Annotated in this window: 47 protein-coding genes and 3 pseudogenes (1 of these 50 only partly in view); 28 read left to right on the top strand and 22 right to left on the bottom strand. The window is 70.0% G+C overall.

Annotation, left to right across the window (positions count from 1 at the left end; translation table 11 throughout):
* A protein-coding gene (locus ACYVDG_RS15450; RefSeq protein ID WP_460752029.1) for a hypothetical protein crosses the window boundary here: on the bottom strand, positions 1 to 186 show its start. Its footprint begins 477 nt before the window's first position; 186 of the gene's 663 nt are visible here — the first part of the coding sequence; the start codon lies at positions 184 to 186; its stop codon lies off the left edge, out of view.
* Between the two features lie 221 nt (positions 187 to 407).
* Between ACYVDG_RS15450 and ACYVDG_RS15445 the strand changes: the two genes are divergently transcribed.
* From ACYVDG_RS15445 to ACYVDG_RS15435, 3 genes are all read left to right on the top strand, one after another.
* Positions 408 to 1,694, top strand: coding sequence for a GAF domain-containing protein (locus ACYVDG_RS15445; protein WP_460752026.1), 1,287 nt, complete (start codon positions 408 to 410; stop codon positions 1,692 to 1,694).
* Positions 1,695 to 1,870: 176 nt separating this feature from the next.
* A complete protein-coding gene (gene exaC, locus ACYVDG_RS15440) occupies positions 1,871 to 3,394 on the top strand; it encodes an acetaldehyde dehydrogenase ExaC (RefSeq protein WP_460752023.1) in 1,524 nt (507 codons plus the stop codon).
* Positions 3,394 to 3,786: a DUF779 domain-containing protein gene (locus ACYVDG_RS15435; RefSeq protein WP_460752018.1), complete on the top strand. Its 393-nt coding sequence runs from the start codon at positions 3,394 to 3,396 to the stop codon at positions 3,784 to 3,786. The genes exaC and ACYVDG_RS15435 overlap by 1 nt, the downstream gene beginning before the upstream one ends.
* A gap of 332 nt (positions 3,787 to 4,118) precedes the next feature.
* Here ACYVDG_RS15435 and mnhG read toward each other — a convergent pair whose 3' ends face one another.
* Genes mnhG through ACYVDG_RS15405 form a run of 6 tightly spaced genes read right to left on the bottom strand, consistent with a single transcriptional unit; the run spans position 4,119 to position 10,919 of the window.
* Complete coding sequence (gene mnhG, locus ACYVDG_RS15430) at positions 4,119 to 4,532, bottom strand: monovalent cation/H(+) antiporter subunit G (RefSeq protein WP_460752015.1); 414 nt, start codon at positions 4,530 to 4,532, stop codon at positions 4,119 to 4,121.
* Positions 4,525 to 4,866, bottom strand: coding sequence for a monovalent cation/H+ antiporter complex subunit F (locus ACYVDG_RS15425; RefSeq protein ID WP_460752011.1), 342 nt, complete (start codon positions 4,864 to 4,866; stop codon positions 4,525 to 4,527). The genes mnhG and ACYVDG_RS15425 overlap by 8 nt, the downstream gene beginning before the upstream one ends.
* The gene (locus tag ACYVDG_RS15420) at positions 4,863 to 5,474 is read right to left on the bottom strand and encodes a Na+/H+ antiporter subunit E (RefSeq protein WP_460752008.1); all 612 of its coding nucleotides are present in this window, start codon (positions 5,472 to 5,474) and stop codon (positions 4,863 to 4,865) included. Before ACYVDG_RS15420 ends, ACYVDG_RS15425 begins: the two co-directional genes overlap by 4 nt.
* Positions 5,471 to 7,132 (bottom strand): Na+/H+ antiporter subunit D, encoded by a 1,662-nt coding sequence (locus ACYVDG_RS15415; protein WP_460752005.1) that lies wholly within the window; start codon positions 7,130 to 7,132, stop codon positions 5,471 to 5,473. Before ACYVDG_RS15415 ends, ACYVDG_RS15420 begins: the two co-directional genes overlap by 4 nt.
* 2 nt (positions 7,133 to 7,134) lie before the next feature.
* Positions 7,135 to 7,965, bottom strand: coding sequence for a Na(+)/H(+) antiporter subunit C (locus tag ACYVDG_RS15410; RefSeq protein WP_460752001.1), 831 nt, complete (start codon positions 7,963 to 7,965; stop codon positions 7,135 to 7,137).
* A complete protein-coding gene (locus ACYVDG_RS15405) occupies positions 7,962 to 10,919 on the bottom strand; it encodes a Na+/H+ antiporter subunit A (protein ID WP_460752086.1) in 2,958 nt (985 codons plus the stop codon). The genes ACYVDG_RS15410 and ACYVDG_RS15405 overlap by 4 nt, the downstream gene beginning before the upstream one ends.
* Positions 10,920 to 11,167: 248 nt before the next feature.
* On the opposite strand from ACYVDG_RS15405, the gene ACYVDG_RS15400 reads away from it, so the two are divergent.
* From ACYVDG_RS15400 to ACYVDG_RS15390, 3 genes are all read left to right on the top strand, one after another.
* Positions 11,168 to 11,662 carry a MarR family winged helix-turn-helix transcriptional regulator gene (locus ACYVDG_RS15400; protein WP_460751997.1) on the top strand — a complete coding sequence of 165 codons (495 nt, stop codon included), beginning with the start codon at positions 11,168 to 11,170 and terminating at the stop codon, positions 11,660 to 11,662.
* 148 nt (positions 11,663 to 11,810) lie between these two features.
* Complete coding sequence (locus tag ACYVDG_RS15395; protein WP_460751992.1) at positions 11,811 to 12,467, top strand: ClpP family protease; 657 nt, start codon at positions 11,811 to 11,813, stop codon at positions 12,465 to 12,467.
* Positions 12,464 to 13,078, top strand: coding sequence for an ATP-dependent Clp protease proteolytic subunit (locus ACYVDG_RS15390; RefSeq protein WP_460751989.1), 615 nt, complete (start codon positions 12,464 to 12,466; stop codon positions 13,076 to 13,078). Before ACYVDG_RS15395 ends, ACYVDG_RS15390 begins: the two co-directional genes overlap by 4 nt.
* Before the next feature lie 133 nt (positions 13,079 to 13,211).
* Here ACYVDG_RS15390 and ACYVDG_RS15385 read toward each other — a convergent pair whose 3' ends face one another.
* Positions 13,212 to 13,613 carry a helix-turn-helix domain-containing protein gene (locus ACYVDG_RS15385; RefSeq protein ID WP_460751985.1) on the bottom strand — a complete coding sequence of 134 codons (402 nt, stop codon included), beginning with the start codon at positions 13,611 to 13,613 and terminating at the stop codon, positions 13,212 to 13,214.
* 175 nt (positions 13,614 to 13,788) lie between these two features.
* Between ACYVDG_RS15385 and ACYVDG_RS15380 the strand changes: the two genes are divergently transcribed.
* Together ACYVDG_RS15380 and ACYVDG_RS15375 are read left to right on the top strand one after the other, a co-directional pair.
* Positions 13,789 to 14,754: an ABC transporter substrate-binding protein gene (locus ACYVDG_RS15380; RefSeq protein ID WP_460751981.1), complete on the top strand. Its 966-nt coding sequence runs from the start codon at positions 13,789 to 13,791 to the stop codon at positions 14,752 to 14,754.
* 166 nt (positions 14,755 to 14,920) lie between these two features.
* Entirely contained in the window at positions 14,921 to 15,079 is a 159-nt protein-coding gene (locus ACYVDG_RS15375; protein WP_460751977.1) for a hypothetical protein, read from the top strand.
* 137 nt (positions 15,080 to 15,216) lie between these two features.
* Here ACYVDG_RS15375 and ACYVDG_RS15370 read toward each other — a convergent pair whose 3' ends face one another.
* Positions 15,217 to 17,355 carry a hypothetical protein gene (locus ACYVDG_RS15370; protein ID WP_460751974.1) on the bottom strand — a complete coding sequence of 713 codons (2,139 nt, stop codon included), beginning with the start codon at positions 17,353 to 17,355 and terminating at the stop codon, positions 15,217 to 15,219.
* Between the two features lie 600 nt (positions 17,356 to 17,955).
* Between ACYVDG_RS15370 and ACYVDG_RS15365 the strand changes: the two genes are divergently transcribed.
* From ACYVDG_RS15365 to ACYVDG_RS15350, 4 genes and pseudogenes are all read left to right on the top strand, one after another.
* Positions 17,956 to 19,782, top strand: coding sequence for an outer membrane protein assembly factor BamB family protein (locus tag ACYVDG_RS15365; protein ID WP_460751971.1), 1,827 nt, complete (start codon positions 17,956 to 17,958; stop codon positions 19,780 to 19,782).
* Between the two features lie 318 nt (positions 19,783 to 20,100).
* Positions 20,101 to 20,538, top strand: a pseudogene (locus ACYVDG_RS15360) (AfsR/SARP family transcriptional regulator); the annotation flags it as partial.
* A 30-nt stretch (positions 20,539 to 20,568) separates the two neighbouring features.
* A complete protein-coding gene (locus tag ACYVDG_RS15355) occupies positions 20,569 to 23,391 on the top strand; it encodes a BTAD domain-containing putative transcriptional regulator (protein ID WP_460752082.1) in 2,823 nt (940 codons plus the stop codon).
* A gap of 353 nt (positions 23,392 to 23,744) precedes the next feature.
* Positions 23,745 to 24,983, top strand: a complete 1,239-nt coding sequence (locus ACYVDG_RS15350) for a hypothetical protein (RefSeq protein WP_460751968.1) — start codon at positions 23,745 to 23,747, stop codon at positions 24,981 to 24,983.
* Between the two features lie 372 nt (positions 24,984 to 25,355).
* Here the strand turns inward: ACYVDG_RS15350 and ACYVDG_RS15345 are convergent, their stop codons facing one another.
* Positions 25,356 to 27,488 (bottom strand): ATP-binding protein, encoded by a 2,133-nt coding sequence (locus ACYVDG_RS15345; RefSeq protein ID WP_460751965.1) that lies wholly within the window; start codon positions 27,486 to 27,488, stop codon positions 25,356 to 25,358.
* A gap of 215 nt (positions 27,489 to 27,703) precedes the next feature.
* On the opposite strand from ACYVDG_RS15345, the gene ACYVDG_RS15340 reads away from it, so the two are divergent.
* Complete coding sequence (locus ACYVDG_RS15340) at positions 27,704 to 27,967, top strand: GlsB/YeaQ/YmgE family stress response membrane protein (RefSeq protein WP_460751962.1); 264 nt, start codon at positions 27,704 to 27,706, stop codon at positions 27,965 to 27,967.
* Positions 27,968 to 27,989: 22 nt separating this feature from the next.
* On the opposite strand, the gene ACYVDG_RS15335 is transcribed toward ACYVDG_RS15340, so the two are convergent.
* A complete protein-coding gene (locus tag ACYVDG_RS15335; RefSeq protein ID WP_460751959.1) occupies positions 27,990 to 28,922 on the bottom strand; it encodes a Gfo/Idh/MocA family protein in 933 nt (310 codons plus the stop codon).
* A 184-nt stretch (positions 28,923 to 29,106) separates the two neighbouring features.
* On the opposite strand from ACYVDG_RS15335, the gene ACYVDG_RS15330 reads away from it, so the two are divergent.
* Complete coding sequence (locus ACYVDG_RS15330; RefSeq protein WP_460751956.1) at positions 29,107 to 31,083, top strand: serine/threonine-protein kinase; 1,977 nt, start codon at positions 29,107 to 29,109, stop codon at positions 31,081 to 31,083.
* Positions 31,084 to 31,164: 81 nt separating this feature from the next.
* Here ACYVDG_RS15330 and galK read toward each other — a convergent pair whose 3' ends face one another.
* The 4 genes from galK to ACYVDG_RS15310 all read right to left on the bottom strand — a co-directional run bounded on the left by galK (position 31,165) and on the right by ACYVDG_RS15310 (position 35,157).
* On the bottom strand, positions 31,165 to 32,313 hold the full coding sequence (gene galK / locus ACYVDG_RS15325; RefSeq protein ID WP_460752077.1) for a galactokinase: 1,149 nt from the start codon (positions 32,311 to 32,313) through the stop codon (positions 31,165 to 31,167).
* A gap of 68 nt (positions 32,314 to 32,381) precedes the next feature.
* On the bottom strand, positions 32,382 to 33,344 hold the full coding sequence (gene galE / locus ACYVDG_RS15320) for a UDP-glucose 4-epimerase GalE (RefSeq protein ID WP_460751953.1): 963 nt from the start codon (positions 33,342 to 33,344) through the stop codon (positions 32,382 to 32,384).
* Between the two features lie 2 nt (positions 33,345 to 33,346).
* Positions 33,347 to 34,372 (bottom strand): galactose-1-phosphate uridylyltransferase, encoded by a 1,026-nt coding sequence (gene galT / locus ACYVDG_RS15315; protein ID WP_460751950.1) that lies wholly within the window; start codon positions 34,370 to 34,372, stop codon positions 33,347 to 33,349.
* Positions 34,369 to 35,157, bottom strand: coding sequence for a DeoR/GlpR family DNA-binding transcription regulator (locus ACYVDG_RS15310; protein WP_460751947.1), 789 nt, complete (start codon positions 35,155 to 35,157; stop codon positions 34,369 to 34,371). Before ACYVDG_RS15310 ends, galT begins: the two co-directional genes overlap by 4 nt.
* Positions 35,158 to 35,360: 203 nt before the next feature.
* Between ACYVDG_RS15310 and ACYVDG_RS15305 the strand changes: the two genes are divergently transcribed.
* From ACYVDG_RS15305 to ACYVDG_RS15285, 5 genes are all read left to right on the top strand, one after another.
* A complete protein-coding gene (locus ACYVDG_RS15305; RefSeq protein ID WP_460751942.1) occupies positions 35,361 to 36,656 on the top strand; it encodes an ABC transporter substrate-binding protein in 1,296 nt (431 codons plus the stop codon).
* 131 nt (positions 36,657 to 36,787) lie between these two features.
* Entirely contained in the window at positions 36,788 to 37,672 is an 885-nt protein-coding gene (locus ACYVDG_RS15300) for a carbohydrate ABC transporter permease (RefSeq protein WP_460752072.1), read from the top strand.
* Complete coding sequence (locus ACYVDG_RS15295; RefSeq protein WP_460751940.1) at positions 37,669 to 38,586, top strand: carbohydrate ABC transporter permease; 918 nt, start codon at positions 37,669 to 37,671, stop codon at positions 38,584 to 38,586. Before ACYVDG_RS15300 ends, ACYVDG_RS15295 begins: the two co-directional genes overlap by 4 nt.
* A complete protein-coding gene (locus tag ACYVDG_RS15290) occupies positions 38,583 to 40,730 on the top strand; it encodes an alpha-galactosidase (protein WP_460751937.1) in 2,148 nt (715 codons plus the stop codon). The genes ACYVDG_RS15295 and ACYVDG_RS15290 overlap by 4 nt, the downstream gene beginning before the upstream one ends.
* Complete coding sequence (locus ACYVDG_RS15285; RefSeq protein ID WP_460751934.1) at positions 40,731 to 43,712, top strand: glycoside hydrolase family 2 TIM barrel-domain containing protein; 2,982 nt, start codon at positions 40,731 to 40,733, stop codon at positions 43,710 to 43,712.
* On the opposite strand, the pseudogene ACYVDG_RS15280 reads toward ACYVDG_RS15285, so the two are convergent.
* A pseudogene (locus ACYVDG_RS15280) lies at positions 43,703 to 44,602 on the bottom strand (EamA family transporter); the annotation flags it as partial. The gene ACYVDG_RS15285 and the pseudogene ACYVDG_RS15280 overlap by 10 nt on opposite strands.
* Positions 44,599 to 44,751, bottom strand: a complete 153-nt coding sequence (locus ACYVDG_RS15275) for a hypothetical protein (protein WP_460751930.1) — start codon at positions 44,749 to 44,751, stop codon at positions 44,599 to 44,601. The pseudogene ACYVDG_RS15280 and the gene ACYVDG_RS15275, both read right to left, overlap by 4 nt.
* A gap of 90 nt (positions 44,752 to 44,841) precedes the next feature.
* Between ACYVDG_RS15275 and ACYVDG_RS15270 the strand changes: the two genes are divergently transcribed.
* The gene (locus ACYVDG_RS15270) at positions 44,842 to 45,363 is read left to right on the top strand and encodes a MarR family winged helix-turn-helix transcriptional regulator (RefSeq protein ID WP_460751927.1); all 522 of its coding nucleotides are present in this window, start codon (positions 44,842 to 44,844) and stop codon (positions 45,361 to 45,363) included.
* Positions 45,364 to 45,437: 74 nt separating this feature from the next.
* Here the strand turns inward: ACYVDG_RS15270 and ACYVDG_RS15265 are convergent, their stop codons facing one another.
* From ACYVDG_RS15265 to ACYVDG_RS15255, 3 genes are all read right to left on the bottom strand, one after another.
* The gene (locus tag ACYVDG_RS15265) at positions 45,438 to 45,659 is read right to left on the bottom strand and encodes a CsbD family protein (RefSeq protein WP_460751924.1); all 222 of its coding nucleotides are present in this window, start codon (positions 45,657 to 45,659) and stop codon (positions 45,438 to 45,440) included.
* 130 nt (positions 45,660 to 45,789) lie between these two features.
* Complete coding sequence (gene thiD, locus ACYVDG_RS15260; RefSeq protein ID WP_460751922.1) at positions 45,790 to 46,593, bottom strand: bifunctional hydroxymethylpyrimidine kinase/phosphomethylpyrimidine kinase; 804 nt, start codon at positions 46,591 to 46,593, stop codon at positions 45,790 to 45,792.
* Between the two features lie 219 nt (positions 46,594 to 46,812).
* A complete protein-coding gene (locus ACYVDG_RS15255; RefSeq protein WP_460751917.1) occupies positions 46,813 to 48,066 on the bottom strand; it encodes a flavin monoamine oxidase family protein in 1,254 nt (417 codons plus the stop codon).
* A gap of 186 nt (positions 48,067 to 48,252) precedes the next feature.
* On the opposite strand from ACYVDG_RS15255, the gene ACYVDG_RS15250 reads away from it, so the two are divergent.
* The 4 genes from ACYVDG_RS15250 to ACYVDG_RS15235 all read left to right on the top strand — a co-directional run bounded on the left by ACYVDG_RS15250 (position 48,253) and on the right by ACYVDG_RS15235 (position 52,226).
* Entirely contained in the window at positions 48,253 to 48,906 is a 654-nt protein-coding gene (locus tag ACYVDG_RS15250) for a TetR/AcrR family transcriptional regulator (protein ID WP_460751913.1), read from the top strand.
* A 1-nt stretch (position 48,907) separates the two neighbouring features.
* Entirely contained in the window at positions 48,908 to 50,107 is a 1,200-nt protein-coding gene (locus tag ACYVDG_RS15245; RefSeq protein WP_460751910.1) for a DUF418 domain-containing protein, read from the top strand.
* Between the two features lie 142 nt (positions 50,108 to 50,249).
* Positions 50,250 to 51,377: a hypothetical protein gene (locus tag ACYVDG_RS15240; RefSeq protein ID WP_460751907.1), complete on the top strand. Its 1,128-nt coding sequence runs from the start codon at positions 50,250 to 50,252 to the stop codon at positions 51,375 to 51,377.
* 132 nt (positions 51,378 to 51,509) lie between these two features.
* Entirely contained in the window at positions 51,510 to 52,226 is a 717-nt protein-coding gene (locus ACYVDG_RS15235; protein ID WP_460751904.1) for a DUF6882 domain-containing protein, read from the top strand.
* 51 nt (positions 52,227 to 52,277) lie between these two features.
* Here ACYVDG_RS15235 and ACYVDG_RS15230 read toward each other — a convergent pair whose 3' ends face one another.
* Positions 52,278 to 53,093 (bottom strand): TIGR03084 family metal-binding protein, encoded by an 816-nt coding sequence (locus ACYVDG_RS15230; protein WP_460751899.1) that lies wholly within the window; start codon positions 53,091 to 53,093, stop codon positions 52,278 to 52,280.
* 245 nt (positions 53,094 to 53,338) lie between these two features.
* Between ACYVDG_RS15230 and ACYVDG_RS15225 the strand changes: the two genes are divergently transcribed.
* The 3 genes from ACYVDG_RS15225 to ACYVDG_RS15215 are packed head-to-tail and all read left to right on the top strand — an operon-like array spanning position 53,339 to position 55,729.
* On the top strand, positions 53,339 to 54,502 hold the full coding sequence (locus tag ACYVDG_RS15225) for an acyl-CoA dehydrogenase family protein (protein ID WP_460751895.1): 1,164 nt from the start codon (positions 53,339 to 53,341) through the stop codon (positions 54,500 to 54,502).
* A 41-nt stretch (positions 54,503 to 54,543) separates the two neighbouring features.
* The gene (locus tag ACYVDG_RS15220; protein WP_460752069.1) at positions 54,544 to 55,254 is read left to right on the top strand and encodes a TetR/AcrR family transcriptional regulator; all 711 of its coding nucleotides are present in this window, start codon (positions 54,544 to 54,546) and stop codon (positions 55,252 to 55,254) included.
* Positions 55,223 to 55,729, top strand: coding sequence for a DUF2000 family protein (locus ACYVDG_RS15215; RefSeq protein WP_460751891.1), 507 nt, complete (start codon positions 55,223 to 55,225; stop codon positions 55,727 to 55,729). The genes ACYVDG_RS15220 and ACYVDG_RS15215 overlap by 32 nt, the downstream gene beginning before the upstream one ends.
* 135 nt (positions 55,730 to 55,864) lie before the next feature.
* Here the strand turns inward: ACYVDG_RS15215 and ACYVDG_RS15210 are convergent.
* Positions 55,865 to 56,497 (bottom strand): annotated as a pseudogene (locus ACYVDG_RS15210) (AraC family transcriptional regulator); the annotation flags it as partial.
* 295 nt (positions 56,498 to 56,792) lie between these two features.
* Here ACYVDG_RS15210 and ACYVDG_RS15205 point away from each other — a divergent pair.
* Positions 56,793 to 57,482, top strand: coding sequence for a peptidoglycan-binding domain-containing protein (locus tag ACYVDG_RS15205; RefSeq protein WP_460751888.1), 690 nt, complete (start codon positions 56,793 to 56,795; stop codon positions 57,480 to 57,482).
* The last annotated feature ends 189 nt before the right edge of the window (positions 57,483 to 57,671 follow it).

Here is a 57,671-nt window from a genome sequence, read left to right as displayed (position 1 = left end):
CCCCGCCGCGTGCTGTAGCGGGGGGACGAACAAGAAGAGCGCCAGTGTCAGTGCCAGAGTCGCCGGGGTGCACAGGAATCCGGCCCAGTACCAGGCCAGGGCGGGTTTGACGTCCTGGGGGCCGTACTCCGGCGGGTAGTGCCGGTCTGCGGGCGGATGCACTGCCTGGTGGTTCCGTGGGTACATGTGAGGCCTGTCGCTCGGTCGGGGGTGGGTGGCGTGAGCTCATCTGCGAGCGCCCGTGTCCCATCGGACGCGTTGGGGTACATACATGCAGAGTCCGGGGCAACTCGTCAGTAGTTCTGGCCGAAACCCTTGTCAAGACCCTTCCACGCGGATTCAATCAGGGGTTCCCGGACGAACTTCCGCCGGGTCCGTAGCCGCCGCGACGGAGGAGGGAAGTACCGATGTCCATCGCATGGAACGCGTGGTCATGGGATGCCGATCCCGACACTGTGCGCCGGGACGTCGCGGTCGCCCACGAACGGTTCACGGACTCCGGCCGACTCAGCGGCAGGGTTCGACCGGTGGTCAGCGACTCCTGGCGGCGCAGCGCGATGCACGGCGTGGACCCCGACCGGACCCGGCCCAGTCTCGAACTGGCCGGGTCGACCCTGCTCGACCACCGGGACACCCACCCGCTCTCGGTAGCCATGCCGCTGTTGCGCCGTCTGCTCCTGGACACCGCGCCCGGACCGCAGATCATGGCCGTGGGCGACGTCTCCGGCCGTCTCCTGTGGGTGGAGGGCGACCACAAGCTGCGCAGCAGCGCCGAGTCCATGCACTTCGTCGAAGGCGCCAACTGGCACGAGCGCTCCGCCGGGACCAACGCGCCCGGTGTCGCCCTGGCCCTCGACCACGAGGTCCAGGTCTTCGCCAGCGAGCACTTCAGCCGGGGCGTCCAGCGCTGGAGCTGTTCCGCCGCGCCCTTGCACGACCCCGATACCGGAGCGCTCATGGGCGTCCTCGACCTCACCGGCGAGGACCACCTGGCCTCACCACAGGCACTGGCCCTGGTCCGGGCCGCCGCCACCGCCGCGGAGATGGAGATCCGGGCCCAGCGCATCAGCGGTCTGCTGCCCGCTCCCGGGCTCCCCGCCGACTTGGCCGCACCGGCCCCCACCCTCGCCCGCCTGCGCGTCCTCGGCCGCGACCAGGGCCTTCTCGAACTGGACGGCAACTCCGTCGAGATCAGCGGCCGCCACTCCGAGATCCTGCTGCTGCTCGCCCGCCACCCGCGCGGCCTCACCGGCGAGGCGCTCGGTGCGCTGCTGCACGAGCGCGACGCCTCACCCGTCACCATCCGCGCGGAGATGTCCCGCCTGCGCCGTCTGGTGGGAACGGGGCTGCTCGCCTCCCGCCCCTACCGGCTGCGCCGCCCGTTGGACACCGACCTCGACGAGGTGCGCCGCCACCTGGCCGACGGCGCCTACCGCCGGGCCATCGGTGTCTACGAGGGCCCGGTGCTGCCCCGTTCGGAGGCGCCCGGTGTGGCCGAGGCCCGTGACGAGCTCCAAGCGGAAGTGTGCGAGGTGCTCGCCGCCAAGGCCGACCCTCAGGTGCTGCTGGCCTGGTCGGAGCATCCCGAATGGCGGGAGGATCCGCGGGTGCTGACCGCGGCTCTGCGCGCCGTCGACCCGGACTCCCCGCGCCACGCCGCCCTGCGCGGACGCCTGCGCTGGATCGGCCGCTGACCCGCGCCTCTCTGCTTCCCCGCCTCGCCGTCTCCGCGGCAATCCGCGCGCAACGTTGGGATCGCGCGCAACGTGGTCGCAACCATGGTGTAACTAGCGTCACAGCCCACTGGTCTTCGAAAGTGCCGCCGGGGCAGGAGCTCCGGCGGTACCCCCGATGAAGGAGGCAGAGCACCATGGCGATCTATGCTCCCCCAGGCGAGTCCGGAAGCGTTGTCGACTACAAGCCGCGCTACGAGAACTGGATCGGCGGCGAGTGGGTCAAGCCCGTCAAGGGCCGCTACTTCGAGAACCCCACTCCGGTGACCGGCCGTACTTTCACCGAGGTTGCCCAAGGCGGGGCCGAGGACATCGAACTCGCGCTCGACGCCGCGCACGGCGCCGCCCCGGCCTGGGGGCGCACGTCCACCACGGAACGGGGCATCCTCCTCAACCGGATCGCCGACCGGATGGAGGAGAACCTCGAGAAGCTCGCGGTGGCCGAGGCCTGGGAGAACGGCAAGCCGGTCCGCGAGGCTCTGGCAGCCGACATTCCGCTGGCCATCGACCACTTCCGCTACTTCGCCGCGGCCATCCGGACCCAGGAGGGCCACAGTTCCGAGATCGACGGCGACACCGTTGCCTACCACTTCCAGGAGCCGCTGGGCGTGGTCGGCCAGATCATTCCCTGGAACTTCCCGATCCTGATGGCGACCTGGAAGCTCGCCCCGGCACTGGCCGCGGGCAACGCCGTGGTCCTCAAGCCGGCCGAGCAGACGCCCACGTCCATCCTGGTGCTGATCGACCTCATCGCCGATCTGCTCCCGCCGGGCGTGGTCAACGTCGTCAACGGCTTCGGTGTGGAGGCGGGCAAGCCCCTGGCCTCGAGCCCGAGGGTGCGCAAGGTCGCGTTCACCGGTGAGACCACCACCGGTCGGCTGATCATGCAGTACGCGTCCGAGAACCTCATCCCGGTCACGCTGGAGCTGGGAGGCAAGAGCCCGAACATCTTCTTCGCCGACGTCGCGGCCGAGCGGGACTCCTTCTACGACAAGGCGCTGGAGGGCTTCACGATGTTCGCCCTCAACCAGGGCGAGGTGTGCACGTGCCCCTCGCGCGCCCTGGTGCAGGAATCGATCTACGACAGCTTCATGGGCGACGCCCTGGCCAGGGTCGGACAGATCAAGCAGGGCAACCCGCTGGACACCGACACCATGCTCGGTGCGCAGGCCAGCAACGACCAACTGGAGAAGATCCTCTCCTACATCGACATCGGCCGTAAGGAGGGCGCCAAAGTACTCTCCGGCGGCGGCCGTGCGGAGATGGAGGGCGACCTCGCGGGCGGCTACTACGTCACCCCGACCGTGTTCGAGGGCCAGAACTCCATGCGGATCTTCCAGGAGGAGATCTTCGGCCCCGTGGTGTCGGTGACCCGCTTCAACGACTACGCCGACGCGATCAAGACCGCCAACGACACCCTCTACGGGCTCGGGGCCGGCCTGTGGACGCGCGACAACAACACCGTCTACCGGGGCGGACGCGACATTCAGGCGGGCCGCGTGTGGGTGAACAACTTCCACGCCTACCCGGCGCACGCCGCCTTCGGCGGTTACAAGCAGTCCGGGATCGGCCGCGAGAACCACAAGATGATGCTGGACCACTACCAGCAGACCAAGAACCTGCTGGTCAGCTACTCGGAGCAGCCGATGGGGCTGTTCTGATGGACACCTCCCGAAGCGGCGACGCGACGGTGGAGCGGGTGGCCGTCACCGACAAGGCGGCGGCCCTGCTCCGGGAGCTCCACGCCGACCACGGCCCGCTGATGTTCCACCAGTCCGGCGGCTGCTGCGACGGCAGTTCGCCGATGTGCTACCCGCTCGGGGAGTTCCGCACCGGGGATTCCGACGTGCACCTGGGCGATCTGGAAGTGGGGCTGCCCGAGGCGGTGCCGGTGTGGATGTCGCGCTCCCAGTTCGAACTGTGGAGCCACACCCACCTGACCATCGACGTCGTCCCCGGGCGGGGCTCCGGCTTCTCCGTCGAGGCCCCGACCGGGAACAGGTTCCTGGTCCGTTCACGCCTGATGACCGACGAGGAGGCCGAAACGCTCTAGACCACGCCTTAGGGCGCGGCCAGCGGACACTTACCCTGCTGCGCGTCGCCCCAGCGGCACTGTCACGGCGTTCTCATCAGTCGAAAGCCAAACCCGGGCTTACTCCTTCTTCGGCCTTGTGCCAGCACCGCCCACCCGTCGCCCGCCACCACCCTCAACGGACGCCTCCGGCGCAGTACCCCACGCCGCTCGCGACGGGCAGCATCCACCGACCACGCCCTAGGCGTCCGATGAGGGGAAAAGGCCGAGGGCCGGAGGGAAGCGATGTCCCTCCGGCCCTCGGTCATGTCTGCAACCTGTGCCGCGGCTGCCACGGGTACGACCCGTGTGCCCTACGAAGCGTCGCCGCGCTGTTCGGGGGGACGCTGTGCCGCGGGGCGCTGGGTATCGAGGTCTTCGGCCAGCTCGTCGATGACCACCAGGTCCCGGCGGATCCGCCCGGACCGGTAACCGACCCGCGCGGCGATGTGACCCGCCACGGGAACGGTGACGACCTGGAACAGGCCCACCAGGATCAGGGTGCCGACGCTGAACACGCCGGTCTCCTCCTGCGGGAGGATCCGCAGGGCGATCCCCACCAGCACCAGCAGCAGGCCCAGGACCTGCGGCTTGGCCGCGGCGTGCATCCGGGAGAGCAGGTCGGGGAAGCGCACCAGGCCCACCCCCGCCACGAACGAGAGCAGGGCCCCCGCCAGGATGCACAGGATCGCGATCCAGTCGAGGATGTCGATCAGCTGATCATTCACGGCCTTCCCCCTCTTCCTTGACGGAGGGCTCGACCGGCGCGGGGAACGCCGTGTCCTCGTCCTCGTCCGCGTGTTCCTCGGGGCGCCGGGCCACGAACTTGGAGATGCTGATCGAGCCCACGAAGCCCAGCAGCGAGAGCACCAGCAGCGTGGGCAGGATGGTGGGGTCCCGGAAGAACGCCGCGTAGGCGCCGAGCCCCGTCAGGGCCGAGGCGAGCAGCACGTCGACGGAGAGCGCACGGTCGAGGATGCTCGGCCCCAGCAGCAGGCGGGCCGTGCCGAGGAGCGAGGCGACGCCGAGCAGGACGGCGACGATGATCCACAGAGTGTTCACGCGTTCCCCTCTCCGGCGGCCTTGGCGGCCTCCAGGGCGGCGATGTCCTCACGGGTGCCCAGGCCTCGCACGATCCGCTCCTCCAGGTAGTGGATGTCCACCTTGGCGGCCTCGGCTGCGGTCTCGGACTCCGCACCCAGCACGTGCACGTAGATGATGTGCTCGGGCTGGGCGACCTCGACGATCACACTTCCCGGGATGATCGAGACGGAGATCGAGGTGCACACGAGCATCAGGTCGGAGTCCGTACGCATCCGTACGGCCACCACCGCGCTCTTCACGGGCTCGCCGGGCCGGAACACCTGGGCGGTCACCTGGAAGCTGGCGACGACCATCTGCCACAGGATGTAGAAGAACATCCGGACGCCCTGCACCGGCCAGAACCGGAATCCCGGGGCGATGGGCGGCATCGGGAAGATCATCATGATCATTACGGACAGCACGAAGCCCAGGACAGCCAGTCCCAGAGACCCGGGGCGCATGTGGAAGCCGTCGAAGAGCAGCAGCCACACCACGGTCATACCTAGGGCGACCGGGATCTGGACCTTGCCGAGCCTGCGCCGGAGCGCCAGCGCGCCCAGCTTCTTCTTTGTCTGCAGGTCGTTCATCGGGAACCTCCGAGGACGGCCTCGATGTAGGGCGTCTGCGCCATCAGCTCGGCCGCCGCTTCCGAGGAGTAGGCGATGAGCGGACCGGCGAACACGGTCATGGCGAGCCCGAACGCGACCAGCGCGATCGTCGCCCCCACCATGCTCTTCGGCAGGACCACCGACGTCACCACCGGGGTGGCGGCCGTCGTGGTGTCACTCAGGCGGGAGGACGGGCCGACCGCCTCACCCGACGGGCCGAACGCCGCGGTCGAGGTGTCGTCGGCCTCGGAGTCGTCCAGCACCGTGCCGGGCTCGGCCACCATGCCCTCGGCGGGAGTACGCCAGAACGCGTAGTTCCACACCCGGGCGATGACGTACAGCGTCAGCAGGCTCGTCAAGGCCGAGGCCCCGACCAGCGTGTAGGCGAGCGGGGTGCCCAGTTCCACGCCGGCCTGCATCAGGCCGACCTTGACGAGGAAGCCCGACAGCGGCGGGATACCGCCCAGGTTCATCGCCGGGATGAAGAACAGGATGGCGAGCATCGGGGCGATCTTGGCGAGACCGCCCAACCGATCCAGCGAGGTGGACCCGCCTCTTCGTTCGATCAGCCCGGTGATGAGGAACAGTGTGGTCTGCACCGTGATGGTGTGCGCGAGGTAGAACACCGCGCCCGCCATGCCCAGCTCGTTGCCGACAGCCACACCGAACACCATGTAGCCGATATGGCTGACCAGGGTGAACGACAACAGACGCTTGATATCCGTCTGTGCCACCGCACCCAGGATGCCGATGACCAGGGTCGCCAGGGCCAGCCACATGAGCGCGTTGTTGAGCTGTTCCCCGGGGAAGAACAGGGTCTGCGTCCGGATGATGGCGTAGATGCCCACCTTGGTCAGCAGGCCCGCGAACACCGCGGTGACCGGGGCCGGAGCCGTGGGGTAGGAGTCCGGCAGCCAGGCGGCCAGAGGGAACACCGCCGCCTTGATGCCGAACGCGATCAGCAGGATCACCTGCAGGATCAGCGCCAGCTCGGAGGAGATCCCCGGGAGGCGCTCGCCCAGCTGGGCCATGTTCACCGTGCCGGTCGCGCCGAAGATCAGCGCGATGGCGATGAGGAACAGCACCGAGGAGACCAGCGACACCACCACGTAGATGGCGCCCGCCCGCATCCGCGACTGCGTACCTCCGAGGGTCAGCAGCACATAGCTGGCGGTCAGCAGGATCTCGAAGCCGACGTACAGGTTGAAGAGGTCTCCCGCGAGGAAGGCGTTGGAGACACCGGCCACCAGGATCAGGTAGGTCGGCTGGTACACCGAGAGCGGTGCCACCTCGCCCTTGTCCGCCATCCCCTGGCCGATGGAGTACACCAGCACGGCCAGGGTGACCGCGGCGGAGACCGTCACCAGGAGCGCGGACAACCGGTCTGCCACCAGATTGATGCCGACCGGCGCCTCATAACCGCCGACGTGGACGACCTGGGGACCGAACATGTCGGCACCCACCATCAGCGCTGCACCGACCACCAGCACCAGCGCCAGCGCGATGACGCTGATCGCCTGCTGGAGCCGTGGCCAGCGGATACCCAGAGCCAGCTTCACACCCGCCGCGAAGAGTGGCAGCACCACCGGGAGGGCAACGAGGTAGTGCAGGATTCCCGAGAAGTATTCCCATCCCATGGTCAGTCGTTCCCTTGCAGGTCGCTGTCCTCTGCGCGAGCCAGGCGTTCACGCTCTGCCCGCATGGTCTGGCGCGCCTGGCGCCGCTGCGAACGGATGCGGCGGCGCAGCTCGCGCCACAGCTCGCGTTCGGCGGCACGGTCGGCGCGCCGGTGCTCACGCAGTCGCTTGCGGCCCAGACGGATCCGGCCGCGCAGTTCCGTCACCTGGTTGACCATGCTCTGCTGGCGGTCGGCCAGCCTGCGCGCGGTCTCCTCGGAACGCTCATCGCCCTGGCTGTCCTCGGATTCGACCTCGAACCGGGCCAGTTCGGCCTGGGCCGCCGCGATCTCCGCCTTGATGCGGGCCTGTTCGGCCAGCTCCTGGGCGTCGGCCGCGGCGATGGTGGCCTGGAGTTCGGCCCGCTGGCGGCGGATGTCCGCCCGCAGCCTGCGCCGTTCCTGCACGAAGCGCTGCCGCACGGCACGGCGGCCCTCGCCCTGCACGATCCGAAGGTCCTCGGCGTCGTCCTGGACCTCGTCGTTGCCCTCGAGCTGCCAGCTCCGATAGGCCAAGGCCAAGAGGAACGCCGTCAAGCCGAGGGTGATGACGATCGCCGTCAGGATCATGACCTGTGGCAGCGGGTCGGTCATCTCGTCCTCAGGGGTGAACCAGAGGACGGGGGGACCGCCCGGCTGCCCGGCCATGGCCAGCAGCATCAGGTTGGCGCCGTTGCTCATCACGATGAAGCCCAGCAGCACACGGGTCAGGCTGCGCTCCAGCATGAGCACGACACCGACCGCGACGAGGACCCCGATGACGATGACGATGGTCAGACTTGGTGAGTCGTTCACGAGGTGACCTCCTCGGCTCGTGCGGGGGCCCCTGTATCCCCGGACTCCTCTGCGTGCGCGGCGTCCCTTTCGACCTGTTCGTCGATCCGGGCGCCGAGGCTGCGCAGGATGTCCAGGATCAGTCCGATGACCAGTAGGTACACGCCGATGTCGAAGATCAGTGAGACCGTGAGGTGCGGTTCGCCCAGGAACCCGAGGTTGATGTAGCCGTGGGCTCCGGCGAAGATGTCACCGCCGAAGATGGCACCACCGATCGCCACGCCAGTGGCCACGGCGAGCCCGGCTCCGAGGAGGGCGCCCGGCTGCAGCCAAGCGCTGGCGTACAGCTCGTACCTGCCGCCCGCGAGGTAGCGGACGATGAACGCCAGGCCCGCCACCATGCCGCCGGCGAAACCGCCGCCGACGTCGGTATGGCCGGTGAGTAGCAGGTACACGGAGATGATCATGATGACCGGGAAGAGGAAGCGCGAGACCACCTCGAAGATGAGCGATCGCCGTTCGGTCGGCAGGCTTGCCGCGCCGGGCAGCCATGTGCGGTTCCACCCCGGCTTGACGTGCATGTTCCGCGGAGCGACCCGGAGCTGGCCCAGGTCAACACTGCTCCGATCGTCGGCGGGCTGCGGGGCGTTGGTGACGGACAGGGCCATCACCCCGCCCGGTGCCTTGCGGGGCTGGGCCCGACGGCGCACGAACATCAGACTGGCGACACCGGCGGCCGCCGCCGCGATCACCCCGAGCTCACCCATGGTGTCCCAGACACGGACGTCGACCAGGAGTACCGAGATGATGTTCTCGCCTCCGGCCTCGCGGGCCGCCGCGCCGTAGCCTTCGGCGACCGAGGGCTCCTGGCGCCCGGCTAGTGCGTACCAGGTCATGGCCGCCGCCACCAGTCCGGTGGCCGCGCCGATCACCATGTTCCAGATCCGGCGTCCGCGCAGGGCGGGGGCGGAGAAGTGCGACGGGAAACGGCGCAGCACCAGGACGAAGACCACCAGGCTGACGGTCTCGACGAGGAACTGGGTGAGCGCGATGTCGGGGGCGCCCTGCAGGTAGAACAGGGCTGCCACGCCGTACCCGCCGATGCCGACGAGGATCACCGCGTACAGGCGGCGCCGCACGAACAGGATCAGCAGGCAGGTGATCACGACGATCAGTGCCGGGATGACCTGCACCGTGGCGTCCCAGAGGCGCAGCTGCGGGTAGTCGCCGGACCAGATCTGGCCGGTGACCATCGGGATGCCTGCGGCAGCCACCATGAACACCAGGATGGTGCCGAGGTAGACCGGCAGGGAGCCGCGCTGGGTGCTACCGGTGACCTGCAGGGCCACGTTCTCCAGCCCGGCCATCATCCGCCGGTAGTTGCGCTCCGGGTTGACGACGGCCATCCGGGTGCCCAACAGCGCCACGCGGTTGCGGAAGTAGAAGAGCACCAGACCGCCGGCCACGGCAATCGCGGACAGCAGCAGCGGAAGCTCCCAGCCGTGCCACAGGGCCAGGTAGCTCTCGTAGGCGCCGGGCGTGGCGGGAACGGTGTCGGCGTAGGCCGCGAACAGGGGGTCGGTCCAGCTCGAGACCAGACCGCCGACCAGGCTCAGCCCGGCCAGGACCACCGCGGGTGCCAGGAACAGCGCACCGGGCGCGTGGACGTGGGTGTCCTGCACGCCTTCCTTGTCGAAGAAGGCGCCCCAGAGGAAGCGGAGGCTGTAGGCGACCGTGAAGGTGGACCCCAGCACCAGGCCGACCAGGACCAGGGTGTCGAACGCGCCGCCGCCGTCGAGGTAGGCGCCGAAGGCGAGTTCCTTGGCGACGAAGCCGGCGGTGGGCGGCAGGCCGGCCATGGAGGCCAGTGCCACGACCGACACCCAGAAGGTGCCGGGCATGGAGCGGCGCAGACCGGACAGCTCGCGCAGGTCCCTGGTTCCGGTGCTGTGGTCGATGATGCCGACCGAGAGGAACAGCGGGGCCTTGAACAGCGAGTGCGCGACCAGCATCGCGAGGCCGGCCAGGGCGGCCGCCCGGGTCCCGGTGCCCAGGAGGGCGATGAGGAAACCGAGCTGGCTGATGGTGCCGTAGGCCAGGACGAGCTTGAGGTCGTACTGGCGCAGCGCCTTCCAGCCGCCGAAGACCATGGTGGCCACACCGAAGGCCAGAGCCATGCTCTGCCAGACGACGACGTCGTCGAAGGCCGGGGTGAGGCGGGCGACCAGGTACACACCCGCCTTGACCATCGCCGCGGCGTGCAGGTAACCGGAGACCGGCGTGGGTGCCTGCATGGCCGCGGGCAGCCAGAGGCTGAACGGGAACAGCGCCGACTTGGACATCGCGCCGATCATGATCAGCACGAGGGCGGCGTTGATCACGGCCCCGGCTTCGGGCGGGTTCGCGACGATCTCGGAGATCACGTAGGTCCCGGCGGTCTCGCCGAGCATGATCATGCCGACCAGCATCGCCAGACCACCGAAGACCGTGATGGTCAGGGCGGTCATCGCCGCGCGCCGGCTGTCCTGGGACTCGGCCTTGTGGCCGACCAGGAGGTAGGAGAAGACCGAGGTCAGCTCCCAGTAGATGAAGAGCTGAATGAGGTCGTCGGCCAGGACGAGGCCGATCATGGCCCCGGCGAAGGCGACGAACACCCCGGCGAAGCGTCCGATGCCGGGTTCGGAGTCGTCGAAGTAACGCGCGCAGTAGATCAGGATCAAGGCGCCCACGCCGGCGGCGATGAGCGTCATGACCAGCCCGAGGGCGTCCATGTGGAGGCCCAGCCGCAGTGCGAACTCGGGGGCCCAAGCGACGGACTCGTTCAGCGCCTCGCCACGGAGGACGTCCGGCAGCTGGAACAGGACCCACACGGTGGCCAGGGCGGGGACGATCGCGAGCGCGTAGAACCCGTTACGGCCCCATAGGCGCACCAGTAACGGCGCGACCGCAGCTGTGATGAAATGCGCGACCAGCACTGTTGTCAATGCGCCCCTCCCGGACCGGTCCGGGCCCACCCGGGTCCCCGGGCGGACGTCCACCACCCCCGCAGCAAACAACTCCGCCCACACGCTGATCTGTGGGCGGGGTGTATGTGCCGTTTTAAGGGGCAATGTTCTACTTGAACTTGCGTGCGCAAGCTATTTAATAGCTAGACTACACATACGTCAAACCACCGCACGGGTCTGGGGCCCGTGCAACACGCCCAGCATGCGAGGACCGTTTCGTGCCCGACGAGACCCCTGAGCCCTGCTCTGATCAGCAGGAAGTCACCCACTCCAACCCGGAGGAGCTCGAAGAGTTCCAACGTGTGTGGACCGAACTGATCAACGCGGCGCTACACGCCCGCGCCCGCGGCGGCCACGGGCATCGCGGTGCTGAGGAACTCACCCTGACACAGTCGTTGCTGATGGAAGCTGTGCGTGGCCTGGACAATCCGAGTGTCGGTGCGGTTGCTCACATCGTCGGTGTGTCATCGCCCTCGGCGACCCGGATGATTCAGCAGCTCGAGCGCAAGGGCATGCTGTGCCGCCGCCGCTCCGACCGTGACGAGCGCAGCACCGTCGTCACGATCACGGAAGATGGCGAACAGGTCCTGGCCGAGCGCCGCAAGTACATGGAGCGCAAACAGCGGCAGGTCTTCGACGCGATCAGGCCGTCCCTGCGCCCCGTCGTCCTCGACGTCCTGCGCGACCTGCGCGAAGCCATAGACGACACGTGATCCCTGCGGTTCTCTGGGCCGGTCTGCCGTGGGCAGATCTGCCCCGGGCCGAAAAGGTGGAGGTCAGAGCTTTCCTCGACGCACGCTGAAAGCACCGGCGGGAGCGGACGAGTGGTCCGCGTCCGAAACGCCGGTCCGAGGAGGGCCAATGCCGATACACCACCAGTTCGCCGCGGAGTACCCCCCGAGCGGCACCTTCGACGACCAGCTCGCCGCGCGCCTGCTGCGCAGCCGCGTCGTCATGCTGGGCACGCAGGTCGACGAGGACAGCGCCAACCGGGTCTGCGCGCAGATCCTTCTGCTCGCCGATGAGGACCCGCACAAGGACATCACCCTGGCGATCAACAGCCCGGGCGGGGTCGTCTCCGCCGGTCTGGCCATCTACGACACGATGAACTTCATCCCGAACGACGTGTCCACCCTGGTCATGGGATTCGCCGCGAGCATGGGCCAGTTCCTGGCCTGCACCGGAGCCCCCGGCAAGCGGTACAGCCTGCCGAACGCGCGGATCATGATGCACCAGCCCTCGGGCGGGCTGGGCGGGACCGCCGCCGACATCGCCATCCAGGCCGAGAACCTGGCGCACACCAAACAGACGATGATCCGGCTGATCGCCGGGCACAGCGGTCAGAGCGAGGAGACCATCGCCAAGGACCAGCACCGGGACGCCTGGTTCACCGCCGAGGAGGCGCGGGAGTACGGGTTCATAGACCACGTGGTCGACTCGGCGGGACAGATGGCGGGCGGTATGCGCCTGGGCGGGAACTCGCCCGGGTTCGCCACGCGGACGGGGGGTTCGAAGTGAGCGGTCGTTACACGGTTCCAATGGTGGTCGAGCGGACACCGAACGGAGAGCGCTCGTTCGACGTGTTCAGCCGCCTGCTGTCCGAGCGGATCATCTTCCTGGGCACCCCGATCGACGACGACGTGGCCAACGTCGTCATGGCCCAGATGCTGCACCTGGACTACGAGAGCTCAGAGATGGACATCCAGCTCTACATCAACTCCCCGGGCGGCTCGAACACCGCCCTGACCGCCATCTACGACACGATGCGCTTCGTCCGCTCGGACGTGGCCACCGTGTGCATGGGGCAGGCCGCTTCTGCGGGGGCCGTACTGCTCGCGGCCGGGACCCCCGGCAAACGGACCGCCCTGGAGCACGCCCGCGTGCTGCTCCACCAGCCTTCCGCCGAGGGGCGCGGAGAGGCAGCGGACCTGCAGATCCAGGCGGCCGAGATCCTGCGGATCCGCGCCCAGGTGGAGGACATCCTGGCCCGGCACACGGGACAGACGCAGGAGCAGCTGCGCGCCGACACCGACCGGGACAAGATCTTCACCGCCCAGCAGGCCGAGGAGTACGGCTTGGTGGACGGCGTGATCACCACCAGGGAACTCCGGGAGCCGGTCACTGCCTAGCGTGGACGGCGGCGGTCCCGGACCGGAAGGCCCGGGACCGCCTGGGCAACGCGCGGCGGGATGGGCCGGACGCGATGCCGTTCAGGGACCGGGGACAAGCGGTCGAGAACCGTGGTGCGGTCAGGAGCCGGGCTCAGGCGGCCAGGGACATGACCCTGGTCTGCCCGGCTCGGGAAGCGGCGGTCCCGTTGACCGGGGAGAGGTGTGCCTGCCGTGCCCCGGCCCGTTCGAAGCGGGTCAGGTGGGTGCGCTGGTAGAGCTCGCCGAGGACGTCGGCGATGCCCAGGCCCAGGGAACGGTAGATCGCGGCGAGGAGTTCGGAGGAGGCCTCCTTGCGGCCGCGCTCGATCTCCGAGAGGTAGGGCAGAGACACCTGGGCGTCCTCGGCCACCTCACGCAGGGTCCGGCCCTGTTCCACGCGGGTGCGGCGCAGCAGGTCACCGATGAGGTCGCGCATGAGCGGCTCCTCCGGGCCGTCCCCGGAGCGGTTACCCCTGCGGGCCGCGTCCAGGGCGTGTAGGACGCTTTCGGACATCGGTGCCTCCCGGTAGCTCTGGATCCCGACTTCTGAGCTTACGTCGGGGAGGGGCGGTGCGGGAGGGGCCCGGTGGCCTTCTGCGGACGGCAGAAGTCGACAGCCGGGCCCGGGCGCGGCCCACCCGAGAGGGCTTAGTAAGGTGTGGCTTGCCTAACTCTTGGAGGTTCCACCCATGGCCACCACCCCTCTGACCAAGCCCGCTGTCCCGGCCACGGGCTCGTCCGAGCACTGGACGACCATCGTCGACCAGCTCACCCGGCGCCAGTTCGGCCTCGCCGGTGCGGCCGCGTTGGCCGTGACCGCTTGCGGCCAGGCCTCCGAGGAGCCCGACGACGCCGCCGAAGGCCGCGAGGTCGAGGACGCGATGGGCACCGTCACCGTCCCCGAGGAGGCCCAGCGCGTCGTGGCCCTGGACAGCCTGGTGATCGACACCGTCGTGGCGCTCGACGGCCCGCTCGTCGGGGCCGCGCAGGCCGGTTCCGTCGACACCCTCCCGGTCTACCTGGGCGACGCGGTCGAGGAGGTGGAGATCGTCGGGTCCATCGAGGAGCCCAACATCGAGGCGATCGCGACCCTGGAGCCCGACCTCGTCCTCGGCACGAAGCTGCGCCACGAGGACTTCCACGAACAGCTCTCCTCCGTCGCCGCGACGGTCTTCGTCGCCGAACCCGCCATCGGGTGGCAGGACAACGTCCTGCTCGTCGGCGAGGCGCTGGGCCGGTCCGAGCGCGCGGAGGAGGTGCTGGGGGAGCTGCTCGCCGAGGCCGTGGACACCGGACTGGCGGTCGGCGCCGAAGGCAGGACCGTGCACGTCCTGCGCAGAGTGGACAACGGTGTGCGCCTGCACGGCCCGGGTACGTTCTCCGGTTCGGTCCTCGGAGAGATGGGTTTCACCGTCCCCGACATGGACTGGGACGACAACGACATGACGGAGCTGTCCTTCGAAAACCTCGACCAGGTCGAGGCGGACATCGTGTTCGTCACCGAGGACACCGACCTCGACGACGAGATCCTCTCCGGTGTCCCCGCCGTGTCCGAGGGCAACGCCCACCCCGTCGACGACCGCACCTGGATCTCCGGCATCGGAGTCATCGGCGCGGGGCGGATCATCGCCGACGTCCGCGGCTTCCTCGGCTGAGGTACCTAAGGCACCCGCCCGAGTCTGAGGTACCGGCACTCCGGGCCTAAGTCATCGCGTCGGGCGCGTTTCTACGGTCCTCTTCCGATGTGCTGCCCGGGGCCTTAGCGCGAGTCTGTAAGCAGCCGGGAAAACGCACCCGGCACACAGACCCGGAGGAGACGCCATGCACCCCGACCTCAGCGCCCAGGCCGCAGACCTCTACCGCGCCGAGATGGAGCGTGCCGCCCTCCGCGAGCGCCGGGCGGACCGGGCCCGGACCCGTCCCCGGACCCTGTGGGCGCGGATTCGGACTCCGCGCCGGCCCCAGACCCTGGCCGCCTGAGCCAGGGCAAGGGGCCGCGGCCCGTAGCGCACGAGCTGCCGCAGAAGGAAGTGCCGTGTCGAGCGGGGTTCGACACGGCACCTCTGGCGTGCGCGGTGTCCGGAGCGGCGGGGTTCCGGTCGCTGCCGGGTGAACGGCTATCCGCCCGCCCCGCAGAGCGGGGCCTCGCAGCGCAGGAGTTCGAGCGCGTCGACCCACCCGTAGTCGGGGTCCTCCTGGGCCCAGACGATGTGCGGCCGGTCGTCGCCGTCGAGCTCGACGGAGCCGAAGGCGGGCGCCTCGTCCAGCGCCGCCAGCGGGAGCGTGGTGGACTCCGCGCACCCCGGGTCCTGGCAGGAGACCAGAACCAACTGACCCGTGTCCGTTTCAGGGCCGTCGGTCTCGTTGAAGGTGACGACCCGGGGCAGCCCCGCCGAGTCCACGGCCAGGCCGGGAACCGGCCGGGAGTACCCCGGGCCGGTGAGCTCCCGCTCCTCCCAGACGGAACAGGAAGCGTCCTCGCAGTCGATCAGCCGAGCGCTGCCGTCCTCCGGTGCCCGGTAGGCGACGACCGGGGTACCGTCCGGGCGCAACTCGACCCGGGCGCCGAAGGGGCGCTCGCGATCGGTACTGGCGGTCCAGTCCCGGTCGGGCTCGACCAGCTGGCGCACGGCGGGATCCTCACAGCCCTCGTCGGCGCACGTCACCAGGGTGAGTTCACCGCTCGGCAGGTCCATGGCGGTGACAGCGATCCCGCCGTCGGCCCCGGCCGCGACCTCCAGTGCCGCCGGATCCCGGTCCCCGCCGTTCGTCTGCAGCGGAACAGGGGGAAGACCGACGGCCTCGTGGTCCGAGCAGAAGGCGTCCTCGCACACCCACAGTGTGAGGTCCCGTGCCTCGGGCTCCTCCGCGGAGTCCTCGGGTGGCACCGCCGTGTGGGTGACCAGCACGGGATCCTCGTCGAGCGCGGCCATGGCCAGGTGCTCCACCTCCACCTCGTCCGCGAAGACTTCCGCGGAGTCGAACGGTTCCTCGGACGGATACTGGCTCGGTACTTCCCCGGAGTGGTCGCACCGTCCCTCGCAGGCGGAGATCCGTAGACCACTCGCACCCTCTCGCGCCCAATCGGCGACCACCAGCCAGTCTCCGGCCTTCGTGTGGGCCGTTTGGCCGTAGAACACCGTGGTCACGGAGCGGAAATCACCGCAGTCAGGGTCGCAGTCGCCCTTGTAGACAACGCCGCGCGCCGCGATGAGCACTTCCGTGGGTGAGCCGTCGGTCCGCATTGTGACCGAGGTCGAGTCATAGACGGCCCAATTGGTTTCGAAGGACGCGGTGGTGACCGCTGGCGTTCCGGACGGGTTGGCCCACGCGGTGACCGGGGCGATGAGCGGTGGCAGGAGCAGTGCGGCCAGGGCAACGGCGGCGGTCCGCGCGGGCCGGGTCCGGGTGGGGCCGACCGCGCGCGGAAGCCGTCCCCTGACACGGTCCATGTCGAGGAAGGCCAGTGCGTATCCCGTCCTCACCGTGGCGAAGGGGGCGTGCAGGAGGGGAGCGCACAGGAGCAGGAGCACCCACGGCCACAGCAGCATCGGCCCGAAGAAGCTGACGAAGGTGACCTGCGCGAAGGCGGGGATCGGGAGGGGCAGCCCCTCGGCGGCCCACACCAGTCCCGTGTTCGTCCCCCAGGAGACGCCCAGCGCCAGCAGTACGAACACGAGGTGGACACCGGGCCGGTTGCGGCGCAGCCGCCGGACGGTGCGCCGGGCCTCGCCCAGGCCGGTGTCCGCGATCAGGGCGACCGGCAGTGACAGGATCACCGGGTCGTAGAACATGATCGCGACAAAGCCGACAATCACCCCGAAGGACAGCACGAGGACGGGTGGAAGCTCCAAGAGGAGTAGGGGATACACGATGGCGACCGCGGTGACCACCGCCAGGAGCGAGATCTGCACCGCCCACCCGAGAACCGTCGGATACCGGCGCAGGGAGCGCCGCCACGCGGGGCCCACCGGAACACGGTGACCGAGCATGGCGCCGCCGCCGACCAGGATCCCCGCGCCCAACGCGACGGGACCCCCGACGAGGGTGAGGACCCCGGCGGCCGCCGCCAGCCAGAGACCGGCCGTCCTCGGTTCACCGCTGGGAGTCAGGGCGCCTTCGGTGACCGTTCCGTCGAGGGACTGGACCACCAGCAGTGCCTGTGCCGCCAGCAGTGCGGGCAGCAGCGGCACGATGGTCGCGGTGAGCAGCGCACCGGCCCCGCGCACATAGGTGGTGATCGTCAGCCAGAACACTCCGGGCCCGTGCCGTCGTGGTAGCGGAACCGTATCGGTGGTGTAGGAGGTGCAACGCGGTGCTTTCGGGTCCGCCTGGTCACCGGCAGGGTAGTTTTCGCTGCGCTCCGGGGGGTTCTCTTCCGGCATCCGTGCCTTCCAGCCTCGCGGTGTGGCGGCGGGGTACCCGGACGGAGCCAGCGTCGGGTCGGCCTCGCCGGGGCCGAGGGCGCGAACGCGTCCCCGGCTATGTGACCCCGTCGCTTCCGTGGGGGCCATTCGCCCGTACCTACGATGGCCGGAACGGGTGGTCGGGTTCGGATGAGTTCAAGCCCTTGTGGCGGAGGAAGTGCGCGCTGCGGCGCGCGCTTGGGGGAACCCGACGAGCGTTCAGTAAGCCCGACGCCCGTAAGGACGGTAGGCCGCACGTGCGTGTGGGTTCCTGTGCTCTCGCGTTGTCGGGTGCTGGGACCTCATCCCGGACCAGAGCCTCAGCGGTTCGGTTCGCGAGGGCGGGTGTCCACCGCATCCGAGGCGACGCACTTCGGGGGCCGGGCCGGGGCCGGAGGCGGTCGGGAAATCCCGTGGATGCGGTCACCGCCGCGATAGTAGCCTCGCGTGATGTTCGAGTCCCCCGCGCGCTTCTGGTTCGCCGTCGGTCTTCTGGTTCCCGCCTCTGCTCTCTTCGGTTGGGCCGTGCTGACGATCCACGGTGTACCAGGGGAGGAGTGGACGTGGACAGTACCGGGGATTCTGGTCGTGGCCGCGGTCTCGGTTCCGGTGTTGGCCCTGATCCGCTGGGACGAGCTGAGGGGTGCAACCCGTCGGCCGGAGCCCGAGGCACCCGTTGGGACTTCCGGGGCCGCCGGGCTCAGATGGCGGTTGCTGGCCCCGCTGCCGCTGCTCTTCTTCCTCGCGGTGTTCGCGCACCATGCGGGGCAGGCGATCTCCTATACCCCGGAGCACACTGAGCGCGTACCCGCCATCGACTTCTCCCCGTACGGTGTCGCTTGGGGCGGTGCGTTCCTGGTTGCCGGCCTCATCATCCTGTCCTTCTCGCCACGGGCCCGGGGTGGCCGCAGGGCACACCGGTTCGCCGGTGGCGGTGCGGGTCTGGCGGTCAGTTCCATCGTGTTCGCGGTCGTGTTCGTGGTGTCCTTGCTCCCTGTGGCGGACTCGCGTCCGGCCGAGGACGGAGCCGCCGATACTGCTACGGCCCCGGCGCCTGAGCGGGTCAGTGAGGTGGCTTGGCAGTGGGAGGCGCCGGAGGGAGACACCGTGTCCCAGGTGATCCCGGTAGGGCCCGGGGCCGTGGTGCGCCACGACAGCGGAGTGGCAGCCCTGGACACGGTCGAGGGCGAAGAGCTCTGGAGTTTCCGCCGCGCAGGTGAACAGGCCAGGGATGTGGTCGCCTCGCCGGACGGTTCCCTGGTGGTCGTCACCTTTCTGGCCAGGGCCAGAACGGAAGGTTTCACACTGCGGCTGCTAGCGCTCGACGGGCACACGGGTGAGGTACGTGCCGACTACGAAGCGCCCCACCACCGGGGGACCATCGGCGACCTCAATCTGCCGCACGGATTCTCGCTGACCCAGGAGGGTACTTACGTCTACACCCTCACCCAGGACGATCCCGCGGACAACCGGGTGGTCGCCCGGGGCACCAACTCCGGGGAGGCGATCTGGGAGTTCGCATCTCCTGAGGACTGCTACCTCACGCCCGATCAAGGGGAGGGCACGCGCCACTTGCTCGGGGGCGAGGCCGTGGTGGTGATGCAGTGTGCACCCGAGGCCGCGGCACACACCCCCAAGTACCACCGCTACCCCAGGGATGTGCATGACCAGGATGTCGTGGTCCTAGGACTCGACTTCGAGGACGGGACAGAGGTCTGGCGTCATGAGGAGTCGGTGACCACCCGTTGGACCTACGTGAACTTGCAACTCGGAGCCGACCAGGACATCCTCGCCCTCCAATGGCCGGATGGTGCCGACGACGTGGAAGGGGTGGGACGCCTCTTCCTCGGCCCCGGTGGTGAGGAGATCAGCCGTGAATCCAGCGACTCCCACGCGTACGTCCAGCACCCCACGCACGACGGGTACATGGAGAAGCGGGAGTCCGGCGATGAGGGCGCCTTTGTCTGGCGCCCGTACACGGGGGAGGAGCGCACTGCCCCCACTCAGCTCTTGTACACGGGCCCCGGCATCGGCAGGAGCATCCTCGACGGCGCGGTGGTCACGGTGTCGCATACGGGTGATTCGGAGAGCAGCGGTATGAACACCATGGTGAGCGTCGAACCCTGGGACGACATCGAGGGTGCCGAGCGGCGGGAGTTCGAGGTGGACCTCGTCGGTGACCGGGATTCCCCCGGAAGTGACGAGGTGACGCTGCTTCCCGCACCCGGTTCCTTGCTCCTGTCGGCGGATACGCACCTGCTCCTCGGACTCGCCTGAGGCGGTCGCGTACCCCCTTTCCCTAGGGCACTGCGAAGTGCTCGCACGTGTCTCCAGTGGCGTCAGGCGCGGCGGAGTTCGGCCAGCACGGCCTCGGCGGCGCGCCCCCCTGACGGTCCTGCTCTTCCTTCGTCAACGACACGGTGGCCGCAACGTCCTGAGAGTCAGGGTGTTGCGACCACAGTGAGAACCCAAGCCTCGGCTGGGGCCGTCACTGTGTTCCGGTGCACGTGCTGAGGAATGTGCAGAAGAATGCGCAACGGAACGTGCGGAATTCTCGTGCAGTTGTGGAGTGAATGCTAGCGCCATTGGACTGGAATGTATACATCGGGATCGCGGCCAGCCTTGTCGGGGATAATTCATTCGGATCTGGCCTTCATCCTTCCTGCTCATGGCGCATGTGTTTTGGTTCTGTGGCAGATGTCCGAATCCATAATCTTGGCAATCCGTAATGTGGGGTGGCATTATGGTTCGGTGTTGGGTGGTGACAGGTTGGACATAAGGATCCTGACCCAGAGCCCGGAGATACTGGTTGCGAACCAACCGGTTGACGTGGGGTCCCCAAAGGCCCGCCTTATCCTCGCGGTCCTCGCCGAATCCCTCGGCCGCGTCGTCCCTACCGCTGCTCTCATCGAGCACGTATGGGGCCATGACCCACCTGGCTCAGTCCAGGCCAGCGTTCATACCTACTTCAGCCGTATTCGCACAAGGCTGCGGCGTGCGGGTGCGAGGGCGGGGGTCGTCCGCCGGGGGCAGGGCTACGTCCTGGAAGCCGAACCGGAGTGTGTGGACTGGCACCGGGCCCAGCAGTGGTTGGACACGGCCCGGAACCTGTCCCGCCGGGGCGAGCACAGCCGTGCCGCAGCGCTGTTGGAGGACGCGCTGGACCAGTGGCAAGGAGATCCCCTCAGCGAGTTCACTGAGGCATGGGCGCAGTCCTTTCGCCGGAACACGGTCGGCAAGCACACCCGCATCCTCGGTCAGTGGGCGGATGTCCGGCTCGCACTCGGCCAACACGAAGAGGTAGCGGACCGCTTGGAGGGCCATCCCCGGGACGAGACACTCGCCTTCCACCACATGAGCGCCCTCATCGCGTGCGGGCGCCACACCGAGGCGGTGGAGTGCTACACCGAACTGCGTGAACACACGCTCGCCGAACTGGGATCCGAACCGAACCCCCGGACGCGGAATCTCTTCCAGCGCGTCCTCACCGAGGCGGACCGCGACGACGAAGCCTCGTGGGCGGAGCCCGGCCAGGTGAGCGAAAAGGACCGCCAACCGGAGGTGGTCGACACCCTTCAGGTTGACGTGGCCGACTTTCTCGGCCGGGAGGACGAGCTCGAGGAAATACTCGACTCAGTGCATGCGTCCGAAGGGCGAACCGTTCTACAGGTGGTCAACGGCCTCGGGGGCGCGGGGAAGACCACCCTCGCCTTGCACGCGGCACATGTGTTGCGGGCCGGGTTCGACGTCCGGTTGCACACGGACCTGACTGATGCTGGACCGGATCAGGTCCTTTTTCGGCTCCTGCAGATGCTGGGTGTCCCGGGGAACAGCATCCCTGCCGAGCCGGAGGCGCGTGGTGCGATGTGGCGCAACCAGATCGCCGGACGACGAGTGCTGCTCCTTTTGGACAACGCCAGCCACCGAAGCCAGGTAGCCCCGGCCATTCCGGGCACGCCTGGGAGCGTGGTTCTGGTGACGAGCCGACGGAGCCTGGCGGGGTTGGACGGGGCCCGCCACGTGAATCTGCGCGCACTGGACGAAGAGGACGCCGCCCGGATGTTCGCCGCCTTCACCGGGCGTGCGGTCGATGCCGAGGGCATGGATCGGGTCGTGGGGCTTGCCGGCCGCCTGCCGATCGCGCTCCGGGTGGCCGCCGCCCGCTTGCGGCGCCGCCCGACATGGAGCCTTGGCCATCTCGCCGACCGACTGGAACGGCAGAGGCGCGAGGCGGTGAAAGGTGCCGAATGGGAGGCGATAGCGGTGTTCGCGGCCTCCTTCGAGGAACTGAGCCCGCAAACCCGGCGGACTTTCCTGTGTGTCGGCCTGCACCCGGCACCTGTGGTCCCCGAGCACGCGGTGGCGGCCTCCGTCGGCGGCTGGGCCGGGACCGAATCCTCCCTGGACGAGTTGTTGGACGTGCACCTCCTGGAGGAGGTCAGCCCGGGCCGCTACCGGATGCACGATCTGGTCCGGCAGTTCGCCCACCAGCGCGCCGCCCGCGCGATGTCAGACCGGGAGCGGTGGGAGGTGGAGGACCGGATCCTTGCGTACTACCTGGCTACGGTCGACAAGGCCGACCGCGCCGCGCGCCTGGGGCGGCGCCGTGCTGAACACCCGATCGCCCGCGGTGTGGCAACCCCTTTCTTCCCCTCCCCGCGTGCGGCCCGCGAGTGGTTCGCGGACCACTTCCCCGCGGTGGAGGCGGTCATCGAGCACGCTCGGGAACGGGGGTTCACCGAGTACGCGGCCAGGATTCCCTTGGCGATGGCCGGACTGCTGGAGAGCAACGGCCCCTGGGACCGAGGGGAGCGGTTGCTCGAGTATGCGGTGGAAGCGTGGGGCGAATTGGGCGACCCGCTGGGTCAGGCGGACGGTTTCTACGAGTTGGCCCTCATGCGCCTGAACCTGATGGACAAGGAAGGTGCCGAGGAGTGCCTTGGCCACGCGATCGGTCTGTGGCTCCGCAACGGCGGTGAGAACGAGGTCCCGCACGCGCGCGATCAACTCGCGATCATCAGGGCCCTCCGCGAGGACCACGTTGGTGCGGTCGCCGGCTATAAGGCTGCCCTCGCCGAGTTCCGCCGACTGCGGAACCAGCGCGGCGTCGCCAAGGTGTACAGCCACATGGCGATAAGCCAGCTTGAATTGGGGCAGCGCGAGCTCGCCGACCTCTCGTACACGACCGCCAGATCCCTGTACCAGGCACTGGGGGACAGCCAGTTCGAGGCCACGGTCACGATCAACCTGATGCAGCTCCGGTTCGCGGAAGGGCGACACCGCGACGTACGGGAGATGTCCGAGCGCTCTCTCCAAGTCTTCCGAGAGCACGGCGACGTGTCGGGTGTGGCGCGCGCACGCCAGATCATCGGGATGTTGGAGAACTACCTCGGCAGACACCAGCAGGCCTTGGACAGTTTCCGTGCCGCATACAGGGCATTCTGGTGCACGCGCGACGAGCAGAGCATGATCCACTGCACCGCCGGTATCGGATTCGCGCTCTTGGGGCTGGGCCGGACTGAGGAAGCACAGGAGACTCTGGAGCAGGGCCTGGAACGGGTCCGCGCGCACAGGAGCCCGGGGCCGGAGGCCAAGTTGCTCAGGGCCCTCGGCGATGTGCAGGCAAGTCAGGTGCGATGGTCCGCGGCTCGATGGAGCTATGTGGGTTCGCGGCGGGTGGCCGAGCGAAACGCGTCGGTTCTGGACGAGGGGCTGGCCCACGACCGGTTGGGCGACCTCAACAGTCGGGAGGGTGACACTGCTCAGGCGCTCGAATGCTGGCAGCAGGCAGCGCGGATCCTCGAACCGGTCCCTTCCCCCTACCTTGCCGAGGTGCTCTTCAAGATCCGGATCGCCACGGACACGGACCTGGGCCAACCGGGCTAGCTGGGCATATATCCCTCATTTTTCGAAATCGCTGCGCATGGGGACACATGTGACCTAAGGTGGCCGCGGTTCTGGCGTGATCAACCGTCTGGAGCCCCACCACCCCCCCATCAGGAAGCGGTTGCCTTGCGCCCTGGCAGTCTTTCTCCGTCCGCCTTTGGTCCTGTCTCCCTGGGCAACGACTGGCCGAGGGACCGGCGGCGGCGCCCGTCCCGTCGCGTCCTCGTCAAGGTGTCGGCCAGACCGTTGCAGGAATCGTCAAGATAGCGGCAAGGGCGTGTCCAGAGCCGGGCCAGTTGCGCGTCGCAGAGTTGAACCCGACCAATCGGCAAGGTCGGAAGGACGGCACCTTGGTGATCAGGAGATCCTGGATCAGGGGAGATGTCGGACCTGTCTCCCCTCCGACGATACGCGCACGCAAGACGGTCCTCGCGGTTGTTCACAACTATCAGTCCGGTGATCGGATCAGTGAGTTCATCGGCCCGCTGCTGGAGTCCGACCGGCGGGTCCAGGTGATCTGGACGCTCGCGCCCGGCTCCCTCTGCGAAGCGGGCGGGCACGAGTTCCTGCGGACCCTGGACGCGGCCGTCCTCCCCTGGGAAGAGGCCACAAGCCACGAATACGACCTCGCGGTTGCCGCCAACCACGGCTGCCTGGGTCAGGTTCGGGCGCCCGTCCTGGTCATACCGCACGGCACCGGCTTCTCCCGCTACACGGCGCGCGGCAACGGCTACGGCCCTCCGGTCGCCCGGACCGTGGGCGGCGCCGTGCCCGGTGCGCTCACGGGCTACGGCAGGATCATCCCGGCGGCCCTGGGTATTGCCCACGAGGACCAGAAGGCTCCGCTCACCTCCGCGGTTCCGGAGACCGCGGAGATCATCCACCTCGTCGGGGACCCCTGCTACGACCGGGCCCGCTCCGCCCTGCCCGAGCGGGAGCGGTTTCGGCGTGGGATGGGGGTCGGGGAGGACGAGCGCCTCGTCGTGGTCTGCAGCTCATGGGGGCCGAGCGGGGCCTGGGGCAGCCGTCACGACCTCGTCGACCGGCTCATGACCGAACTCCCCCGCGGATACGTCGCCGCACTGGTCCTCCACCCCGGGATCTGGTGGCCGCACGGACCAAGGCAGGTTCTCGCCTGGCTGCGCGGGGCCCGGCGCCGCGGCCTGCGGATCCTCGCGCCGACCTCGCCCTGGCTCGGACTCCTCCTGGCAGCGGACGCGGTGATCGGCGACTCCGGCTCGGTGGCCGTGTACGCCGCGGGGCTCGGCGCGGCACCCCTGCTCGCCGGCGGTGTCGCCGACATCGTCCCCGGATCCGCGCCGGAGCTGCTGCACCGGCTCGGGAGGCACTACCGAGAGGACGTCCCGGTCGGCCGACAGTTGGAAGAGGCGGTCGAGCATTGGGTCCCGGAGCGCGCGGAACTGGTCGACGCCCGGCTGACCTCGGTCCCGGGGCGGTCGGCGCGGCTCCTGCGCGAGGTGATGTACCGGCTGATGGACCTGTCCGAACCCGAGGGACCCGCCCGACTCGAACCGTTGCGCACACCCGGGTTCGTCGGGCAGCGGGAACGGACCAGGGTGGACGCGGCATGAACCCCTGGATGAACCGCCCGGTTCGGTGCGAGGTCGGTCTGCTCACCCCCGTCGGCCGCCTCCGGCCCTTGGGCGAGTATCTCGGAGTGCTGAAGTCGCCGGTTACTCCGCCTCGGTGGCTGCACGCCGCGGATGTCGTCGGGGTAACCGGAGGCGAGGGCCTGTGTCCGAGGGAGGTCCTCGACCGCCTGCCGGGATGCCGGGTGGTCATCGGCGTGGCGGAGGTCTCGGCCGTACACGTACGAGGAGTTCCCGGACCTGTGCGGGTGCCCGACCAAGGGTCGGCTGGTCTGGTCGCGGCACTCGCGTGCTCCCGTCCGTTGGCGGGGGAACCCGTCGGCGACCTGGCCGTTGAGCTTAGCGAGGCGGAGCTCAGCGTGCGTTCGTATACGGCGGCGCTGCCAAGCGTGACCGTATCCGCCCGGCTTCGGGGGAGGACAGTTCGATGTAGGTGGACAGCGCTGCGCTGAGAAGTTCGCGGGCCTCGTCGACCCGCCCTTCGGACTCGGCGAGGCCCGCGAGCATGACCCGTGCCCCGGCCTCCTCATGCCGGGCGCCGATCCGCCCTCCGACACGGAGGGCCTCGTCCAGCACCGGGCGGGCGCTGTCGGCGTCGACCGCCGCCAGGTGGGTGGCGGCCAGTCCCACCAGGGTCCGCGTGCGCATGTACGGCTCGTCGGACTCGGTGAAGTACTCCAGGGCCTGGCGGAAGTGGTCGATGGCGCGGACATGGTCGTCGAGGTCCCGGCTGGCCTCCCCGAGGCGGCGCAGCATCAGCGCGATACCGCGGTGCCGTCCGAGCCGTGTGTGCACGGCGAGGGCCTGTTCGAAGAGGTCGCGGGCCCGCTCGGGCCGCTCACGGGCCAGTTCGCACACCCCGGCCCCCTCCAGTGACGAGGCCTGGCCCAGCACGTGGTCGGCTCGGGTCCAGCACTCCAAGGCCCGGTGGTGGAGTTCGCTGGCCCGTTCGGGGCGGTCCAGGCTCAGGTGCAGCCCCGCGAGGGCGTTCAGCATGTTGGCCTGGGCGGCGGGGTCGTCGAGCGCCTCGGCCGAAGCCAGGCCGACGGTGTAGGTCTCCTTCCAGGCGGCGAAGTGCTTGCGGATCATGAACACGTTGCGCAGGGCTTCGCACAGCTGCCAGCACAGGTCGTGCCTTCCGGTGGCGCCGCAGAAGCTCACAGTGGCGCGCAGGACCTCCAGCTCGGACTCCAGCCAGTCCAGGGCCCGCGCCCTCGTCTCGAAAGCGCTGTTCAGCGGGCGTTCGAAGACCGGCGCCAAGTGCCACCGGCCGGGATTCAAGGTGCGGTCGGCGGCAGCGGCCGTGGTCAGGTAGTGGTCCAAAACCCGGTCCAGGGCGGCCGCGGTGCCGTCGTGCTCCTCGTCCTCCTCGGCACGGGCCCGGGCGTGCAGGCGGACCAGGTCGTGCTGGCGGAACCGCCCGTTCGGGTTCTCCTCCAGGAGGTTGGCGGCGACCAGTTCGGTGAGGAGGTCCTCGGCGGTGGCCGGTTCGGTGCCGACGAGGGCCGCCGCGGCGTCGGGGGTCAGGTCCCGGCCTGGCAGCACGCCGAGTAACCGGTACAGGCGGCGTGCCCGTTCGGGGAGCAGGCGGTACGAGGCGGTGAAGACCGTGTCCACGGACACTTCCCGGGTGTGGCTCAGCTCGGCTAACCGGTCGTGTTCGCTGGTCAACCGGGAGACCAGGCGGCTCAACGGCTGATGGGGGCGGAGCACCAGCCCACTGACGGCGGCGCGGAGCGCGAGGGGGAGCCGCCCGCAGAGGGAGACAAGCTGGCGTGCCGAAGAGGGGTCGGAACGGGCGCGGTCGTCGCCGAGCATGCGCGAGACCAGGTCCAGGGCCTCGATCTCGCCCAGGGGCCGCACGTCCAAGAACTCGGCGCCGTCGAGGCGCAGCCCGGCCAGGTGCATTCGTGTGGTCACCAGGACCAGGTGTTCACCGTGGCCGGGGGTGAGGGCGCGGACCTGGGCGGCGGACAGGGCGTTGTCGAGCAGGACCGCGATCCGCCTTCCGTGTGTGTGGCTGCGGAAGGCCGCGGCCCGCGCCGGGAACTCGTGCGGGATGGTGGCCGGTTCGGCTCCCAACGCGCGGAGGAAGGCGTCCAGGACGTCGGAGGTGTCGGCGGGGCCGTCCTCGGCGAACCCCAGTAGGTCGGCGTAGAGGGTCCCGTCCGGGAAGGACGCGCTGGTCGAGCTCAGGAAGCGGGTGGCCAGGGCGGACTTGCCGACGCCTCCGGTCCCGGTCAGCACCACGGTCCGACCGTCCCGCTCCTGCGACATCTCGTTGCGGAGGTGGTGCAGGTGGCGGAATTCCCGCTCGCGGTCGGTGAATAGCCGTGGCGGTGACGGGAGTTGGCGGGGAACGGGTGCTCGGTGGTCCGGAGCGTAGTGCACCTCGTGAATGGTCCCGGCCTGGAACAAGGTGCCGCCGTACACGTCACGGGCGGAGTTGCGTGACGGGTCCGGCTGTTCTCCGTCGGGAGGGGGCATGGGGGCTTCTCTCGATGTCGACAGACGGAGTTGTGCCCCTCACTTTCGGGATTAATCCGGGCACTCACAGTGTCACGTGCAGCGGCCTATGCATCAGCAAGTGCACTTCTCAAAGCGCCAAAAATCGGGCAAAAGCTTAGTTCAGGTATGTAATCGGGCGTGTCCTTCTCTGCTGTCCGGGGAACGGGGGGAAGGCGTCTACCTGGGGAGGACCCGTGGAGATCACCGGAATCATTAGCGCGCTCATCGTCGGACTGATCATCGGCGCGCTGGGACGACTCGTCGTCCCCGGTAAGCAGCACCTACCCATCTGGCTGACCTTGGTCCTGGGCATCGTCGCGGCTTTCCTCGGCGGGTGGATCGGGGCGATGATCTTGAACGCCTTCTGGTTCGTGCTGGTGGTCCAAGTGCTCATCGCCGCCGGAATCGTCTACCTCGCCGACGGTGTGTACGCGAAGAACGCGGGCACGCCCGCCTGACCGACGGAACCGCTCACCGGCATCACCCCGAGGCCACCGGACCCGACCCGGTGGCCTCAGCCACCTGCACGGTCCGACCTGAGCGGACGGAGGCCTCCGCCGCGGCCAGGACCGCCACCACGTCGCGGCCGAAGCGCACGTCGCAGGGGTCGCCGGGACCCCGCTCCACCTGGCTGACCAGCCGATCGATCGCTGCGCCGAAGGCCTCGACCGGGCTCCGGTCGCCGCCAGGCACCGATCGCCACCCGCTCTCGCCGTAGAGGTCGACCGAGAAGTCCCCGGCCTCGGGCGCCGCGTCCAGGGTCACCGAGTACGACCCCACGGCCCGGTGGTGCCGGGTCAGCATGTGCACGCTGTCCCTCGGCCCCGCCATCGCGGTGACCTCCTCGACCGGTCCGAGCACGGGCAGCACCATGGAGAGCACGTGTGGGCCCACGTCCCACAGGCCGCCCTTCTCCCGCCGCCACGGCGAGGCCCCGAACGGGTTGCCCGGCTGGAAGATCGACGCGAACAGGGTCGCCCGCACGCCGTGCCAGCCGCCTTCGGCTGCCGCCTCGCGGAGGAATTCGTTCACCCCGTCCGAGAAGCGGTTGGTGAAGAACACCACCGAAGCCAGTCCCCGTGCCTCGGTCTCGGCGACGACCGCGTCCGCGACCGCGGTGGACAGGGCGACCGGTTTGTCCAGTAGGAGGTGTCGTCCGGCCTTGGCCGCGCGCAGGGCGAGGTCGCCCTGCACGTCCGGCGGCAGGGCGATCGCGACGGCGTCGACGTCGGCGATGAGCGCGTCCGCGTCTTCGTAGGGCCGGGTGCCGAGCTTCTCGGCGAGCGCCGCGGCCTTGGCGGGGTCGCGCCCCCACACCCCGGCCAGGGTCGCCCCCGGGTGCGCGGCCAGCGCGGGCCCCTGTGTCTCCGCGGCCCAGAAACCGGTGCCCAGCAGTCCGAATCGCAGTCCCATGCGGCTCTCCCGTGTCATTGGTGTCCCAGGGGGTCCCTGGAATCCGTACCCCTGAAGCGTCACCCATGGGAACGCTCCCAGCAAGTGGCTGCCCGCCCTGCTACCCGCGCGTTCGAGTGCACAGAGAGGACCCTCCCGGTCGGCGCGGTCGAAGAGGTCCTCGAACGCCGATAACCGGTCCCGCGTGTCACCGGATGCGGACGGCCGACCGGGAGGGTGTCGGCGCGTTCACCAGTGGGACAGTCCGCGTATTCAGCGCCGAACCTCCGCAGGGTCAGGGGAGTCACACGGGGAGTCAGTCAACCAACGAGAAGTGAGTCGAAGGAATGACCCCCCCCTGCCTTCGGGTTTCGCCCCGCTCCGTCCGGAGGACCCCGTCGCCGTCGGTCCCTTTTCCTTGGTGGGGAGGTTGGGCGCTGGCGGCATGGGTGCCGTGTACGGCGCTCTAGCCCCTGACGGACGCCGGGTCGCGGTCAAGGTCGTCCACCCCCGCGTGGCCGCGGACCCCGTGTACCGGGAACAGTTCGCCCAGGAGGCAGAGCTGCTCGGCCGGGTGGACGCGGACTGCGCCCCGGCCATTCTCGGCGCGGACCCGGCCGCCGAACAGCCGTGGCTCGCCACCTCCTTCGTTCCCGGGCGCACGCTGACCGCGCACGTGCGCGACCGCGGTGTTCTGGACGGGGAACGGCTGCTGGCCTTCGCGGCCGGTACCGCGGAGGCGCTCTCCGCGATCCACGCCGCCGGGATCACCCACCGGGACGTCAAACCGGCCAACGTCATCCTGTCCCCGGAGGGGCCTAGGGTCCTCGACTTCGGGATCGCTCGCGACTCCGGGGACGCGAGCGCGGAACGGGGGGTGTTCGGTACCCCCGGCTGGGTGGCGCCCGAGCGCCTGTCCGGTTCCGCCGGAACCGCGAAGGCCGACATGTTCGCCTGGGCGGGCTTGGTGGTCTATGCGGCCACCGGGCGGGGGCCGTTCGGTTCGGGTGACACCAACACCCTCCTGGAACGTGCCCGGTCCGGCCAGGCCGACGTGAGCGGGCTCCCCGATGAGCTCCGCCCGCTGATCGCCGCAGCGCTGTCACCGGAACCGGACGAGCGCCCGCACGCGGTGGAGGCGCTCGGTGCAGTCCTCGTGCTCGGCGGTCCGGGCGCCCAGGGCCAGGCCGCCAGGGACCGGCTGCGCGCCTTGGTCGGCCGGTCCTGGCAGGGCTTCGAGGCGGTGCGCGGTGCGGGCCGGTGGGTCGTGGCGGGTGCGGCCCTGGCGACCGCCACCGGTTCGGCGGCCTCGGCGGGAGGTGCCGCCGGGACCGCGGGTACTTCCGGGGCAGCGGCAGCCGGGGGAGTCACCGGGGGAGCGGCAGGGGGCGTTCTGGGAAGCAAGGTCCTCCTTGGCGTCGGCGCCGGTGCCCTGGCGGTGGCCGTGGGCGCGGGAGGCTGGATGGGCGGCCGCGTCTACGCGGGTGAACCCCTCCTGCCGTTCGGCGGGGGCGAGGAGGCGGCCGAAGCCGATCCGAGCCCGGAGAACGAGGACGAGGACCCCGAGGAGACAGTCGACTACCGGGGGATGACGCTGTCCCTGCCCGAGGGGTGGATCGCCGAGACCCTGTCCGACGAGTCCTTCCAGTCAGATGTGCCCGGCTCGGAGGGTGAGCCCGTCGTCGAGGACTGGCTGGTGCTGTACCCGGAGGACCAGGATCCCGTGTGCACCGAGGACTCTGAGGACCCGCTGGACGGTGACGGTGAGGCGTGGGCGTGGAACGACACCACCACCGGCTGCGAGCACCTGAAGGTCCTCGGGCCCGGGGCCATGCAGTACGGCGGCGCCGGCTTCGCTCCCCTGCAGAGTCTGGAGAACAGCGGCCCGAACAGCGCCTACAGCCCGACCAGCAACCCCGCACCCTGCCCGAGGGGCCAGGGCGTGCACCCCGAGACCTCCCCCGACTTCCGAGGGGACGGGGAGTGGGACCTGGACGAGGTGCAGTTGGGTACGGAGAACGCGACCCGGACCGAGGGCTCCGCGACCTGCATGGACCCTGCCACCGGCGATCTGGGCTACTACGTGCAGCGGATGTGGCTGCTGGACGGGCCGGAGATCCTGGTGGTGGACGGCTACGAGATGGAGGAGGCCGACGACATTCTCGCCTCCGCCGAGTGGTGACCCACGCTCACCAGCGATGATCTTGCCCCCAGCTCCACTCTCGCCCGCCGAGGGTTGAGACAGGGGCAAGATCATCGGGTGTTAGCGGAGGCGGCGGGCGCCGGCCGACGGCAGGGCGGTGAAGACCACCGGTGCGTCGAACCCCCGCTCCGCGTACGCCTCGCGCGCCGCCTCCGCGCAGGCCTCCGTTCGGCCTGAGTCCACCAAGGCGATCACGCAGCCGCCGAAGCCGCCCCCGGTGATCCGCGCGCCCAAGGCACCCGCGGACAGCACGGCCTCCACCGCGGTGTCCACCTCGGGGACGCTCACCTCGTAGTCGTCGCGCAGGGAGACGTGCGAAGCGGTGAACAGCGGACCGGCCTCACGGGGCCGACCGGCGCGGAACAGGGCCACGGTGTCCAGAACCCGGGCGTTCTCGGTGACCACGTGCCGTACACGGCTCCGCGTCACGTCGTCGGGGAGCGCGGCCAAGGCCTCGGGCAACCCCTCGGAGGAGATGTCGCGTAGCGCGGGGACCTTCAGGGTCCGCGCGGCCTCCTCACAGGAGCGCCGCCGTTCGGCGTAGGCGCCCTCCACCAGGCGGCGTGGTGCCCGGGTGTCCACCACCAGCAGCGACAGTCCGTGCGCGGCAGGGTCGAACGGCACCTGCTCGGTCTCCAGTGAACGGCAGTCCAGGAACAGCGCCCGGCCCTCGTCGGACAGCATCACCGCGGACTGGTCCATGATCCCGCAGGGCATGCCCACGAAGTCGTTCTCCGCACGCTGGGCCAACCGCGCGACCTCGGCCGGTGCGGGCTCGGCCCCGTTCAGGCCGGTGGCGGCGAGCACCGTAGCGCAGCACACCGCCGCGGACGTGGACAACCCGGTCCCCGTCGGGATGGAGCTGTCCACCAGCAGGTCCAGCCCGCCGACGCGGTAGCCCTCGTCGGCCAGTACCCACAGGGCACCGGCCTGGTAGGCCGCCCAGCCGGGGACCGACCCGGGGGACAGGTCCGCCAGCGGCGCCTCGAAGACGTCCGGGAACTGCCGGGAGCGCAGCCGCACCACTCCGTCCTCACGGCGGGCGGCGGCCACGGTCAGGGAATGGGGCAGGGCGACGGGCAGGGCGAAACCGTCGTTGTAGTCGGTGTGCTCGCCGATGAGGTTGATGCGTCCCGGAGCGGTCCACACCCCCTCCGGTTCGGCTCCGAACGCCTTCCGGAATTCCGCTGAGAGGCCGTCGGTGTCGATGCCGACGCCGGCGCCGGTGTCGGCTCCGGCTGCCGTGCGGGGGCCGGCGCCCGTGTTGGTCCCGGTGCTCACGCGGTCACCTCCCGTCCGCGGGCGAAGGCCCACGCGTCCGCCACCATCTCGTCCAGTGTCCGGTACGGCTCCCAGCCCAGTTCACGGCGGGCGCGGTCGTTGGCCGCCACCAGCACCGCCGGGTCGCCCGGCCGCCGCGGCCCGTCCACCACCGGGACGGGGTGCCCGGTGACCTGCCGGACGGCCGCCAGAACCTGGCGCACGGTGTACCCGCCGCCGCTGCCCAGGTTGTACACCCGGTGGGTGCCGGGGGCCACGTGCTCCAACGCGCGCAGGTGGGCATCGGCCAGGTCGGCGACGTGCAGGTAGTCGCGGACCGCGGTCCCGTCAACGGTGGGGTAGTCGGTACCGAAGACCGAGGCGTGCGGGACCTCGCCGGTGGCCACTCGGAGGAGGTTCGGGACGAGGTGGGTCTCAGGGTCGTGGCGCTCGCCGCAGCCGCGGTGCGCGCCGGCCACGTTGAAGTAGCGCAGACTCACCGCACCCAGCCCGTGGGCCTCGGCCCACCCGGCCAGCATGTGGTCCACGGCGAGCTTGCTCGCGCCGTAGGGGTTGGTGGGCACGGCGGGGTCGCTTTCGCGCAGCGGCGCGTCCGAAGGCGGGTCGCCGTAGGTGGCGGCGGTGGAGGAGAACACCAGGCTGCCCACGCTGTGGGTGCGCATGGCCTCCAGCAGGGCGAGGCTTCCCCCCACGTTGTTGGCCCAGTACCGTCCCGGTTCTTGGACGGACTCGCCCACCAACGACTTCGCTGCGAAGTGCAGGACGGCGTCGAAGGACGGGTCGAGCACCTCCGCGGCGCGGTGGACGTCGCCCTCCACCAGGGTCGCGCCCGGGGGGACTGCGTCACGGTGCCCGGCGGAGAGCACGTCGAGCACGGTGACCTCGTGCCCGGCCTCCACCAGGAGCGCGGTGACGACGCTGCCGATATAACCGGCACCGCCGGTGACGAGGAGCTTCACGGTCAGACCTCTCGGAGTCGCGTGGCCGTGGTCTCGGGGGCCACGTCGTTGATGAACACACCCATGCCGGACTCGGTCCCGGCCAGGTACTTGAGTTTGCCGGGTGCGCGGCGCACGGAGAACAGTTCCAGGCGCAGCCGGGCGAGTCGGCGTTTCGCCGGGTCGCCGACCGGGGCCTGGTGCCAGGCGGACACGTAGGGCAGCGGGGCGTCGAACAGCCGGTCCATCCGGCCGAGGAGGTCCGTGTAGAGCGCGGCGAAGGCGTCGCGCTCAGCGTCGTTCAGCGCGGGTAGGTCGGGCACGGCGCGGTGGGGGTACACGTGCACCTCCACCGGCCAGCGGGCGGCCTCGGGGACGAAGGCGGTCCAGTGCTCGTTGCTCAGCACCACCCGTGAACCCTTCTGCTCGGACTCCAGGATGTCGGCGAACAGGTCGCGCCCGGTCTCCTCCAGGTGCAGGCGGGCCGATTCCAGGTCGCGCTCGGTCCGAGGCGTGACGAACGGGAGCGCGTAGATCTGCCCGTGCGGGTGGTGCAGGGTCACCCCGATCTCCGGGCCCCGGTTCTCGAAGACGTACACCTGCGTTACCCCGCCCCGCGCGGACAGGTCCTCGGTGCGGTCGGCCCAGGCGTCCACGATGGTGCGCAAGCGGTCGGTGCCGAGTTCGGCGAGGGAGGTGTCGTGGTCGGACGAGAAGCAGAGCACCTCGCAGCGGCCCTCGGCGCCGCTCAGGGAGGGAAACCGGTTCTCGAAGGCCACCACGTCGTAGGAGGACGAGGGCACCTCGGTCAGCCGGCCGCCGTCCGAGGGGCACAGCGGGCACTCGTCGCTCGGCGGCAGGTGGGTTCGGCCCTGGCGGTGCGCGGCGACCACCACGTGCTCGCGGGCCAGCGGGTCCCACCGCAGCTGCGAACCGGGCGCCGCGGGCGGCAGGTCCCGCAGGTCCGGGGACTCCCTCCGGTCGCCGCCGGACTCGTCGAAGTAGATGATCTCGCGGCCGTCGGCCAGGCGTGCGGTGGTCTTCTTCATGCGTTCTCCGGGGGGACGTTGGCGACCACGAGGCGGCCCACGCGGTCTTGGAGGGCTTCGCGCGCGGCCGGGCCCAGGCCGTCGTCGGTGACGAGCACGTCGCAGCGGCTCAGCGGGGCGATGGTGCTGATCCCGACGGTGCCCCACTTGGTGTGGTCGGCGGCGATCACCAGGCGGTCGGCGGATTCCACCAGTGCCTGGTTGGTCTCGGACTCCAGGAGGTTCGGCGTGCTGAACCCGGCGCGCTCGTGGATGCCGTGTACACCGAGGACGAGCGTGTCCAGGTTGAGCCCTCGGATGGAGGCCAGCGCGATCGGACCCACGAGGGCGTCCGAGGGGGTGCGGAAACCACCGGTCAGCGCGACGGTCTGGTCGGTGCGCTCGGACCGGTAGAACACCTCGGCCACGTGCATCGAATTGGTGATGACCGTGAGCCCGGGTGTCTGGCGCAGGTACTCGGCGACCAGGGCGGTGGTGGTTCCGGCGGACAGGCCCACCGCGCTGTGCGGTTCGACGAGCTCGGCGATGGCGCGGGCGATCGCGTGCTTCTCCGCGGACTGGCGCGTCGACTTCGCTTCGAACCCGGGCTCTTCGGTGCGGGCCCCTTCGGGGGCGACCGCGCCGCCGTGGACCTTGCGCAGCTCGCCCCGGTGCTCCAGGGCGTCCAGGTCGCGCCGGACGGTCATGTCCGAGACGGCGAAGGCCTCGACGAGCTCGGTGACACGGACGCCTCCGTCCCGCCGGACCTGTTCGAGGATCAACTCCTGCCGTTGCGCGGCCAGCATCCATCCTCCAGAGCGATCTATGTTGGATCTTGTTCGATCACAGTTTCCAGATGTTCTGTTGGGGTGTCAATGTCCGGCCAGATGGGATCAGGCATGTTCGAAATAGTTGGTACATGTTGACAGATGGTGGGTGGTGTGTCGACTATATGGATGTTTCCCCTGTGACCGCGTTCACAGCCGAGTGACCTTCCGGAGGAGTCACCATGCACCACAGCGACTCGGGGCCACCGGCCCTCCGGCGCCGCACCCTCCTGCGGGGGCTGGCCGGAGCCGGAGCGCTCAGCGCCGTCCCACTGCTGGGCGGGTGCGGGCCCGGACAGCGGGGCGATCCCGGCCGCGTCACCATGGCCTCCAACCGTGCCGAGGAGCACGAGGCCGCCGGGGTCGCCGCCGTCCTGGAGTCCTTCCACGCCTCGTCCGACTACGCCGTCGACCTCAACACGGTCGAACGGAACTCGTTCCAGGAGAGCGTCAACAACTACCTCCAGGGCACCCCGGACGACGTCATCGCGTGGTTCGGCGGCTACCGGATGCGCTTCTTCGCCGAGCGGGACCTCATCCAGGACATCTCCCACCTGTGGGACAACCAGCTCGAAGGCTCCTTCAGCGGGGCAATCAAGGAGCTGTGCACCGCGGACGACGGAAAGCAGTACCTCGTCCCCGACTTCTCCTATCCCTGGGCGGTCTTCTACCGCAAGAGCCTGTTCGCCGAACACGGCTACGAGGTCCCGCACACCCGGAGCGAATTCGTCGCACTGTGCGAGCGGATGCAGGACGACGGCATCGTCCCCATCGGCTACGGCAACCGCGAGGGCTGGCCAGCGATGGGCACCTTCGACTACCTCAACCTCCGTGTCAACGGCCCCGAGTTCCACATGGAGCTCCTCCGAGGCGACCACTCGTGGGAGTCCGCAGAGGTCCGCGAGGTCTTCTCCGCCTGGGCCGAGCTGCTGCCCTTCCACGAACCCGACCCGCTCGGCCGCAGCTTCGACGAGGCCCGCGCCTCCTTCGTGCAGCGCGAGAGCGGGATGCTGCTCGCCGGGCTCTTCGTCGCCCAGTCCTTCCCCGAAGGCGAGGAACGCGACGACCTCGACTTCTTCCCCTTCCCGGAGTTCGACCCGGCGATCGGGGCCGGTGCCGTGGAGGCGCCCACCGACGGGTTCATGCTCACCGCGGACCCCCGCAACCCCGAAGGAGCCGATGAGCTCCTCACCCACATCGGCAGCCTGGAAGCCCAGGAGCTGTACGCCGAACAGGACCCCCAGGCGCTCCCGGCACACATCGACACCGACACCGGACAGTTCAACGACCTGGACCGCAAGGCCCTCGAACTGATCGACGGCGCCGACGCCATCACCCAGTTCATGGACCGCGACACGCGCCCCGACTTCGCCGCCGTCGTCATGATCCCGGCCATCCAGCGCTTCATGCGCCAGCCGGACGACATCCGCGACCTCACGGCGACCATCGAGCGCCAGAAGCGATCCATCTTCGGCTAGACCCTAAGGAGACCGGCGTGGCGTCGCACGGCACCTCACCACCCCCGACCCCAACACCCCCGCCCGGCCGTAGGGCAGGCAGCGCCAAACCCGGCAGCGCCAAACCCGGCGGGAAGAACCGCTCCGGAGGCCTGCGCAACGGCCGGTCGGACCGGATCGCGCTCGCCCTGATGCTCGGCGTGCCCGCCTTCCTGGTCCTCGGCCTGGTCTGGCTGCCGGCCCTGGCCACGGTCGTGCTGTCGTTCACCCGCTGGGACGGGATCGGCGGCCTGGAGACCATCGAGTGGATCGGCACGCAGAACTACGTCGACGCGTTCACGATCTACCCGCCGTTCGAGCCCGCGCTGCGCAACAACCTCGTGTGGCTGGTGGTCCTGTTCACCGTCCCCACCGTGCTCGGGATGTTCCTGGCGGTACTGCTGGACCGGCAGATACGCGGCGGTGCGGTCTACCAGAGCATCTTCTACTTGCCCGTCGTCCTGTCCCTGGCGCTGATCGGTTTCGTCTGGCAGCTCATCTACTCCCGTGACCAGGGCCTGCTGAACGCGTTCCTGGCGTTCGCGGCGGACGCGCCACCGGTCGACTGGTTCGGCAACCCCGACATCAACCTGTACGCCGTGCTGGTCGCGGCGGGCTGGCGGCACACCGGCTACGTCATGCTCCTCTACCTCGCGGGACTGAAGGCCGTCGACCCCTCACTGAGGGAGGCCGCGGCCATCGACGGAGCGGGGCCGGTCCGGACCTTCACGCGCGTGGTGTTCCCGGCGCTGCTGCCCATCAACCTGGTCGTGATCGTCGTGACGGTCATCGACGCGCTGCGGGCCTTCGACATCGTGTGGGTCATCAACCGCGGCCGCAACGGGCTGGAACTCATCTCGGCACTGGTGACCCAGAACGTCATCGGTGAGGCGAGCCGGGTCGGGTTCGGTTCGGCACTGGCGGTGGTCATGCTCCTGATCTCGCTGGTGTTCATCGTCGTCTATGTGGCCACCATGCTGAGAGGGGCCAACCGGTGAGTACGAGAACCCTCCCCGACACCAGGACCGGCGGCGTCCGGCCGCGCGACGTCCGGCGCCGCCGGATCCGCCCCGCCCGGGCACTGCTGCACGCCTTCCTCCTCGTGACCGCCTTGGCCTGGTTCTTCCCGGTGCTGTGGGCCGTCATCAACTCCTTCAGGGACTACGACTACACGGCGGTGCACGGGTACCTGTCCCTGGGCGGCTTCACGCTGGACAACTACGTGAACGCCTGGACCCAGGGCGAGTTGCCGAAGTACTTCGTGAACTCGCTGATCATCACGGTTCCCGCGGTACTCCTGACCCTGTTCCTCTCCTCCTGTGCCGCGTTCGTCCTGTCGAGCTACTCGCGCGGGTTCAACCTGGTGATGCTCGCGTTCTTCCTGGCCGCGAACCTGCTGCCGCCGCAGGCCCTGCTCGTGCCGCTGTTCCGGATGTACACGTCCATCCAGCTGCCGTACTGGATCAGCGAATCCGGGTCGCTGTACGACAGCCACCTCGGCATCATCCTGATCCACGTGGCCTTCCAGATGGGCTTCTGCACGTTCGTGCTGAGCAACTTCATGAAGGCCATGCCCACCTCCCTGCTGGAGGCGGCACGGATGGACGGGGCCACGGTCTTCCAGCAGTACTGGAAGGTGGTGCTGCCTCTGTGCCGACCGAGCCTGGCCGCGCTGGCCACGCTGCTGGTGACCTGGATCTACAACGACTTCTTCTGGGCGCTTGCTCTGCTGTCCAGCGGTGACAAACTGCCCATCACGACGGCGTTGCAGAACCTCCAAGGGTCCTTCTTCCTCGACTACAACCTGCTGTCCGCGGGGTCGGTGCTGGTGGCCCTGCCGACGCTGGTCGTGTTCTTCGTGCTGCAACGCCACTTCGTGGCCGGACTGACCTTGGGAGCGAGCAAGGGATGACCAACCGCACCATCGAACTCCGGGCCGCCGGGACCGCCCTGGTCCTCGGGGTTCCCGACTCCGGTCTGCCGCACGTCCTGTACTGGGGAGCGGACCTTCCCGACTTCGAAGGGCTGGCCGTAGCCGCCTCCGCCCCGGCCGCCAACAACGGGGTGGACGTGCCCACCTGGGTGTCGCTGCTGCCCACGCAGGGGGAGGGCTGGCGCGGGCACCCGGGGCTGGCCGGACACCACGACGGGCGCGTGACCTACCCGAAGTGGGGCCCGGCCGAGGTGGTCGTCGACCCGTTGGAAGGGGCGGAGGTCCCGGACGAAGGCGGTCGCGTCACGGCGACCGCGGAGGGCGGCGGGCTGAGGGTCCGGTGCGAACTGCGGATGGAGGCCTCCGGGCTGGTCCGGGCACGCAACACCGTCACCAACCTCGAAACCGTCCCGTGGACTCTGGACGCGCTCCACGTCACCCTGCCGCTGCCGCGGGAGGCGGAGGAGGTGCTGGACCTGACCGGGAGGTGGGTCCGCGAGCGCTCCCCGCAGCGCCAAGCGCTCACCATGGGCACCCGGATGCGCGCCTCCCGGCGCGGACGCTCCGGCCACGACGCACCCCTGTTGCTCACCGCGGGCAGCAACGGTTTCGGGTTCCGGCACGGTGAGGTCTGGGGCGCACACGTCGCCTGGAGCGGCGACAACGTCCACCTGGCCGAGCGCCTCCCCGAGGGCGCCGGACAGGCCGACGCGGTGATCGCGGGCGGAGAGCTCCTCCACCCCGGCGAGGTGCGGCTGGCCGATGGAGAGTCCTACAGCACGCCGTGGGTATGCCTCTCTTGGTCGGACCAGGGGTTGGACGGCATGTCCGCGCGGGTCCACCGGTGGCTCCGCGCGCGCCCCGGACACCCCTCCTCACCCCGGCCGGTGGTCCTCAACACCTGGGAGGCGGTCTACTTCGACCACGATCTGGGCCGACTCAAGGAGCTCGCCGACACCGCCGCGCGGATCGGGGTGGAACGCTTCGTGCTGGACGACGGCTGGTTCAAGGGCCGACGCGACGACACCGCCGGGCTCGGCGACTGGACGGTGGACACCGAGGTGTGGCCGGAGGGCCTGCACCCGCTCTTCGGCCACGTCCGGTCCCTGGGCATGGAAGTCGGGCTGTGGGTGGAACCGGAGATGGTCAACCCCGACTCCGACCTCGCCCGGGCCCACCCGGACTGGATGCTCGCACCCGAAGGGCACCTGCCGCCGCCCAGCCGGAGCCAGCAGGTCCTGGACCTGGGCCGGCCGGAGGCGCTGGAGTACGTGTTCGAGCGCCTGGACGCGCTGGTCACCGAGTACCGGATCGACTACCTGAAGTGGGACCACAACCGGGACCTCATGGAGGCGGTACACGTACCCACCGGCGGCGCGGGCGTGCACGGTCAGACCCTGGCGGTCTACGAGCTGTTCGACCGCCTGCGCGAACGCCACCCCGGCTTGGAGATCGAGTCGTGCTCCTCCGGCGGCGGCCGCGTCGACCTGGGCATTCTCGCCCGCACCGACCGGGTGTGGGCCTCGGACACCAACGATCCCCTGGAACGGCTGGCCATCCAGCGCTGGACCGGGCTGCTGCTGCCGCCCGAGCTGGTCGGCAGCCATGTGGGCGGACCCGAGGCGCACACCACGGGCCGCGTCGCAGACCTGCCCACCCGACTGCTCACCAGCCTGATGTCGCACGCCGGCATCGAGTGGGACGTCACCGGCTGTTCGGAGGACGAGCTCGCGGCGCTGACCTCTTGGATCGGCCTGTACAAGGAGCTGCGGCAGCTGCTGCACTCGGGAGACCCGGTGCACGCGGATCCGGCCGATCCGGCCGACCAACTCGACGGTGTGGTGGCCCGGGACGGTGGCGAGGCGGTGTTCCGGTACGCCCGGTTGGAGTCCTCCGTGCGCGCACTGCCCGGACGGATCCGGATCCCGGGCCTGCGGGAGGACCGCCGGTACCGGGTCGTCTGGCGGCAGGAGACCGGGTGGCCGTCCACCATGCAGCAGGTGCTGCCCGAGTGGTTCCAGCGGGAGACGGTCGCGTCCGGCGCCGTGCTGGCCCGGTCCGGACTGCAGATGCCCAACCTCAACCCGGCCCAGGTCCTGTTGCTGCACTTCACGGAGGTCTGAGTGTCCCTTATTCTCCCCAACTACCTCGACAGCTTCGGTCCCTCGGCCGGAGCCCGCGCCCCGCGCGCCCGGCTGGCATCGGACGCGCCGGTGTTGGACCTGAACGGCGCGTGGCGGTTCCGGCTGCGGCCCGAGGCCCGGTTGGCGACCGACGGGTTCGAGCGGCCCGACTTCCGTGACGCCGACTGGGACGAGCTCGCGGTGCCCTCCCACTGGCAGCTGCACGGCTACGGCGCCCCCGCGTACACGAACATCCACTACCCCTTCCCCCTCGAACCGCCGAGGGTCCCGGACGAGAACCCGACCGGGGACTACCGGAGGGTGTTCGAGCTGCCACAGGGGTGGCCGGCCGGCGGCGGTGCGGCCACGGGAGACGGGACCTCCGAAGCAGAGGGGGCGGTGCTGCGCTTCGACGGCGTGGACTCGTGCTTCCGGGTGTGGCTGAATGGGGCCGACGTGGGCTTCGCGACCGGCAGCCGCCTGGTGAGTGAGTTCGACGTGGGACACCTGCTGCGGCCGGGGCGCAACGTGCTGGCGGTGCGGGTGAACCAGTGGTCGTCCGGGAGCTACCTGGAGGACCAGGACATGTGGTGGCTGTCGGGGATCTTCCGCGACGTGGCCCTGCTCTCCCGGCCCGCCGAGGGGGTCGAGGACGTCACCGTGCGCGCCGACTACGACCACCGGACCGGGGAGGGCACTCTGCAGGTGGACGTCGTGGGCTCGCCGGAGGCCGTGGTGGACCTGCCCGAACTGGGGCTCGCGGGGGTCCGGCCCGGGAGCACCCACGAGGTCGGTCCGGTGGAACCGTGGTCGGCGGAGGTTCCGCGCCTGTACGACGCCGAGGTGGTCGCTCCGGGGGAGCGGGTGCGGCTGCGGGTGGGTTTCCGGACGGTGGACACCGAGGGCGGGCAACTGCGGGTGAACGGTGTCCCCCTGCTGCTCCGCGGGGTCAACCGGCACGAGTGGCACCCCGACCACGGGCGGGCGGTTCCGTGGGAGACCATGCGCGAGGACGTGCTGCTGATGAAGCGGCACAACATCAACGCCGTGCGCACCAGCCACTACCCGCCGCACCCGGACTTCCTCGACCTCTGCGACGAGCTGGGGCTCTGGGTGGTGGACGAGTGCGACCTGGAGACCCACGGTTTCGAGGTGGTGGAATGGCGGAACAACCCCTCCGACGACCCCCGCTGGCGCGAGGCCTACCTGGACCGCATGCGGCGCACGGTGGCGCGGGACCGCAACCACCCGAGCATCATCCTCTGGTCGCTCGGCAATGAGGCGGGTACCGGACAGAACCTGCGCGCCATGGCCGAGTGGACCCGCGAGCACGACCCCACCCGGCTGGTGCACTACGAGGGCGACCGGGACAGCTCCTTCGTGGACGTGTACTCGCGGATGTACGCCCCGCACGACGAGGTCGACGCGATCGGCCGGGGTGCGGAGCCCGCAACGGAGGACCCGGAGGCCGACGCCCACCGGCGCGGCCTGCCGTTCGTGCTGTGCGAGTACGCCCACGCGATGGGTGCGGGGCCGGGCGGGCTGGAGGAGTACCAGCGGCTGTTCGAGCGGTATCCGCGCTGCCAGGGCGCGTTCGTCTGGGAGTGGATCGACCACGGGATCCGACGGCGGGAGGCGGACGGCACGGAGTGGTTCGCCTACGGCGGTGACTTCGGCGAGGTCCTGCACGACGGCAACTTCGTGGCGGACGGGCTGCTGTTCCCGGACCGCACGCCGGGGCCGGGTCTGACCGCGCTGGCCAGGACCTTCGCCCCGGTCAGGATCTCCGTGGACCGGGGAGCGCAGGCCGGAGCGCCGACCGTCGCGGTGGCCAACCACTGGGAGGTGCTGGACACCGCCGGTCTGGAGTTCCGCTGGCGGGCGGAGCGGGAGGGTGTTCTGGTCGCTGAGGGTGTCGTGGACATCCCGGTCATCGGCCCCGGCGAGAGCGCGGAGGTGACGCTCCCGGCACTCGGCGAACTGCTTGCAGCCCCCGAACGCCCTGCTCAGGAGGCAGGTCCAACCACCGAGACCTGGCTGACGGTTTCCGCGCACCTGGCGGAGCAGACCCCCTGGGCCGAGCCGGGCCACGAGGTCTCCTGGGGCCAGGTGCTGGTCCGCGATACTCCCACCGCATCCCGGGCCACCCCCTCCACCCCGATGGAGTGGGGAAGCCTCGTCCGGGTCGGCGCCGGATTCTTCGACGAGCGGACCGGGGCGCTGCGGGCGCTGGGCGGGCTGGAGGTCGGCGCGCCACGGCTGGGCCTGTGGCGGGCTCCGACCGATAACGACGAGGGTCTGCACGGCATGGCGGTGGCCCCCTTCTGGCGGGCGCTCGGTCTGGACCGGTTGAGCGAACGCCTGGTCTCGGTCGAGGTGGACGGGGATGCCCTGGTGGTGCGCACCAGGATCGCCCCGGCCGCGCGTGACCTGGGCATGGACGTGGAGTACTGGTGGACGTCGTCGGCTGGAGTGCTGTGGTTGGATCTGGCGGCTGAGGCGACGGGGGAGTGGATCTGCCCGCTGCCCCGGCTGGGCCTGGACATGACGGTGCCCGCGGACCTGGATTCGGTGGAGTGGTTCGGCTGCGGGCCGGGCGAGGCCTACCGGGACATGGGCCAGGGTGTGCGGGTCGGCCGGTTCACCAACACGGTGGACGGGCTCCAGACCCCGTATCTGCGTCCGCAGGAGAACGGGAACCGGACCGGGGTCCGCTGGGCGGAGCTGCGCCGACCGGACGGCTCGGGCCTGCGGGTCGAGGGCTACCGGGAGTTCGACCTGACGGCCCGCCGGTGGAGCGACCACGCGCTGGACGCGGCCCGGCATCCGCACGAGCTGACCCCGGATGGCCGCGTGCACCTGCACCTGGACCTGGCCCACCAGGGCCTGGGCTCAGCTTCGTGCGGCCCGGGCGTCCTCCCCGACCACCAGCTGCCCGCCGGTGTGCACCGGCTCCAGCTGGGTTTCCTTCCCCTCGGCTGAGGGGCGCGGTGGTCGGTGCGCGGTGGTCGGTGCGCGGTGAACTGGACCAGCAGCACCGCCCCGACCGCCGCGAGCGCGCCCAACCCCTGGACCGGTGTCAGGGTCTCGTTGAGTACCAGGTATCCGAGGAGGGTGGCGGTGAGCGGGCTGGCGAAGGAAAGGAAGGACACCGCCAGGGTCGGCAGCCGCTCCAGGCCGCGGAACCACAGGGCGTAGGCGAGCAGGGCGCCGACGACGCTCAGATAGCCGAACCCGGCCAGGTTGGTCGGGCTGACCGCGGCCGGCAGCCCTTCGAAGAGCAGCGTCGCGGGGAGCAGGACGAGCCCGCCCGCGGTGAGCTGCCAGCCGGTCACGCCCAGCACGCCCACACCCGCGGGCTGGCCCCAGCGCTTGGCGAGGACGAGCCCGGTGCCCATGGAGGCCGCCGCTGCCAGCCCGGCCAGGACCCCGAGCGGGTTCAGCGCGGCCTCGGGCCCCACCACCAGCAGGCCGACGCCGGCCGCGCCGAGTAGGCAGGCGAGCACGTGCGGCAGCCGGATCCGGTCCCGGAGCAGCAGGGCGGCGAGGACCATCACGATCACCGGCTGCACAGTCATGACCAGGGCCGCGACACCGCCGGGCAGGAGGTAGGCGGCGACGAAGAGCAGGTAGAAGAAGGCGCCGATGTTGAGGGTGCCCAGGACGAGCGCGCGCCACCACCAGATCCCCTTGGGCAGGGCCCGGCAGAAGAGCAGCAGGAGCAGTCCGGCGGGCAGGGCGCGGACGAGGGCGGCGAGGAGGGGCCGGTCGGGTGGGAGGTACTCGGTGGTCACCAGGTAGGTGCTCCCCCAGACGGCCGGGGCGAGGGCGGTGAGCAGGGAGTCGGCGGCGATCCGACCGCGGCCGGTCACAGCTGCTCCCCGTACCGTTCGCCGAAGGCGAGGCGGGCGAGTGGGAGTCGGCCCGGACGGCGGCGCAGTTCGGGGATCGGGTCGGGGCGGAACCGGCGGATGCTGCGGCGGGTGCTGATGGCTTCGGCAACGGATACAAGGTGCGCCATGGTCTACCCTTCGACGTTGAACTGTTCGATGTCGAAAGATTAAGCCGGGTGGTCTCCTCCCGTCAAGAGGTGCGGCGTTATGATCGCCGCATGAACGACGCCGTCGATGTTTTCCTCGCGCAGTGGGCCCGAGAGCGCCCTGACCTCGACGTGTCCCCGATGGAGGTCATCGGGCGGATGGCGCGCCTGCAACGGATGCTGGGCCGCGGGGTGAACGACTTCCTGGCCGAGGAGGACCTGGAGTCCTGGGAATTCGACGTGGTGGCCACCCTGCGCCGCGCGGGCGAGCCCTACCAGCTCACCGCCAAGGAACTGGTCCGGATGACCATGGTGGGTTCGGCGGCGATGACCAACCGGGTCGACCGCCTCGTCCGGCGGGAGCTGGTCTACCGCGAGGTCGACCCCGCCAGCCGGCGGCGCACACTGGTGACCCTCACCGAGAAGGGGCGGGTGCTGGTGGACCGGGTGGTGGAGGGGCACGTGGCCAACGAGGCGCGCCTCCTGGAGGCGCTGGACCGGACCGAGCAGGCCCAGCTCGCCGACCTGCTGCGCAGACTCCTGGTCTCCTTGGGCGACACCCCGCCCGCGGAGGTTCCCGGAGCCCAGGGCTGACCCCGGGGACGGCCCCAGGCATGACGAAGGGGAGGCCCCTCGCACGGGACCTCCCCACAGCTTCGGGTGCCGCCCTAGTCGCCCGTCTGCTCGCCCTTGGGTGTGTCGCCCTTGGGCTTGCTGTCCGGGGTGAAGGCGTCCTTGACCTTCTCGCCGGCCTGCTTGACCTTCGACTTGGCCTGCTCGGCCTTGCCCTCGGCCTGCCACTGCTCGTTACCGGTGGCCTTACCGACGCCTTCCTTGGCCTTGCCCTTGAGTTCGTCGAACTTGTTCTCGGCCTTGTCCTTCTCGGACATGAGAGCCTCCTTTGGTAACGGCTTCATTACAAGCCCTGTCCGCTGTGGAGGATCTCAATCAGATACGCGGCCTCAGATGTGCCGGTGGTGAGCAGTGACACCCTCAGGGGCGTCTGGGAGCTGACGGGGCCTAGGAGTCGGCGGGCGCGATCGGTACGACGGAGGCGAAGGGGGCGTGGGTGCCCAGGCGCTCGGCGATGCCGCCCCGCACCATCGTCTTGGCGGTCCGGACCGCGTCGCCGACCTCGGAACCCTTGGCCAGCTCGGCGGTGATCGCCGCGGCGAAGGTGCAGCCCGCGCCGCTCACCCGCTCCTCGCCGATCTTCGGCGCGCTCAGGACGGTGACCTCCTCGCCGTCGAAGTAGACGTCGACGGCGTCGGGGCCGGGCAGCTCGGTTCCGCCCTTGACGACCACGTGCCGCGGTCCCAGCTCACGGATGCGGCGGGCGGCCTCGACGAGGTCGTCGACGGTGTCGATGGACTCCATCCCGGCGAGGGTGCGGGCCTCGAAGTGGTTCGGGGTGATGACCGTGGCCAGCGGAAGGACCTGCGCGGTCAGGGCCTTGTCGGTGTCCAGGGCCGCTCCGGGCTCCTGGCCCTTGCAGATGAGGACCGGGTCGAGCACGACGTGCCGCCACTGCTGGTACTGGAGGGCCTCGGAGACCACGTCGATGGTGTCCGGGGTGCCGAGCATGCCGATCTTGACGACGTCGAGGTCGTGGCAGGCGGTGGCGGCCTCGATCTGGTCGGCGATGACGCCCGGCTCGACCGGGACGAAGCGGTGGCCCCAGTTGTTCTTGGGGTCGAAGGAGACGATGCAGGTGATCGTCCCCACCCCGTAGACGCCCAGTTCCTGGAAGGCTTTGAGGTCGGCCTGGATCCCGGCGCCGCCGGTGGCCTCGGACCCTGCGATCACGTACGCGCGGTTGGTCATCGCCAACCTCCCTCTGCTTGTTGTGCTGTTGCGCGGTGTCGGAGCCCTCGCGGGTCACGAACCCACGGGATATTGCATCACAACTGGTCATTCGAGGCATATCGGGCAATCGGTGGCTCCGAAGAGAGCACCGCGCCGCCGTCCCCGCAAGTGTAGGCGGCCGCCGCCGACCGGTGCTCGGTTCGCGGGCGTCCCACCCCCCCAGCGCCGGAGCGCCGCTCACAGCTCGGCCATCAGGCCGTGGGTCGTGTCGTAGCCGTTGACGTAGGCCCCCTCGACGGTGTTCTCGCCGGTGGTCGGTTCACCCGCGAAGTACAGGACACCCTCCAGCGGAGCCGCGAGCGCGTCCGGGGCGTCGTGTGCCCCCGGTGGGACGAACAGGTAGGCGCCCTTGCTGTACTCGTCGGCGGCCCAGTCGTGGGTGGTCCGGGAGGTCGGTTCGGGCACCTCTTCGCCGAGTGCCTCGGACAGGGCGGCCAATCCGGCGCTGTACCGCTCCTCCAGCGGCGCGGCGAGGAGCTCGCGGGCGCTGTCACCCGCAGCCCAGGCCACGACTACTTCCGGGTCCTCCCTGGACAGGCACCAGAACACGAACCCCGAGTCCGCTTCCCAGCCCAGGGCGTCCTCGCCGGCCGGGAAGACCGCGCGGTCGAACTCGTACACGAGCTTGAGGGCGTCGGTGCGGTCCAGCGCGCCGACGGCGTCGCGGTGGCTGGACGGGAGCGCTGGGTCGAAGGCCACGTCTCCTGCTTTCAGGACCCCGATGGGGAGGGCGACCACGCACCGGTCGGCGCGGACCTCGTCCCCACCCTCGGGGCCGGACACGTCCAGCGTCACGCCACGGCCCGACCAGCGCACCCGGCGCACCGCGCTCTCCAGACGGATGTCGAGCCCGTCGGCGAGCGGGGGCAGGAGGCTGTCGTATCCGTCGACCACCCGGAAGTTCTCCCGGGGCACGGTCCACCAGTCGAAGAGCCCGTACTCGTGCATCCAGACGGCGCTCCACCGGTCCAGTGACTCGTTGTCGATGGACACCGGCGGCCAGCTGTCCTCGGGGACGCCCATCCGGCGCAGGTAGGCGGCGGCGTCCTCGTCGTCCCGGGGCCGTTCGGGGGTTTCCAGGGGCTCGGCGACCCCGTTCCCGGCCCGCACCTGGACGGCCGCGGTACCGGCCTCCTCCACCAGTTCCCAGGTGTAGGTCTCCCGGCCGTGGATCAGCCCGGCGCCCAGCTCCACCGGGACCGCGCTGAAGGCGTGGTCGGTGTACAGCTGGCCGCCGATCCGGTCGCGCGCCTCCAGGACGACCACGGACAGCCCGTGGTCGACCAGGTTGCGCGCGGCCGAGAGCCCGGTCATGCCCGCGCCGATCACGGCCACGTCCCAGCGCTGCCCGCGGGTGCGGCCGTAGACGCCCAGCACAGCCGCGCCGCCGATGAGGGCGCCCCCGCCGAGCAGCAGGGATCTTCGGCTCACCGGGCGCCGCGGAGCGCCGTTCGAGCCCCGTCCGACCGTGCCCACGCCGCCTCCCGAAGTCCAGTCCGCCCCCGGACTGTAGCTCAGCAGGTCGCCCGGTCGGCAGCGGAGGGGTTGACGGCGGGTTGTGCGGCGCGGTGTCGTCGGGCGCTTGCCAAAATAAAAATATGCTCCTAATATTTTTATATGCCGCGCACCGCTGACCACGACGAGAGACGACGCCAGGTGGCCGAGGCCCTCCTGCGCACCATCGCCCGCAAGGGCCTGGCCAGGACCACGTTCGCCGACGTCGCCGACGAGCTCGGGGCCTCCGTGGGCCTGGTCCAGCGCTACTTCCGCAGCAAGTCCGAACTCCTGCGCTTCGGGGTCGAGCACCTCTACAAACGCGGTCGTGAGCGGATCGACGCGGTCGAGCGGGTCCCGCCCGTCAGCGATCTGATGTTCCGGGTCGCCCGCACGCTCCTGCCGCTGGACGAGGAACGGCGCTTCGAACTCACCGTCTGGCTGGAGTTCCTGCCCGCCACCGTCACCGACCCGGAGATGGCCGAACTCCACCGGACCACCACCCGGGAACTGGTCGACGGGCTCGCCGAGGGTCTTGCCGCCGCCCAGCGCAACGGCGAACTCGCCGAGGACCTCGACCCCAAGGCGGAGGCCATGGCCCTGGCGGCACTGGCCGACGGACTCACCGTCCATCAGCTGACCAGCCCCGACGTATTCGACGACGCCGCGGCCGAGGACGTGCTCCGCCGCCACTTCGCACGGCTCTTCTCCGTCCCCGAGGGGTCCGGTACCGCGAGCCACCTGCCGCGCGACCAACGAGGAACAGGGGACAGCTGACATGAACCGCACCGCAGAGCGAACCGAGCCCGAGCGGCACGCACGCACGAGCGGGCGGCTGCCCCTGCTGGACGTCCTGCGGGGTGTGGCCATCCTCGGCACGCTCGCCACCAACGTGTGGCTGTTCGCCGGACCCGGCGGTGAGGGGGTGGTGCTGTACGGCTTCGGCGACCTGAGCCCGTTTGATGCGTTCCTCGCCGAACCCTCGGCCGCGACACTGGCCGAAGGCGTCTTCCGGGCCGCGGCCAACGGCAAGTTCTTCGCCCTGCTCACCTTGATGTTCGGTGTGGGCCTGGCCATCCAGTTCCGGTCGGCCGCCAAGCGCGGCGGACGCTGGCCGGGGCCGTACAAGTGGCGGGCGCTGTTCCTGTTCGTCGAGGGGGCCGTGCACTTCACGCTGGTCTTCGCCGCCGACGTGCTCATGGGGTACGCGGCGGTCGCCCTGCTGGTCGCCTGGCTGCTCACCCGTTCCGAGCGGTTCCGCAGCACCGTCATGTGGTTGTCGCTGTCCCTGCACCTGCTGCTGATGTCCCTGGCCACGGCCGTACTGGTGGCCCTGCCCGACGAGCAGTCCGCCGTGCCGTCCGAGGTGGTGGAGCTCTACGCCCACGGTTCCTACCTGGACCAGGTCGCGTTCCGCCTGGACAACGCCCTCGCCCTGCGCGCCGAACCGATCTTCTCCTTCGGCCTGATGGTGTTCATGTTCCTGCTGGGCGTGCGCCTTTTCCGGGCCGGGGCCTTCGCCGATGACGCCACCGGCCGCCGGATCCGCGCCCGGCTGTTCTGGTGGGGCATCGGTCTGGGAGCGCCGCTCACCGTCGCCATGTCCTTGGCCGGGTCGGACTGGTTCTTCCTGGACCGCTACGTGGCGGCGCCGCTGGTCGCCCTCGGCCTGATCGGCCTGGTCGGCTGGCTGCTGGACCGGGTGAGCGGCACTGGGCCCGTAGTCACCGGGGTCTCCGCGCTCGGGCGGATGGCGATGACCGGTTACGTGGCCCAGAACGTCATTCTGATGTTCGTCTGCTACGGCTTCGGTCTGGGCCTCGCCGAGCGGATGGCCGGCACTGGGGCGTGGTGGGTGATGGGGCTGTGGGCGGCCGTGTCCCTGTTGCTGGTGGTCGCCGCCATGCTGTGGCTGCGCCGATTCCGGCAGGGGCCGCTGGAGGCCCTGCAGAAGAAGGCCCTCGCCGGGGCCCGGTGACGCACCGGCATGCCTCTTAGGATGGGGTGTCGGGGGCCTGATCGCGAGGCGGCGGTCGTTCTCGTGTCCCGAGGGTGCCTGAGCCCGGTCAGATCCCGTTGCCCACACCAAACCCACCGGTAACCGGAGGAACACACCCGGCATGTCCGACACCAGCGATTTCCTCGCCTTGCTCGTCGACGCCTACACCGAGGAGCGGATCGAGGTCGAGCTCCTCCCTCCGGCCAGGATGCTCATCCACATCCCGGACAACGAGCCCCTCGAGGTCGACTACAGCGATCCCATCGCCCAGGCCCTCGAGTTCCCCGCCGAAACGCACCCGGGCCTGGCCCGGCAGTCGGTCCACGGGATGATGCGCCTCGTGCGCGAGAAGGGCATCCCCCTGGGCACGCACTACCCGCTGCTGTCCGACGACCATGCCCGGCAGAGCCTCGTTTCGGCCTTCGCCGAGCAGGGGGTCGAGGCCTACTTCACCGAACCGAGCAAGATGTACGTCAGCAAGGAGGACACGGCCGGCACGCTCGACGTCGCCCAGCACCTCGCCGCCGTCGAGGGGCAGGAACCTGAGGACGCGCGGGCGCGTGCGGACGAGTACGCGGCGGGGACCGTCCAGCGCCTCTCGGACCACCTCGACACCCCCGTCGGCGTGGAACAGCTCCGGGTGCGGATCTATCCCGAGGCGGCCTTCCCGGAGGGCGCGCTTCCGCAGCTGGTCGCCCGCCAGATCACTTCGGACCTGTGGCAGACGGTCGTCATCGACTTCCCGGACGACATGCAGCTGCTCCGCCGCGACCAGGTCGGCGATGAGACGGCGGACGAACAGGTCTTCGCCGCGGCCGTGGAGAACTCCCTGAACGAACCGGTCGAGGTCTCCGAAATCGACGCCGGCGGCACACCGATCGTGCACATCGGCGGTGAACAGCCCTACGTGCTGTCCCAGCTGCACGCGCTCGAGCGCCACCTGGGCGAGACCGAGCACGGTGCCCTCGTGGTTTTCCCGTCCCCGCCGGTGGTCATGGCGCACATCCTGGGCAAGGGCAACCCCGTCAACGCGATGGAGACCCTCCAGGAACTGGCCGAGCGGTTCGTCGCGGACACGGACAAGCCCGTCACCGCCAAGCTGTACTGGTGGCGGCCGAACCCCGGTTCGTCGCTCCCCGACCTGCGCGAGGTGGCGATCAAGATCGACCACGAGAACAAGTCGATCTCCCTCATGTCCGCCGACGAATCGTTCGGTCCGCTCCTCCAGTCCCTGATGGCGGAGTCCTGACCACGCCCCGGCAGCGGTCCTGATCACGTCCCGGCGGCGTACGGGCGCGTCCCCGTGCGCCGCCGAGTCAGTGGCGTCCGCCGCCGGGACGGTGCTGGCGGGGTGTCCCGGAGAGCCGCTAGCATCCGGCGGGTGCAGAACTCTCTCACCTTCCAGAACCTTCTCGACGACGCCGCGATCTTCTCCCTGGAGCACCAGCTCCACCTGGAGACGGTCATCGGCAACCACAACTGGAACGTCAACCTCGCCGAACCCAGGTTCGAGTTCAGCGGGGACTCCGACCTCGTCTGCGAGCGGTTCCACCTCCTCGGCAGCGCCGCCCCCGGTCCCCAGTCCTGGATGTGGTCCTGGGCCAACCCCTCCGGCTTCCCCGCCGAGGTGAGCGAACTCGCCGCCTCCGTGCGCGACCTCGGCCACCAGCACGGCATCACCGAGCTCATGCAGCCGGAGGTGCCCTTCCGGGCCCTGCCCGGCTCCCCGGAGCTGCCGCACCAGGTACTTTCACAGCTCACCGACGCCGCCAAGGTACTCAGCGGGCGCTGGTTCTCCTACAACGGCGAGGTCGGTGGCGGCACCCGGGCCGCCTTCCTCGTCGAGCACCCCGCCTTCCAGCTCCCGCAGGCCACCCCGCTCGGGGTCACCGGCATCCTCCAGCAGGCCGTCTCCGGGCTGACCGCCATCTCGGACCACCGCAGGGCCGTGTACAGCTACGCCCGGTTGCGCGGTCTGGCCCCCGAGTTCTCCGACGACGGCAGGACCATCACGCTCACCGCCTTCGGAATCGAAGCGGGCTTCGACGAGCACAACCGGCTCTCCCGGATCGACGGCGGGATGACGCCCGAAGACTGAGCCGGCGGATCGGCCTTCAACGCGGGACTGGCCTTCAACATGACAGAGTCGTCAACTCTGGCCTGCCTCTTCCCCGCGGGAGAACTGGCCCGGCTCGCGCCCCTCGCCGGGGCCGCCCGCGTAGGTCTGACCGACCCGGAGCCACTCCTCGGCGGCCGCGCCCTCCGCGGTCAGGCCGGTGTCGGCCACGTGGCGGCGGCGGGTGAGGACGAGGCAGAACTGCTCGGCGTCGCCGCGCACCACGTCCTCGGCCCCGTCGGGGCCCATCCGCCAGAGCTCCCCGTCGGGTCCGGTCAGTTCCACGCGCACCTCGGCCTCCGGCAGGGGGAGTCCACGGGCGAAGTAGCTGTAGGCGCGGGCGCGCAGGGCGATGTGGACGATGTGCCGGAGCCGGGTGGTGGGCCGACGTCTGGCACCGAGCGCGTCGACCACGTCCTGGCCGTGCGCCCAGGTCTCCATCAGGCGTGCGGTCGCCTTCGAGGCCACGCTCATCGGCGGGCCGAACCAGGGCACGCGCGTCCCTGCCGGGGCTGAGTCCAGGGCGGAGCGCAGGCTGCCGGAGGCGTCGCGCCACTCCGAGAGCAGGGCGGCGGGCGCGAGTTCGACGAGGGGAGCGATGGCCTTCTCCCCGAAGCCCTCGGGGTCGGCGATCGCCCCGTTCAGGATCTCCCCGAAGGCCGCCTCGTCGGTGAGCGCGGTGTGGGCCACCCGGTCGAAATAGGCCAGGTGGGCGACCTGGTGGGCGACGGCCCACCCGGGCGCCGGGGTCGGTCGGGCCCAGTCGGCGCCGTCGAGCCCGTCGAGCAGGCTGGCCAGTTCTTCCTGCTCAGCGCGCAGGTCCGCCACGAGAGCGTGTGTGTCGACCACGGGTTCTCCTCGGGGGTGGTCCGCCGGTGACCCTGCGAGGGTTGGCCGACAGATGTTGACTGACTTGTCATGTTCGGCGCACCATAGCAAAGTGTGACCTGGCTCTCCTAGGGCTTCGGGTCGCCGGCTCCCGGGGCCCGGCTCCCGCCCGCGAGTCGCCGCTTTCCGGGTCCGTGCCTCCTGGGCTCGTGCCTTCCGAGCCGCCGCGACCCGGACCACCCCGAAACGGATGCGAGTGTGCGCTGATGACCGCGACCGACACCCCCAGGACCGACCGCTGGAACACGCCGGAGCGCGCCGCACTCCGGGAGACGGTACGGACCTTCGCGGCCAAGGAGATCCTGCCCCACGTGGAGCGGTGGGAGGACGAGGGCGAACTGCCCCGCGACCTGCACCGGGCAGCCGGGCGCCTCGGACTGTTGGGGCTCGGGCTCCCGGAGTCCGCGGGCGGTGACGGCGAGATGCTCGACCAACTCGTGGTCTCAGAGGAGGCCGTTCTCTCCGGCGTGCCCACCGGCGTCCTGGCCTCGCTGTTCACCCACACCATCGCGCTGCCCGCCCTGGTCGCGGACGGTCGAGAGCAGCTGGTGCGCGACTACGTCCTCCCGGCCCTCTCCGGTGACCTGGTCTGTTCGCTCGGCATCACCGAGCCCGAGGCGGGGTCGGACGTCGCCCACCTGCGCACCCGCGCGGTGCGCGACGGCGACGAGTGGGTGCTGAACGGGGCGAAGACCTTCATCACCTCCGGGTACCGGGCCGATTTCGTGACCGTGGCCGCACGCACCTCGGACACCGGGCACGAGGGCATCTCGCTGTTCGTCGTGGAGCGCGGGACCCCCGGGTTCACCGCCGCCCGCAAACTCGCCAAGATGGGCTGGCGTTCCTCGGACACCGCCGAACTCTCCCTGGTCGACGTCCGGGTTCCCGCCGACCGCTTGGTGGGCGAGGTGGACCAGGGCTTCTTCCAGATCATGCGCCAGTTCGCCAGCGAACGGATCGGCCTTTCGGTGCAGGCGTGCGCGATGGCGAGGCGCTGTGTCGACCTGTCCGTGGAATGGGTCCGGGAACGGGAGGCCTTCGGCGGTCCGCTGGCCCGCCGCCAGGTCCTGCGGCACCGGCTGGTGGAGATGCACCGCCGCACCGAGGTGGCGCAGGCCTACGTCCGCGGGATCGCGGAGCGGGTCCAGGACGGCGAACCCCTCATCTCGGAGGTCGCCATGGCCAAGAACACCGCTACCGAGGCCCTCGACTACGTGGTGGACAACGCCGTCCAGCTGCACGGCGGCATGGGCTTCATGCACGGGACCGAGGTGGAGCGGCACTACCGTGACGCGCGGGTGTTCAGCATCGGCGGCGGCACCTACGAGATCATGAACGAGGTCATCGCGAAGTTCCTCCCGCTGCGCTGACCGGAGGAACGGGGGAAGGGGCGCCAGTGGGTCAGGTACACGTGGGAAAACAGGCACCGAGCGGTCGGCCGCCCACGGAACGCGGCCGACGCAAGCGCGGCGCCCTCGTCCAGGCGGCGCGGGAGGTCTTCGAGGAGCGCGGTTTCGAGGACACCCGGATCGCCCAGATCACCGGCCGGGCCGGGATCGCCTACGGGAGTTTCTACACCTACTTCGACTCCAAGGACGAGGTCTTCCACGCGGTCGCCAAGGGGGTGGCCGGGGAGATGTTCGACGCCGCGCGCTCGGCCGCGCCTCCGGGGACCGCCCCCGTCGACCGGATCCGGCACGCCACCGAGCGCTTCCTGGCCGCCTACCGGGACAACGCCCGGATCATGCAGGTCATCGAGCAGGTCTCGCCGCGCCACCCGCGCTTCCGCACCCTCTTCCTGGAGATCCGCGGACTGTTCGTCGACCGGATCACCACGGGTACCCGACGTCTCCAGGAGGAGGGGCTGGCCTCGGCCGACATCGACGTGGAGACCACCGCGAGCATGCTCGGGGGGATGGTGGAGCACACCGCCCGGATGCTGTTCCTGTACGGGGAGGAGCACGACCCCGACGTGGTCCTGGAGACCGCCACGCGGCTGTGGGCGCGCGGTGTCGGACTGGAGTACACCTCGCCGAAGGGGCGAAGAACGTACAAGACCGGCGAGCAGGGGTCCGGCGATGATCCGGAGTATGGAGACCACAGACGCCACCGTGCCCGGTAACGACAAGCACGCTGACAGCGAGCCCAGTGAGCGCAGGCCCAGTAGCGGCAAGCCCAGTGACAGCAAGCCCATTGCCACCAAGATCGCCGTCCTGCTCCGCGACGACCTGGAGGGCTGGCAGCGCCTCAACGTGACGGCCTTCCTGGTCAGCGGGCTCGGATCCCGCACTCCTGAACTGATCGGAGAGCCATACGAGGACGCCGACGGCACGGAGTACCTGCCGATGTTCCGCCAGCCCGTCCTGGTGTTCGAGGGCACGAAGGAGACTTTGACCAAGGCCCACGCCAAGGCCCTCTCCCGGGACGTGGCCCTCGGCGTGTTCACGTCGGACCTGTTCAGCACGGGGAACGACCACGACAACCGGGCCGCGGTGCGGGCGGTCCCGACTGACTCCCTCGACCTGGTGGGCATCGCGGTGCACGGGCCGAAGAACGGGGTGGACAAGGTCGTCAAGGGCGCACGGATGCACCGCTAGCCTTCCCTGCCCGCTGCCTCCGCCGTCCCCCGCTGCCTCCGCCGTCCCCCGCTGCCCCGCCGTCCCCCGCAGGACGCGCGCGTACCGGCCGGGGGCGATGCCGAGGATCCGCTTGAAGTGCCGGTTCAGGTGCGGCTGGTCGTGGAACCCCGCGGTCGCCGCGGCGTCCCGGGGCGCCATTCCGTCGAGGAGCAGCTGACGGGCGAGGTCCACGCGCCGGCCCACCAGGTACTGGTGCGGCGCCATGCCGAACCTCCGGCTGAACGCCCGGGCCAGGTGGGTCGGATGGGCGTGGAGCAGGGCGGAGGCCTCGGCCAGGGACACGCCCGCCACCGTGCGGGCGTCGATGATGTCGCGCAACCCGTCGGCGAGCCCCGGATCGTCCACGGGGGCCGGTGGTCCCAGGGCGCCGCGCAGGTGCTCGCGGAGGCGCTCGGAGACGAGTTCGAGACGGCTCTCCGCCTCCAAGCGCTCGCCCGGTTGGACCAGGGCGCCGTGCAGCTGGTGGATCCGGTGCCGCAGGAGGGGATCGTCGAACCTCGGGTGGTCCACCGCCCGGCCGACCAGGCCCGGGTCGATCTGCTCGGGCTCCAGGTACAGGACCCGCTTGCGGAGGCCCTGCGCCGTGGTGGGGGTGCCGTTGTGGGGCACGTGCGGCGGTAGCAGAGTGACGGCCTGGTCCAGTGCGCCGTGCTCGTGGCGGCCCAGGTCGTAGCGGACGGTGCCGGAGTCGATGATGAGCAGGGTCCAGGACCGGTGCGTGTGCATCGGGTAGGCGTGCTGGCGCAGGTGGGTGTGGAACACCTCGGTGACGCCGCCGATCCCCGGTCTGAGGACCAAGGTGTCCGCGTGGCCGTCCATGCCGGAATTCTACGCGGGTACCGTCGAGCAGCCCGGTGCCAGTCCGGTGCGCGCGGACTCGTGGAGCGCTCCGAGGTTGACGTCGGCCGCGTGATCGTCCGTAAACGGACAGCGTGAAAGCCCAGGTGAACAAGGGTGGGTGTGACCTGCGTCCTACCCCGTGTACGACCCAAGAGGATCACGAAGCACGGGGGAAGAGTCTATGGGTGCCCTTACTAAGTTCACGAAGCTCTCCGGAGCCGCACTGCTGACTGCGGGGCTGGTCGCTGGTGGCACCTTGGCCGCCACCTCCGCGTCCGCGGACGAACAGCCGATCGAACCCGCCGACGCGCCCGAGATCATGGAGCGCCCGTGGCCCGCGTACCCGGATGACGCGGAGACCCACACGAACATCGTGGTGGCCACGACCTACCTGCACCACCAGACGGACGAGGACGGCCTCCCGTACTGGGACCAGCCCCCGACGAACACCTTCAATGAGGACCTGAGGGAGGTCCTGAAGGTGTACCAGGACGACCACGAGCTGGGGGAGCACGGGGAACTGCGGGAGGAGATGTGGGGACACTTCTCCGACATCCAGTTCGACTTCAACACCACGAGGGCCACCTGGGGGCCGCCTGAGTCCCAGAACTTCTACACCGTGGGGGACGGCGGTCCCGGGGTCGAGGCCCTGCAGTCCCTGCTGATCCACCAGCGTTACCTGGACGCGGACGGCCTCGACGGGGAGTTCGGGGAGGACACCAGGGACGCTGTGATCGGTTTCCAGACCGACGTGGTCTGCGACGAGGCCAGCATCGGTGTCAGCGCCAGCGACTGCATCGACGGCTTGGCCGGTGAGGTGACTTGGCGGGCACTGGTGGCCTTCGAGCCCGACGAGGTTCAGACCCAGTAGACGCCGAGCCGCAAGGCGTGCTCAGCCGGCCCTGAAGCCGCGAAGCACAGGTGGACGCCCTCGGGAGCCGTGCCGCTCCGAGGGCGGAACAAACCGGGCCGGGCCGTGTTGGGGGATGCGGTCCGGCCCGCCCGCTCGGTTCTCTCCGCTACCGCCGAGCGCCTCCTGCCGGAGCCCAGCGCTGAACCT

Source organism: Nocardiopsis oceani, from assembly GCF_054777395.1.
This window is presented reverse-complemented; position numbering and strand designations above follow the sequence as displayed.

Coding starts and splice junctions, on each gene's coding strand:
- ACYVDG_RS15445 (WP_460752026.1), top strand. CDS start 408: ATGTCCATCGCATGGAACGCGTGGTCATGGGATGCCGATCCCGACACT.
- exaC (WP_460752023.1), top strand. CDS start 1,871: ATGGCGATCTATGCTCCCCCAGGCGAGTCCGGAAGCGTTGTCGACTAC.
- ACYVDG_RS15435 (WP_460752018.1), top strand. CDS start 3,394: ATGGACACCTCCCGAAGCGGCGACGCGACGGTGGAGCGGGTGGCCGTC.
- ACYVDG_RS15420 (WP_460752008.1), bottom strand. CDS start 5,474: ATGAACGACCTGCAGACAAAGAAGAAGCTGGGCGCGCTGGCGCTCCGG.
- ACYVDG_RS15415 (WP_460752005.1), bottom strand. CDS start 7,132: ATGGGATGGGAATACTTCTCGGGAATCCTGCACTACCTCGTTGCCCTC.
- ACYVDG_RS15395 (WP_460751992.1), top strand. CDS start 11,811: ATGCCGATACACCACCAGTTCGCCGCGGAGTACCCCCCGAGCGGCACC.
- ACYVDG_RS15385 (WP_460751985.1), bottom strand. CDS start 13,613: ATGTCCGAAAGCGTCCTACACGCCCTGGACGCGGCCCGCAGGGGTAAC.
- ACYVDG_RS15380 (WP_460751981.1), top strand. CDS start 13,789: ATGGCCACCACCCCTCTGACCAAGCCCGCTGTCCCGGCCACGGGCTCG.
- ACYVDG_RS15375 (WP_460751977.1), top strand. CDS start 14,921: ATGCACCCCGACCTCAGCGCCCAGGCCGCAGACCTCTACCGCGCCGAG.
- ACYVDG_RS15365 (WP_460751971.1), top strand. CDS start 17,956: ATGTTCGAGTCCCCCGCGCGCTTCTGGTTCGCCGTCGGTCTTCTGGTT.
- ACYVDG_RS15345 (WP_460751965.1), bottom strand. CDS start 27,488: ATGCCCCCTCCCGACGGAGAACAGCCGGACCCGTCACGCAACTCCGCC.
- ACYVDG_RS15335 (WP_460751959.1), bottom strand. CDS start 28,922: ATGGGACTGCGATTCGGACTGCTGGGCACCGGTTTCTGGGCCGCGGAG.
- galT (WP_460751950.1), bottom strand. CDS start 34,372: ATGAAGAAGACCACCGCACGCCTGGCCGACGGCCGCGAGATCATCTAC.
- ACYVDG_RS15310 (WP_460751947.1), bottom strand. CDS start 35,157: ATGCTGGCCGCGCAACGGCAGGAGTTGATCCTCGAACAGGTCCGGCGG.
- ACYVDG_RS15305 (WP_460751942.1), top strand. CDS start 35,361: ATGCACCACAGCGACTCGGGGCCACCGGCCCTCCGGCGCCGCACCCTC.
- ACYVDG_RS15290 (WP_460751937.1), top strand. CDS start 38,583: ATGACCAACCGCACCATCGAACTCCGGGCCGCCGGGACCGCCCTGGTC.
- ACYVDG_RS15275 (WP_460751930.1), bottom strand. CDS start 44,751: ATGGCGCACCTTGTATCCGTTGCCGAAGCCATCAGCACCCGCCGCAGC.
- ACYVDG_RS15270 (WP_460751927.1), top strand. CDS start 44,842: ATGAACGACGCCGTCGATGTTTTCCTCGCGCAGTGGGCCCGAGAGCGC.
- ACYVDG_RS15265 (WP_460751924.1), bottom strand. CDS start 45,659: ATGTCCGAGAAGGACAAGGCCGAGAACAAGTTCGACGAACTCAAGGGC.
- thiD (WP_460751922.1), bottom strand. CDS start 46,593: ATGACCAACCGCGCGTACGTGATCGCAGGGTCCGAGGCCACCGGCGGC.
- ACYVDG_RS15250 (WP_460751913.1), top strand. CDS start 48,253: ATGCCGCGCACCGCTGACCACGACGAGAGACGACGCCAGGTGGCCGAG.
- ACYVDG_RS15245 (WP_460751910.1), top strand. CDS start 48,908: ATGAACCGCACCGCAGAGCGAACCGAGCCCGAGCGGCACGCACGCACG.
- ACYVDG_RS15240 (WP_460751907.1), top strand. CDS start 50,250: ATGTCCGACACCAGCGATTTCCTCGCCTTGCTCGTCGACGCCTACACC.
- ACYVDG_RS15225 (WP_460751895.1), top strand. CDS start 53,339: ATGACCGCGACCGACACCCCCAGGACCGACCGCTGGAACACGCCGGAG.
- ACYVDG_RS15215 (WP_460751891.1), top strand. CDS start 55,223: ATGGAGACCACAGACGCCACCGTGCCCGGTAACGACAAGCACGCTGAC.
- ACYVDG_RS15205 (WP_460751888.1), top strand. CDS start 56,793: ATGGGTGCCCTTACTAAGTTCACGAAGCTCTCCGGAGCCGCACTGCTG.